The organism is Hymenobacter aerophilus DSM 13606 (assembly GCF_000382225.1).
Lineage (GTDB): Bacteria > Bacteroidota > Bacteroidia > Cytophagales > Hymenobacteraceae > Hymenobacter > Hymenobacter aerophilus.
Window position 1 is genome coordinate 167,833 of the sequence record NZ_KB907802.1, and the last position, 57,671, is coordinate 225,503.

Annotated in this window: 49 protein-coding genes (2 of these 49 only partly in view); 24 read left to right on the top strand and 25 right to left on the bottom strand. The window is 64.0% G+C overall.

Annotated elements, in window-relative coordinates; translation table 11 throughout:
• A protein-coding gene (locus H145_RS0103515) for an endonuclease domain-containing protein (RefSeq protein WP_019946754.1) crosses the window boundary here: on the top strand, window positions 1-128 show its 3' portion. It extends 688 nt beyond the left edge of the window; 128 of the gene's 816 nt are visible here — the last part of the coding sequence; the start codon falls outside the window, past its left edge; it ends in the stop codon at window positions 126-128.
• Between the two features lie 137 nt (window positions 129-265).
• Here H145_RS0103515 and H145_RS23930 read toward each other — a convergent pair whose 3' ends face one another.
• Window positions 266-517, bottom strand: a complete 252-nt coding sequence (locus H145_RS23930) for a hypothetical protein (RefSeq protein ID WP_157541085.1) — start codon at window positions 515-517, stop codon at window positions 266-268.
• A gap of 946 nt (window positions 518-1,463) precedes the next feature.
• On the opposite strand from H145_RS23930, the gene H145_RS23610 reads away from it, so the two are divergent.
• The 5 genes from H145_RS23610 to H145_RS0103550 all read left to right on the top strand — a co-directional run bounded on the left by H145_RS23610 (window position 1,464) and on the right by H145_RS0103550 (window position 8,689).
• Entirely contained in the window at window positions 1,464-5,933 is a 4,470-nt protein-coding gene (locus H145_RS23610) for an Ig-like domain-containing protein (RefSeq protein ID WP_083937653.1), read from the top strand.
• A 93-nt stretch (window positions 5,934-6,026) separates the two neighbouring features.
• Window positions 6,027-6,218 (top strand): PID-CTERM protein-sorting domain-containing protein, encoded by a 192-nt coding sequence (locus H145_RS19800; protein ID WP_019946757.1) that lies wholly within the window; start codon window positions 6,027-6,029, stop codon window positions 6,216-6,218.
• A 73-nt stretch (window positions 6,219-6,291) separates the two neighbouring features.
• The gene (gene xrtX / locus H145_RS19805) at window positions 6,292-6,864 is read left to right on the top strand and encodes an exosortase X (protein WP_157541088.1); all 573 of its coding nucleotides are present in this window, start codon (window positions 6,292-6,294) and stop codon (window positions 6,862-6,864) included.
• 76 nt (window positions 6,865-6,940) lie between these two features.
• The gene (locus tag H145_RS0103545) at window positions 6,941-7,363 is read left to right on the top strand and encodes an XrtX-associated membrane protein (protein WP_157541090.1); all 423 of its coding nucleotides are present in this window, start codon (window positions 6,941-6,943) and stop codon (window positions 7,361-7,363) included.
• A gap of 468 nt (window positions 7,364-7,831) precedes the next feature.
• Complete coding sequence (locus H145_RS0103550; protein WP_019946760.1) at window positions 7,832-8,689, top strand: alpha/beta fold hydrolase; 858 nt, start codon at window positions 7,832-7,834, stop codon at window positions 8,687-8,689.
• On the opposite strand, the gene H145_RS0103555 is transcribed toward H145_RS0103550, so the two are convergent.
• Window positions 8,686-9,414, bottom strand: coding sequence for a helix-turn-helix transcriptional regulator (locus H145_RS0103555; RefSeq protein ID WP_019946761.1), 729 nt, complete (start codon window positions 9,412-9,414; stop codon window positions 8,686-8,688). The two genes, H145_RS0103550 and H145_RS0103555, sit on opposite strands and share 4 nt — an antisense overlap.
• Window positions 9,415-9,586: 172 nt before the next feature.
• On the bottom strand, window positions 9,587-9,787 hold the full coding sequence (locus tag H145_RS0103560) for a hypothetical protein (protein WP_019946762.1): 201 nt from the start codon (window positions 9,785-9,787) through the stop codon (window positions 9,587-9,589).
• Between the two features lie 99 nt (window positions 9,788-9,886).
• Here H145_RS0103560 and H145_RS0103565 point away from each other — a divergent pair, with 99 nt between their 5' ends.
• The 4 genes from H145_RS0103565 to H145_RS0103580 all read left to right on the top strand — a co-directional run bounded on the left by H145_RS0103565 (window position 9,887) and on the right by H145_RS0103580 (window position 17,801).
• Window positions 9,887-12,682 (top strand): type I restriction endonuclease subunit R, encoded by a 2,796-nt coding sequence (locus tag H145_RS0103565; protein WP_019946763.1) that lies wholly within the window; start codon window positions 9,887-9,889, stop codon window positions 12,680-12,682.
• A 20-nt stretch (window positions 12,683-12,702) separates the two neighbouring features.
• Window positions 12,703-14,385, top strand: coding sequence for a restriction endonuclease subunit S (locus H145_RS22480; RefSeq protein WP_071595112.1), 1,683 nt, complete (start codon window positions 12,703-12,705; stop codon window positions 14,383-14,385).
• Between the two features lie 12 nt (window positions 14,386-14,397).
• Window positions 14,398-16,050, top strand: coding sequence for an ATP-binding protein (locus H145_RS0103575; protein WP_019946765.1), 1,653 nt, complete (start codon window positions 14,398-14,400; stop codon window positions 16,048-16,050).
• A 287-nt stretch (window positions 16,051-16,337) separates the two neighbouring features.
• Window positions 16,338-17,801, top strand: coding sequence for a type I restriction-modification system subunit M (locus tag H145_RS0103580; RefSeq protein WP_019946766.1), 1,464 nt, complete (start codon window positions 16,338-16,340; stop codon window positions 17,799-17,801).
• 228 nt (window positions 17,802-18,029) lie between these two features.
• On the opposite strand, the gene H145_RS19815 is transcribed toward H145_RS0103580, so the two are convergent.
• From H145_RS19815 to H145_RS0103630, 10 genes are all read right to left on the bottom strand, one after another.
• Window positions 18,030-19,787, bottom strand: coding sequence for a DUF5723 family protein (locus H145_RS19815; protein WP_157541094.1), 1,758 nt, complete (start codon window positions 19,785-19,787; stop codon window positions 18,030-18,032).
• Between the two features lie 117 nt (window positions 19,788-19,904).
• Window positions 19,905-20,336 (bottom strand): hypothetical protein, encoded by a 432-nt coding sequence (locus tag H145_RS0103590; RefSeq protein WP_157541097.1) that lies wholly within the window; start codon window positions 20,334-20,336, stop codon window positions 19,905-19,907.
• Between the two features lie 421 nt (window positions 20,337-20,757).
• Window positions 20,758-21,741, bottom strand: a complete 984-nt coding sequence (locus H145_RS22485) for a hypothetical protein (RefSeq protein ID WP_019946769.1) — start codon at window positions 21,739-21,741, stop codon at window positions 20,758-20,760.
• Window positions 21,742-21,746: 5 nt separating this feature from the next.
• The gene (locus H145_RS23615) at window positions 21,747-22,232 is read right to left on the bottom strand and encodes a T9SS type A sorting domain-containing protein (protein WP_169513152.1); all 486 of its coding nucleotides are present in this window, start codon (window positions 22,230-22,232) and stop codon (window positions 21,747-21,749) included.
• Window positions 22,233-22,763: 531 nt separating this feature from the next.
• Window positions 22,764-23,507, bottom strand: coding sequence for a hypothetical protein (locus H145_RS0103605; protein ID WP_019946771.1), 744 nt, complete (start codon window positions 23,505-23,507; stop codon window positions 22,764-22,766).
• Window positions 23,500-24,642: a hypothetical protein gene (locus tag H145_RS22490; protein WP_019946772.1), complete on the bottom strand. Its 1,143-nt coding sequence runs from the start codon at window positions 24,640-24,642 to the stop codon at window positions 23,500-23,502. The genes H145_RS0103605 and H145_RS22490 overlap by 8 nt, the downstream gene beginning before the upstream one ends.
• Complete coding sequence (locus H145_RS0103615; RefSeq protein ID WP_019946773.1) at window positions 24,639-25,253, bottom strand: hypothetical protein; 615 nt, start codon at window positions 25,251-25,253, stop codon at window positions 24,639-24,641. The genes H145_RS22490 and H145_RS0103615 overlap by 4 nt, the downstream gene beginning before the upstream one ends.
• A gap of 30 nt (window positions 25,254-25,283) precedes the next feature.
• Entirely contained in the window at window positions 25,284-25,586 is a 303-nt protein-coding gene (locus tag H145_RS0103620; RefSeq protein WP_019946774.1) for a hypothetical protein, read from the bottom strand.
• Between the two features lie 66 nt (window positions 25,587-25,652).
• Window positions 25,653-25,976, bottom strand: coding sequence for a DNA-binding protein (locus H145_RS0103625; protein ID WP_240471654.1), 324 nt, complete (start codon window positions 25,974-25,976; stop codon window positions 25,653-25,655).
• A 14-nt stretch (window positions 25,977-25,990) separates the two neighbouring features.
• Window positions 25,991-26,251: a hypothetical protein gene (locus tag H145_RS0103630; protein ID WP_019946776.1), complete on the bottom strand. Its 261-nt coding sequence runs from the start codon at window positions 26,249-26,251 to the stop codon at window positions 25,991-25,993.
• A 100-nt stretch (window positions 26,252-26,351) separates the two neighbouring features.
• Between H145_RS0103630 and H145_RS0103635 the strand changes: the two genes are divergently transcribed.
• The 3 genes from H145_RS0103635 to H145_RS25000 all read left to right on the top strand — a co-directional run bounded on the left by H145_RS0103635 (window position 26,352) and on the right by H145_RS25000 (window position 28,220).
• Window positions 26,352-27,188 carry a S24 family peptidase gene (locus H145_RS0103635; protein WP_019946777.1) on the top strand — a complete coding sequence of 279 codons (837 nt, stop codon included), beginning with the start codon at window positions 26,352-26,354 and terminating at the stop codon, window positions 27,186-27,188.
• Between the two features lie 381 nt (window positions 27,189-27,569).
• A complete protein-coding gene (locus H145_RS22225) occupies window positions 27,570-28,061 on the top strand; it encodes a response regulator (RefSeq protein ID WP_083937657.1) in 492 nt (163 codons plus the stop codon).
• A 3-nt stretch (window positions 28,062-28,064) separates the two neighbouring features.
• Window positions 28,065-28,220: a response regulator transcription factor gene (locus H145_RS25000; RefSeq protein WP_083937662.1), complete on the top strand. Its 156-nt coding sequence runs from the start codon at window positions 28,065-28,067 to the stop codon at window positions 28,218-28,220.
• An 8-nt stretch (window positions 28,221-28,228) separates the two neighbouring features.
• On the opposite strand, the gene H145_RS0103645 is transcribed toward H145_RS25000, so the two are convergent.
• Window positions 28,229-28,873: an RNA polymerase sigma factor gene (locus H145_RS0103645; RefSeq protein ID WP_019946779.1), complete on the bottom strand. Its 645-nt coding sequence runs from the start codon at window positions 28,871-28,873 to the stop codon at window positions 28,229-28,231.
• A gap of 558 nt (window positions 28,874-29,431) precedes the next feature.
• Here H145_RS0103645 and H145_RS0103650 point away from each other — a divergent pair.
• Complete coding sequence (locus H145_RS0103650; protein WP_019946780.1) at window positions 29,432-30,535, top strand: sensor histidine kinase; 1,104 nt, start codon at window positions 29,432-29,434, stop codon at window positions 30,533-30,535.
• On the opposite strand, the gene H145_RS25005 is transcribed toward H145_RS0103650, so the two are convergent.
• The 3 genes from H145_RS25005 to H145_RS0103660 all read right to left on the bottom strand — a co-directional run bounded on the left by H145_RS25005 (window position 30,445) and on the right by H145_RS0103660 (window position 33,544).
• Window positions 30,445-30,726 carry a DUF6766 family protein gene (locus H145_RS25005; RefSeq protein WP_394330648.1) on the bottom strand — a complete coding sequence of 94 codons (282 nt, stop codon included), beginning with the start codon at window positions 30,724-30,726 and terminating at the stop codon, window positions 30,445-30,447. The genes H145_RS0103650 and H145_RS25005 overlap by 91 nt on opposite strands.
• 17 nt (window positions 30,727-30,743) lie before the next feature.
• Window positions 30,744-31,553 (bottom strand): cyanophycinase, encoded by an 810-nt coding sequence (locus H145_RS0103655; RefSeq protein WP_019946781.1) that lies wholly within the window; start codon window positions 31,551-31,553, stop codon window positions 30,744-30,746.
• A 395-nt stretch (window positions 31,554-31,948) separates the two neighbouring features.
• Complete coding sequence (locus H145_RS0103660) at window positions 31,949-33,544, bottom strand: ABC-F family ATP-binding cassette domain-containing protein (protein WP_026351228.1); 1,596 nt, start codon at window positions 33,542-33,544, stop codon at window positions 31,949-31,951.
• 334 nt (window positions 33,545-33,878) lie between these two features.
• On the opposite strand from H145_RS0103660, the gene H145_RS0103665 reads away from it, so the two are divergent.
• The 4 genes from H145_RS0103665 to H145_RS0103680 all read left to right on the top strand — a co-directional run bounded on the left by H145_RS0103665 (window position 33,879) and on the right by H145_RS0103680 (window position 36,690).
• The gene (locus H145_RS0103665; RefSeq protein WP_169513153.1) at window positions 33,879-34,508 is read left to right on the top strand and encodes an SMI1/KNR4 family protein; all 630 of its coding nucleotides are present in this window, start codon (window positions 33,879-33,881) and stop codon (window positions 34,506-34,508) included.
• Between the two features lie 10 nt (window positions 34,509-34,518).
• Window positions 34,519-34,998: a DUF6985 domain-containing protein gene (locus H145_RS0103670; protein ID WP_019946784.1), complete on the top strand. Its 480-nt coding sequence runs from the start codon at window positions 34,519-34,521 to the stop codon at window positions 34,996-34,998.
• A gap of 262 nt (window positions 34,999-35,260) precedes the next feature.
• Window positions 35,261-35,971 (top strand): SMI1/KNR4 family protein, encoded by a 711-nt coding sequence (locus tag H145_RS0103675; RefSeq protein ID WP_019946785.1) that lies wholly within the window; start codon window positions 35,261-35,263, stop codon window positions 35,969-35,971.
• Window positions 35,968-36,690: a hypothetical protein gene (locus H145_RS0103680; RefSeq protein WP_019946786.1), complete on the top strand. Its 723-nt coding sequence runs from the start codon at window positions 35,968-35,970 to the stop codon at window positions 36,688-36,690. The genes H145_RS0103675 and H145_RS0103680 overlap by 4 nt, the downstream gene beginning before the upstream one ends.
• A gap of 519 nt (window positions 36,691-37,209) precedes the next feature.
• On the opposite strand, the gene H145_RS0103690 is transcribed toward H145_RS0103680, so the two are convergent.
• Both H145_RS0103690 and H145_RS0103695 read right to left on the bottom strand, forming a co-directional pair.
• Complete coding sequence (locus H145_RS0103690) at window positions 37,210-39,309, bottom strand: heavy metal translocating P-type ATPase (protein ID WP_019946788.1); 2,100 nt, start codon at window positions 39,307-39,309, stop codon at window positions 37,210-37,212.
• Window positions 39,310-39,429: 120 nt separating this feature from the next.
• On the bottom strand, window positions 39,430-39,636 hold the full coding sequence (locus H145_RS0103695; protein WP_019946789.1) for a heavy-metal-associated domain-containing protein: 207 nt from the start codon (window positions 39,634-39,636) through the stop codon (window positions 39,430-39,432).
• A gap of 269 nt (window positions 39,637-39,905) precedes the next feature.
• On the opposite strand from H145_RS0103695, the gene H145_RS0103700 reads away from it, so the two are divergent.
• The 4 genes from H145_RS0103700 (at window position 39,906) to H145_RS22495 (ending at window position 45,447) form a co-directional block, all read left to right on the top strand.
• Entirely contained in the window at window positions 39,906-42,245 is a 2,340-nt protein-coding gene (locus H145_RS0103700) for a heavy metal translocating P-type ATPase (protein ID WP_019946790.1), read from the top strand.
• A gap of 5 nt (window positions 42,246-42,250) precedes the next feature.
• A complete protein-coding gene (locus tag H145_RS0103705; protein ID WP_019946791.1) occupies window positions 42,251-42,628 on the top strand; it encodes a cupredoxin domain-containing protein in 378 nt (125 codons plus the stop codon).
• A gap of 32 nt (window positions 42,629-42,660) precedes the next feature.
• On the top strand, window positions 42,661-43,227 hold the full coding sequence (locus H145_RS0103710) for a TlpA family protein disulfide reductase (protein WP_019946792.1): 567 nt from the start codon (window positions 42,661-42,663) through the stop codon (window positions 43,225-43,227).
• 174 nt (window positions 43,228-43,401) lie between these two features.
• Window positions 43,402-45,447, top strand: a complete 2,046-nt coding sequence (locus tag H145_RS22495; protein WP_157541103.1) for a tetratricopeptide repeat-containing sensor histidine kinase — start codon at window positions 43,402-43,404, stop codon at window positions 45,445-45,447.
• 106 nt (window positions 45,448-45,553) lie between these two features.
• Here H145_RS22495 and H145_RS0103720 read toward each other — a convergent pair whose 3' ends face one another.
• Window positions 45,554-46,567, bottom strand: coding sequence for a chemotaxis protein CheB (locus H145_RS0103720; RefSeq protein WP_019946794.1), 1,014 nt, complete (start codon window positions 46,565-46,567; stop codon window positions 45,554-45,556).
• A gap of 192 nt (window positions 46,568-46,759) precedes the next feature.
• On the opposite strand from H145_RS0103720, the gene H145_RS19840 reads away from it, so the two are divergent.
• Both H145_RS19840 and H145_RS0103730 read left to right on the top strand, forming a co-directional pair.
• Complete coding sequence (locus tag H145_RS19840; RefSeq protein WP_205619294.1) at window positions 46,760-49,792, top strand: CheR family methyltransferase; 3,033 nt, start codon at window positions 46,760-46,762, stop codon at window positions 49,790-49,792.
• A gap of 262 nt (window positions 49,793-50,054) precedes the next feature.
• Window positions 50,055-52,433: a PAS domain-containing sensor histidine kinase gene (locus H145_RS0103730; protein WP_019946796.1), complete on the top strand. Its 2,379-nt coding sequence runs from the start codon at window positions 50,055-50,057 to the stop codon at window positions 52,431-52,433.
• A gap of 248 nt (window positions 52,434-52,681) precedes the next feature.
• Here H145_RS0103730 and H145_RS19845 read toward each other — a convergent pair whose 3' ends face one another.
• From H145_RS19845 to H145_RS19850, 5 genes are all read right to left on the bottom strand, one after another.
• Window positions 52,682-53,122, bottom strand: a complete 441-nt coding sequence (locus H145_RS19845) for an EamA family transporter (protein ID WP_019946797.1) — start codon at window positions 53,120-53,122, stop codon at window positions 52,682-52,684.
• A 1-nt stretch (window position 53,123) separates the two neighbouring features.
• The gene (locus H145_RS0103745; protein ID WP_157541106.1) at window positions 53,124-53,582 is read right to left on the bottom strand and encodes a DUF4259 domain-containing protein; all 459 of its coding nucleotides are present in this window, start codon (window positions 53,580-53,582) and stop codon (window positions 53,124-53,126) included.
• Between the two features lie 82 nt (window positions 53,583-53,664).
• On the bottom strand, window positions 53,665-54,654 hold the full coding sequence (locus tag H145_RS0103750) for an NAD(P)H-dependent glycerol-3-phosphate dehydrogenase (protein WP_019946799.1): 990 nt from the start codon (window positions 54,652-54,654) through the stop codon (window positions 53,665-53,667).
• A 182-nt stretch (window positions 54,655-54,836) separates the two neighbouring features.
• Window positions 54,837-56,231 carry an efflux RND transporter periplasmic adaptor subunit gene (locus tag H145_RS0103755; RefSeq protein WP_019946800.1) on the bottom strand — a complete coding sequence of 465 codons (1,395 nt, stop codon included), beginning with the start codon at window positions 56,229-56,231 and terminating at the stop codon, window positions 54,837-54,839.
• A 197-nt stretch (window positions 56,232-56,428) separates the two neighbouring features.
• Window positions 56,429-57,671: the 3' portion of a TolC family protein gene (locus H145_RS19850; RefSeq protein ID WP_019946801.1), read on the bottom strand. It continues 293 nt past the right edge of the window; 1,243 of the gene's 1,536 nt are visible here — the last part of the coding sequence; the start codon falls outside the window, past its right edge; its stop codon occupies window positions 56,429-56,431.

Here is a 57,671-nt window from a genome sequence, read left to right on the forward strand (position 1 = left end):
AACTGCCGCAAACCGTGAACCTGATTAAGACAAAAATTGACCGGCTCGGCGGCTTGCATTACGCTCGCGAAGACGTGGTGCGCTACGTGTCCAATCGCAACGACCAGCTTAATTTATTTGGCCCTTAAACATCCGTTTTTGAGGCCGTAACTGCGGCGCTTACCCATTCAAACGCCATTGGATGGCTACCAGTGGCACGGCCAGCTGGCAGGTCCAGCCTCGCTTACGCTGCTACCGGCCGCGCTGGCTACACTCGGATCGGGGGCTAGCTGGTGCTGGCGGGCTCTATTGGGGCGGCCATGTCGAGTACGGCGGTGAAGCCGGGGGAGCAGGCGCAGGAGGCCCAGAGCCGCAAGGAGTTGATGGGCGGGTCGTCGGCGGAGTCGTTGTAGGGGGCGTGAGGGCTTCGGGAAACAGAACAGCTCCGGCCGGTGAGGTCGGGGCTGTTTTTATGCTGTGGGGTCTGAGGTTGCCGCGGAATAAGAACAGTGAGGTAGGTCCAGGCGCTGATGGCCATTAGGCAGCATTAGCCGTTGGGTTGCGGCAGGAGGACGATCTTTCACATCACCTAGCTGTAGGCCAATGATACGGCACAATTTCCGACAGGTATACTGACTGCCAATTTGCTTTATTTTAGTTGCTTACACGGAAAATTCACAGACTGCCTCCGATAGGTATTCCGAGGGCTCTCCCAGATGAGGTGGCCTTCTTGTTGGCGAGCGGGTGATGGCAGATTGGCGGGCTCGGCCGTGAGGGAGGGGTCGACTGCTGTCCCGGCGGCACTGGCAACGCAACGTGAGGAGACACGGGCTTTTTTTATGTACAGAGCACCAAATTGGTGGCTTTGCAAGTCCTTGTGGCAATTTTCAGGCCCGGTAAGCTGGCAAAAGAAGGCGGCTTACCAGCCTGCATTGCCGGCCTGCGACGCTTGAAAATACCTATTAATGGGTATTGTAAAGCCAAGATGTATAATTGTACCTTTACAATATACAATATAACTTTAAAACCCCATTCATCTCATCGCCCCTTGCTGACTGCGGGTAAAAACTGCGCCGGGCGGGCTTTGATAATGCCTGTTGCGGTGGCATGGCTGCGCTGCTTTCACTCTTGCATCGTCCGTTATGAAACCGTGCTGCTTTGGTCGAACCTACCCGCTATTGGCGCTGCGTTTAGTGCGCCGGCTCACCCTATACTGGTTCAACTTCGACAGCCCCGGCGGCAACCAGCAGTATCCGCTGCTGTCCCAAAGGCCCGGCTCGCCGACGCTGAACGGCAGCCCGGGGCGGACGCCTCAGCCGGGCTGGCGCGGGCCAACCGTGCGCCCGAATGCCCCCCTTTGCAACCCCAGCGCGGCCAGGGCACCCAGGAGGCAGGGGGTGAAATAAGTTGACTTACCCAGCTGGCGGCCGAACTACCGGGCAGCTTTAGCGCCTGTTTTCTTTCACTTCTTTCATCCTCTTCTTATGGACCCACTTTTCCCCAAGTACCCGGTAGCCCGCTGGCGCGGGCTGCTGGCCAGCCTGGCGCTGCTGCTACTACTGTTGCTGCCCGCGCTTAGCTGGGCGCAGGCCCCCTCGGTGGGGCAAGTACTCAACCCCGACGGCACGTTGCGGGCCGGGGCCAAAGGCTCTTTCTCAACGGACGGCTACCGAATGGGGCAGAACCCGGAAACGGGTGCCCCGGTGTTCCGGCCTGGTGGCGCGGGTGACGAGAAGTGGCAGGATGGCTTTAGCCTGCCGGGCGTCAATGGACAAATATTTGCCGTGGCGCTGGACGGCAGCGGTAACTTATACGCGGGGGGAAACATCCGTATGGCTGGGAATACGCCGGTCAACTATGTGGCCAAATGGAACGGCACGAGCTGGAGTGCCCTGGGTACGGGCCTCAATGACCAGGTCAGTGCCCTGGTGGTGGATGGCAGCGGAAACCTATACGCGGGGGGAAGCTTTACCACTGCCGGGGGTGGGCCAGCCAATCGCGTAGCTAAGTGGAACGGCACGAGTTGGAGCGCCTTGGGCACGGGCGTAAATGACTTTGTTAATGCTGTGGCCACAGATGGCAACGGCAACGTGTACGCGGGGGGGAATTTTACTACTGCCGGGGGGGTGCCAGCCAACCGCGTAGCCAAGTGGAATGGCACGAGTTGGAGCGCCCTGAGCACGGGCCTCAATGCCTCAGTTGCCGCCCTGGCCGTGGATGGCAGCGGCACTATTTACGCCGGAGGCTTTTTTACCACGGCCGGGGGCGTAGAAGTCAATCATGTGGCCAAATGGAACGGCACGAGTTGGAGCGCCCTGGGTGCGGGCTTATATAATGATGTTGTTGCGCTGGCCGTTGACCGCAACGGCAACCTGTACGCGGCGTCAGGCTTCTTCTCGTCAGTTCCGGGCACCGAGGACAGTAATATTGCCAAGTGGAATGGCACGAGTTGGAGTACCCTGGGGACGGGCACGAGTGAGCAAGTCAGTGCGCTGGCCGTGGATGGCAGCGGCAACCTGTACGCAGGAGGGCTCTTCACCACGGCCGGGGGTGTAAGGGTCAGTCATCTGGCCAAGTGGAATGGCACAAGCTGGAGCGCCTTGGGTACAGGCCTGAATAAATTCGTTTATGCGCTGGCCGTGGACGGCAGCGGCAACGTGTACGCGGGAGGCGCCTTTTCGGCGGCTGGGGGCACGACGGCCAGCTATATTGCCAAGTGGAACGGTACGAGCTGGAGTGCTTTGGGTACTGGCGCAGGCCTGAACCAATCCGTCATTACGCTAGCCGTGGACGGCAACGGCAATGTTTATGCCGGCGGGCTGTTTACTACAGCCGGGGGCACAGTGGCCAACCGCGTGGCCAAGTGGAACGGTACGAGCTGGAGTGCTTTGGGCAACGGGATTATGAATAACTCTGTCAATGCCCTGGCGGTGGATGACAAAGGCAATGTGTATGCGGGAGGGTATTTCACTGTGGCCGGTGGCTCGCCGGGCAACTATATTGCCAAGTGGAATGGCACGAGCTGGAGCGCCCTGGGCACGGGCATGAATAATTCAGTTCTTGCGCTCTCTATTGACGGTAGTGGTAATGTTTATGCCGCAGGACAGTTCACTACGGCCGGGGGCACGGCAGCCAATCGCGTGGCCAAGTGGAACGGGGCAAGCTGGAGTGCGCTAGGCACGGGCCTGAACAACTTTGCCAGTGCATTGGCTCTGGACGGCAGCGGCAGCCTGTATGCGGGCGGAACTTTTACTTCCGCCGGGGGCACAACGGCCAATTATATTGCTAAGTGGAATGGCACGAGTTGGAGTGCGCTGGGAACAGGACTTAACCTATCGGCCAGGACCCTGGCCTTTGATAGCAACGGCAGCCTGTATGCGGGGGGAAACTTTACCACTGCCGGAGATGTGCCAGCCAACTATGTAGCTAAGTGGAACGGCACAAGTTGGAGTGCGCTGGGAACGGGCCTTGATAAGGCAGCTGAAGATATGGCGGTGGACGGCAGCGGCAATGTCTACGTCGGAGGAAGCTTCAGTACGGCTGGGGGCGCGCCGGCTAATTATGTTGCCAAATGGAATGGCACGAGCTGGAGCGCCCTGGGTACGGGTCTGAATAACTTTGTGAGTGCCGTGGCGCTGAAAGGGAACGACGTATACGTTGGCGGCTCCTTCACCGCAACCGGCGACGGCTCGAAGACCATGGCGAGCTTCGGTATTTATCATCAGTCCGGGCCCACGGTAATTATCAGCAGCGCGGCCAGCAGCCCCACCAGCACCTCCCCGATTCCGGTAACAGTAACTTTTTCCGAAAGCGTAACCGGCTTTGTGGCCGGCGACGTAACAATAAGCAACGGCGTACTCGCAGGCTTCGCGGGTTCGGGCCCAACGTACACGTTTAACGTAACGCCCGCCACCGCCGGCACGGTAACGGTGAATGTGGCTGCCAACGCAGCTCAGGACCAGGCCGGTAACGGCAACACGGCCGCCCCCCAGTTCAGCATCCAGTACGCGGCCCCGGCCGCACAGGACCTAACCATCAACGGCGGTATGGCTCCCGCACCTACCAACATACCAGCCGGCACTTACAACACCATTACCATAACCGGAACTGGCTTTGCCCAACTCGGCGGACCAGTAGTAGTGAACGGGGCCTTTACAGTGCAAAACGGCGGCGGCCTGAGTACCAACTCCCAGGTCCTGACGGGTAGCGGCAGCTTCACGCTGGCCTCCGGTGGTACGCTTGTGATTAACGACCCGGCCGGCATTACGGCCAGCGGCAGCACCGGCGCGGTACAGGTAAAGGGCCTCCGCTCGTTTGCCGCCGACGCCAGCTACGCCTACAACGGCAGCCAGGCCCAGGTAACCGGCTCGGGCCTACCGGCCCAGGTGCGCAACCTGAGCACGAGCAACAACAGCCCGCTGACGCTCAGCGCCCCGGTGGGCGTGCGCCAGGTGCTGACCCTGGCCGGAGCCGGCAACCTGAACCTGAACGGCCAGGCCCTGACGCTGCGCTCCGACGCCAGCGGCACGGCCCTGGTCGTGAACTCGGGCAGCGGCGCGGTAACAGGCATGGCCACCATGCAGCGCTACATAGATCCCAGTCTAAACGCGGGCCTGGGCTACCGCCACTACAGCTCGCCGGTGCAGGCTACTACAGTTGGCGACCTTGCTACCGCCGGCTTCGCGCCGGTGGTAAATCCGGCCTATAATACGGCCGCCGACCCGGGCAGCGTGACGCCCTTCCCCACGGTGTACGGCTACGATGAGGCCCGCCTGACGGGCGCCAGCGCCACCAGCCAGGCCTTCGAGTTCGGCTACTTCTCGCCCGCCGCTCTGAGCAACGCGCTCGTACCCGGCCGTGGCTACACGGTGAACCTGGCCGCCAGCCAAACGGTGGACCTGAACGGTACGCTCTCGACCGGCACGGTGCCGATGGGCGCCCTCTCGCGCGGCCCGCAGGCCAGCGCCGGCTGGCAGCTGCTGGGCAACCCCTACCCCGCCCCGCTCGACTGGAGCCAGGCCCGCAACGGCCTGCCCACCGGCGTGATTGATGCCGTGTACGTCTACAAGTCGGGCAGCCAGTACGCCGGCACCTACCAGTTCTACCAGAACGGCTTCGGCACGCTGCCCGGCGGGCTTATTCCGGCCATGCAGGGCTTTTTCCTGCGCGTGAGCCAGAACGTGCCCAGCTTCAGCTTCCAGAACGCCTGGCGGGTGACTTCTTACCAGAGCCCGACCTTCAACCGCCCGACGGCCGACACCCGGCCCGCCGTGCAGCTGGATTTGGTGGATGCCAAGGGCAGCCGCGAGCCTACCTACGTGTACTTTGAAGCCGATGCCACGCCCGGCCGCGACGACCACTACGACGCCGAGAAGCTGCCTAACACCACCGGCCTGAACCTGGCCTCGGTGGCCGCAACGGGCGAGGCGCTGGCCGTGAACGGCCTGCCCGCGCTGAGCAGTGAGGTAGTGACCGTGCCGCTGATCGTGGACCTGCCCCAGACCGGGCGCTTCGCCCTGACCGCCGCCAGCCTGGCCAACCTGCCGGCCACCACCCTGGTGGAACTGGTAGACAACCAGACCGGCACGCGCCACGACCTGCGCCAGCTGCCGGCCGGCGGCTACGGCTTCTCGGCCGACAGTCGCCATGTGGCCGGCCGCTTCGCGCTCAACCTGCGGCCTAACGCCGTGCTAGCCACGGGTTCGGCCGCGCTGGCCGACCAGGTGCGGGCCTACCCCAACCCGAGCCGGGACCAGCTCACCATTAGCCGTCCGGCGGGCGGGCCGGCTTCGGCCGTGCTGCTAAACGCCGTTGGCCAGCAGCTGCGTACCGTGGCGCTGCCCACCACCGAAACCCGCCTGAGCCTATTGGGCCTGCCCACCGGCGTGTACGCGCTGCGCGTGACACTGGCCGGGGGTCAGACCGTAGTGCAGCGCGTGGTGGTGCAGCAGTAGCCTTACCGCCCCAGGGCCCGGTCGCCCCAGTGGTGGCCGGGCCCCTGGCCGGAGCATTTCCGCTCAACTTTCTCCTTTTAAAACCTTCCGACTATGCGCTTCTACTTTCTCCTCCTGCCCCTGCTATTGATGAGCACCGCCCTGCTGGCCCAGGGGCCGGGCCCCGGCGGGCCGACGCCCAACTCGCCCACCGCCGTGCCCATTGACGGCGGGGCCAGCTTGCTGCTGGCCGCCGGGGCCGCCTACGGCCTCAAGCGTCTGCGCCAGCATCGGGCCCGCAAATAAGTTCGACTACTGCTCCATCCGGGCCCCTGCCAACGCGGGGGCCCGGATTGTTGTCTTCCCTTTTCCCTGTCGTATGCCTTCTTCTTTACCTCTTGATTCCCCGCTGGATGCGGGCCGGCAGTGGCTGGCAGCCCGGCCACAGATGCGGTTTCTGCTGCTGGCCGCCGGCTTCTACGCCCTCTGGGTGCTGGGCTACGAGCACGGCCTGGAGCGCGCCGGCCACCTCGACGATGCCCTCTCGGCCAATCTGGCCCTGGTAGCGGCCGGGCTGCTGCGGCTGCTGGGCATGGCCGCCGGCACTGACCCGGCCGGCCCGACCACCGTAACTATGCTGGGCCGGGCGGCCGTGTACGTGGGCAACCCCTGCAACGGGCTGGTGCTCTACGCCTTGTTTGCCGGCTTCGTGCTGGCCTACCCCGGCAGCGGCCGGCGGCGGCTGTGGTTTATTCCGCTGGGGCTGGCGGTCATCTACGCTATCAACGTGCTGCGCATTGCCCTGCTGGCTATCAACCACACCTACTGGTACCACACGGTCGAGTTCAACCACCACTACACCTTCACCTTCGTCGCCTACGGGGCCATTCTGGTACTGTGGCACCAGTGGGTGCGGGGCCATAGCCCGCTGCCGGCGGCCGCGCATGGCTAGGGCGGCGCAGCGGCTCACGCCGGTAGCAACTGCTCCGGTTTCAGCTGCTCCGAACCGGCTAAGCACCCGCCGGCTTGTGGTAGCCGTAGCATTGGGGTTGGCGTTGTTTGGGCTCGGCCAGTTTGATGAGCCGCTGTTTGCAGTGCTCACCCGCGGCTGGCAGACTGTCCTCGGCGGGCTGGGCCCGGCCGCCCAACGGCTGGGGCAGCCCTCGGGCCTGAGCACTCACGGCGTGGTCGTGGGCCTGAGCTACCGCCTGCTGTATATGCTGGTGAGCGTAGCGCTGCTGCACGTGCTGCTGCGGGGTCGCCACGCACGCGCTATTGTGGTGGGCTACGGCCTGGCTTTCGGGTTGAGCCTGGCGCTGCTGCTGCTGGGGCAGCGAGCCGGCGGGGCCTGGGCAGCGGTGCAGGGCCACCGGCTACTGGATTTGATTAGTTCGCCGCTGGCGTTGCTCCTGCTCTATGGGCTGGTGCTGTTGCGCCGCGCTAAACGCTGATATGGTTTGAACGCCTGTTTATCCTTTCATATGCACGCGGGCCAAAACGTCGTTCAAGCCTCTGCAATAAACTGGCTTGCTGATTGACCGGCTTTTCCCGAAAGCAACTGGCAGTAGTTGCAAGGCCGGGATTGACCGATAAATCCACGTGGTAGCGGTCCGTTGTCCCGATATCGGCTTCAACCCCGACGGCCCCGGCGCCCTGGATTACCGCTGGCCCCGCCGATTTGAACTTGACCTGAAAATCAACTTATATTAGGGTCGGCAGATGGTTGGTTAAGACAGAAAAAGAACGTCATGCTGCGCTTCGGCAGGCTAACTGCCCGCGCAGCCTGGCTCCCTGGCCGCCTCTACGTCACCTGCCCGGTTTAGCTTTCGCCCACTCTTACGCCCTGGCCTATGCCTTCTGCTGCTACTTCTTCCAGCCAGTCGATGGCCCCAGAACGCCGGAATCTGCCCCGACCCCATATGCGCCCCTTGCCGGGCATTGTCATTACCCTGGCTACGTATGAGGGAGGCGACCCCACGGGCACTCCACTCCTGTTCATCCACGGCAATTCGCTGGCGGCAAGCATTTTTGAGCGGCAGTGGGCGGACCCCGAGTTACAGTCCTTCCGGCTTGTGGCCCTGGACCTGCCGGGCCATGGTCAGTCGCCCGACGCGCCGGAGTGGTACGCGCCGGCGCAGCTGCGGCGCGTACTGGTGGCCGCCGTCCGGGCGCTGGGCTGCGAACAGGCCCTGGTGGTAGCGCATTCGTACGGAGGGCATCTGGCGCTGGATGTGCTGCCCGACCTGCCCGAGCTGCTGGGGTTGCTGCTGGTGGGTACCCCCCCGGTGAGCACGGCCCCGGATTTGGCCGCGGCTTTCTGCCTTACTGAAACGGGCGGGCTGTTCTACGCCCCCACGCTCACGGACCAGCAAACCACGGCGCTGGCGCGCACCTGCCTGCGGGCTGGCGGCGACGAAGACGAGGTGCACCTGCTCGAAGCCGCGTTGCGGCGCGCCGACGGGCGGATGCGAACCGCACTGGCCGCCAGCATTGGGGCTGGCGAGCTCCTGGATGAAGTGGGCATTGTTGCAGATACGGCCCGGCCGTTGGCGTTTATGCTGGGGCAGGATGATACGCTGCTCAACCCCGCTTATTTCGCGGGCCTGACCGCCCCATCGCGCTGGGGGGAGCCGGTGCTGCTGGTACCGGGGGCCGGGCATTTACCGTTTTTAGAGAACCCGCCGGCCTTCCAGGCACTGCTGCTAGCCTTCGTGGCCCATGCCAGCCAGCCAGCCAGCCAGCCAGCCAGCCAGCCTCATAGTAAGGCAATAGCTTAAGGGTCGAGGTGGCGGAGCAGATGGCTCAGGTCGCGGGTGCCCAGCTTGCGGCCGATGTTCCGCCGATGCGTCCCAACGGTATGGCAGCTCAGGAACAGCTGCCCGGCAATCTGCTGGGAAGTGTAGCCGCGCAACACCAGGCTGAGTACCTGCTGCTCCCGCGGGCTGAGGCTGTCTGCTTCGGCGGGCATGGCGGCCGCGGCGCTCCGAACCCAGGCGGCAAAGTCGGGGTGGGAGAAATGAAACCGCAGGTCGTTGGTGAGCTTGTGGTGGGTGATGTCGGTGTAAATGCTGCCCACCAGCACCAGCCGGCCGGCTTCATCCAACTGGATAGCGAAGTTCTGGCGCAGCACCCGCACCCAATGGCCCGCCACATGACGCAGGCGATAGTCAACGGAAAAGACATGGCCGTCCACCTCGTGCCGGCACTGGTCGGCAAAACGGGCCGACAACGCCGTGGCCTCAGCTACGAGCGGGGCATCATCGGGGTGCATTCGGGAGTAAAGCCACTCGAAGCTGAACTCGGCCGGCGGGCAGCCCAGCAGGTTTTGCACTCCCGGACTGCAGAAATGCACCTGCAGCTCGGGCAGCTGGGCTACGAGCATAAATTGGGTGTAGAGCAGATGCCGGCCCATTGCGGCGGCAATCTGCTGAAGCTCGAGCGCCGAGTAGATAGTCCGTTCCGGCGGGTGCAGCTGCTGCCACGTGGTTTGGATTAAGGCCAAGGTAGGAGGAGTTATCTGCATAGCATAGTTTGACTTTGTTCGATAGCCAGGCTAAGAGCAAACCAGAACGGGTTGCGATGAAATATAACTTTATTTTTATACCGCTGCACAAAAGCGGCCACTACCTCCCGTCAATGGCACGGCCGGGTGTGCTCGGGCGCGACGACTATCGTCAGGCCTGGCCCACCACCATCACGTTCTGCAGGCGGGTGATGTAGGCGGGGATGCGGTGTTTGGCGCGGCCCAGCCAGGGGGCGGCGGACCGTGGCCGAAGCAGGCAAGGTAGCGGCTGGAAGAGGGGAGCGATACGCAGCTGGCGGAGGTTTACCCGCTGCGGTGAGCCTAATAACAGGGCAGTGCAGAAAACCCGCATGACGGAAGGAAAAGCGGGGCAGCTTCGGTAGATTTGCTTTTCCCGGTGCGACGCGCCGGGGCTGTTGCGCTACTACTACCCTGCTATCCTACCCCGCCCATGCTGACGCCCGAACAGAAGGCCCGTGAACTGATTGATGCGCAATTGATGGCGGCGGGCTGGGTGCTGCAGGACCGGGACCAGCTCAACCGCACGGCCGCGCTGGGGGTGGCGGTGCGGGAGTTTCCGACGGCCTCGGGGCCGGCCGACTACGCGCTGCTGGTGGAGGGGCGGCTGGTGGGCGTGGTGGAAGCCAAGAAGGAGGGCACCTCGCTGACGGCCGTGGCCGAGCAGACCGCCCGCTACCTGACCAGCGCCACCAAGCACGTGCCGCGCACGGCCGAGGAGCTGCCCTTCGGCTACGAGGCCAACGGCCACGAAATCCGGTTTCTGGACCGGCGCGACCCGGAGCCCCGCTCCCGGCCGGAGTTCTGGTTTCATCGGCCGGAGACGCTGCGCGACTGGGCGCGGCAGCCGGCCACGCTGCGGGCGCGGCTGCAGGAGCTGCCCGCCGTGGAGCCCGCGGGCCTGCGCGCCTGCCAGGTGGAGGCCATCCGTAACCTGGACGTGAGTTTGAAGCACGACCGGCCGCGGGCGTTGATTCAGATGGCGACGGGCTCGGGCAAGACCTTTACGGCCGTGACGGCAGCCTACCGGTTGATAAAGTTTGCCGGGGCCAAGCGCATTCTGTTTCTGGTGGACCGGGGCAACCTGGGCCGGCAGACGCTGCAGGAGTTTCAGGCCTACACCACTCCCGACGACGGGCGCAAGTTCACGGAGCTGTATAACGTGCAGCACCTGACCAGCAACCACCTCGACGACGTGAACAAGGTGACCATTACCACCATTCAGCGGCTGTACTCGATGCTGCGGGGGGAGGCCGAGTTTGAGGAGGGCAACGAGGAACGCTCGGGCTTCGAGCTGCCGGCCGACGCGGTGAGCAAGCGGCCCAAAGAAGTGGCCTACAACGCGGCGCTACCGCCGGAGACCTACGACTTCATCATTATTGACGAGTGCCACCGCTCTATTTACAACGTGTGGCAGCAGGTGCTGGAGTACTTCGATGCCCATTTGATTGGGCTGACGGCCACGCCCTCGAAGCAGACGTTCGGCTTTTTCAACCAGAACCTGGTGATGGAGTACAGCCACGAGCGGGCCGTGGTGGACGGGGTGAACGTGGGTTTTGACGTGTACCGGATTGAGACGGAAATAACGGCCGCCGGGGCGCGGGTGGAGAAGGGCAGCTCGGTGAAGCTGATGGAGCGCCAGACCCGCCGCCGCCGCTGGGAAACGCTCGACGACGACCTAGTGTACACGGGCAACCAGCTGGACCGCTCGGTGACGACGCCCGACCAGATCCGGACGGTGCTGACCAAGTTCCGCGACGAGCTGCCCCAACTGTTTCCCGGGCGCGTGCACGTGCCCAAGACGCTGATTTTCGCCAAGACCGACCACCACGCCGACGAGATTGTGGATTTGGTGCGGGAGGTGTTCGGCAAGAGCAATGACTTCTGCAAGAAGATAACCTACGGCACGACCGAGGGCAAGCCCGACGAGCTGATTAAGCGCTTCCGCAACGAGTTTAACCCCCGGGTGGCCGTGACGGTGGACATGATTTCGACGGGCACCGACATTCGGCCCCTGGAGTGTTTGATATTCCTCAGGGACGTGCGCAGCCGGGTGTACTACGACCAGATGAAGGGCCGGGGCACGCGCACGATCAGCCTGGACGATTTGCGGCTGGTGGCCGACCAGGACGTGGAGGCCAAAACCCGCTTCGTGATAGTGGACGCGGTGGGCGTGACGGAAAGCGAGAAAACCGAAACCACCCGCACGGAGCGCACCGGCGGCATCAGCTTCGAGAAGCTGCTGGAAGCGGTGGCGCTGGGCAGCGAGGAGCCCGCGCACCTGCGCGGGCTGGCCACCCGCCTGGCCCGGCTGGACCGGCAGCTGACCGACGAGGACCGCGCCACCGTGGCCGCCCACGGTGGCAGCGGCGGCCCCAGCGTGCAGCAGCTGGCCGGCCGCTTGTTTGATGCCGTGGACCCCGTGCGCCAGGAAACCGCCGCCCTGGCCCTGGCCGAGCAGGCGGGCGCAGCCGAGCCCACCGAGGCGCACTGGCAGCAGGCCCAGCAGCAGCTCACGGCCACGGCCACGGCGGCCCTCAACGACCCGGCCCTGCGCACGCTGCTCACCAAGCTGCACGCCCAGAAGGATATGGTGATTGATCTGGTGAGCAAGGACCGGGTGATTAACGGCGGCTTCACGACCCAGCACTCGGCGGAGGAAGCGGCGCGGCGGCTGGCCCAGAAGCAGGTGGATAGCTTTACGGCCTTTATTGCCGCGCACCGCGACGAGATAACGGCGCTGCAGGTGCTGCACAACCAGCCCTACCAGCGGCGGGCCCTAACGTACCGCGAGATAAAGCAGCTGGCCGAGGCCCTGAAGCTGGAGAGCCCTCCCCTGCTGCCCGAGCACCTGTGGGCGGCCTACGAGCAGCTGGAGCAGAGCCGGGTGCGCGGGGCGGGCCCCAAAACCCTGCTCACCAACCTCATTAGCCTGGTGCGCTTTGCCACCCAGCAAACGGAAGTGCTGGAGGCCTACCCGCTCACGGTGGAGCAGCGCTACCAGCACTGGCTGGGCCGGCAGCAGCTAGCAGGGCGGCTGTTTACGCACGAGCAGCTGGGCTGGCTGCACATGATGAAGGACCGCATTGCCACCTCCCTGAGCGTGAGTGCCGACTCGTTCACGCTGCCGCCCTTCATCGACCAGGGCGGCTACGGCCGGGCCCGGGCGCTGTTCGGCGACGCGCTGCCGGCGGTTATCGAGGAATTAAACGACGAACTGGCCGCGTAAGCAGCTGTTGAACCAGAAGAATGCAGGAAGAACAGGAATTGCCGAAGGGCTGGGAAGTAGCTAAGCTTGATATAATCATGACACCTGTTCGCGGAATTGCATTTCCGAAAGAGGTAAAAGCTCATGCACCTGCTGAAGGCTATTTGGCTTGTTTAAGAACAACTAATGTTCAGAAGAAAGTAGAATGGGATGACTTATGGTTTGTTCCTAAAAAATTTGCTAAGCGAGAAGACCAACTTATAAAGCATTTAGATATTTTAATTTCTACTGCCAATAGCTATGAGCTAGTTGGCAAAGTAGCTCAAGTACACGAAATACCTTATCCTTCTACCCTTGGAGCCTTTATTTCACTTCTTCGGGTAAAGTCACCATTCGATGCCAAGTTCTACTACCACTATTTGTCATCATCAACTGTTCAAGAATCAATTCGAGCTTTTGCATCCACTACTACCAACCTATCTAACGTTTCAACCGGCAAGCTTGCAACTCTAGACGTAATTGTCCCGCCCCTACCCGAGCAACGGCGCATTGTGGCGAAGCTGGAGGAGCTGTTTAGCCGGCTCGATGCGGGCGTAGCGGCGGTGCGCCAGAGCCAGCAGCTGCTCAAGCGCTACCGGCAGTCGGTGCTGCACGCGGCCGTGACGGGGGCGCTGACCAGCGCCTGGCGCACGGCCCACCCCGCACCCGCCGAAACCGGGGCGGCGCTGCTGGCCCGCATCCGGGCCGAGCGGCGGGCGCAGTGGGAGGCGGCCCAGCAGGCCAAGAACGGCGGCCAGCTCCCGCTGAACGGGGCCTGGAAGAACAAGTATCAGGAGCCCGCCGCGGTGGACACCACTGAGCTTCCGGAGCTGCCGGAGGGGTGGGTGTGGGCTTCCATGCGTGAGCTAGGTGAGGTCCGTCTAGGCCGTCAACGCGCTCCACAACACCACGACGGACCCTATATGCGCCCTTACTTGCGAGTTGCAAATGTGTACGAGGACAGATTCGACTTGCGAGATGTGAAGGAAATGAACTTCACCCCCGAAGAATATGAAATCTATTCTTTGCGGGAAAACGACATCCTGCTCAATGAAGGCCAAAGCCTGGAATTAGTTGGGCGACCTGCATTGTACCGAAACGAAGTGCCTGGAGCCTGTTTCACGAATACATTGGTGCGATACAGAGTATGCCAGCAATTATTACCTAAGTACGCCCTCTCCGTTTTTCGCTCTTATTTGCATACCGGCACTTTTCAGAAGATTGCCAGTTGGACAACAAGCATTGCGCACCTTGGCGCTGATCGATTCGCCAACCTACATTTCCCTCTCGCCCCCCTAGCCGAGCAAGCCGAAATCGTAGCGGAAGCGGAGCGGCGCCTCTCCACGATTGACGCGCTGGAACTCACGCTGGCGGCGGAGCTGAAGCGGGCGGAGCGGCTGCGGCAGAGCCTCCTGCACCGGGCCTTTACCGGGCGGCTGGTGCCCCAGGATGCGACGGATGAGCCGGCCGGGGAGCTGCTAGGGCGCCTCACCCCCCAACCCCCTCTCCAGAAGAGAGGGGGAGCCAAGGCCGCTGCGGCTGCGGGGGCTGCGGAGGCTCCGGCGGCCGGGGAGGGCAAGCGGCGCGGGCGGCCTCGCAAGGTGGCGGCGGCGGCGGATGGGGCGGCGCCTGAAGTAGCGGAAGCACCGCTGCCGGTGGGCACTCAAACTACCTTGGGCTTCTAAACCGACTGCCCCATGAGCGAAACGCACGTATTCGAGAAGAAGAGCTACCGCAAGGCATTCGGCCCGAGCCCCGACCTTAATGACCTGGCCAAAACCTGCGTGTGCCTGGCCAACGCCCAGGGCGGCAGCCTGCTGGTGGGCATCGAGGACCAGGACGAGGAGCCGCCGGCCGGGCAGCAGATACCGCAGCGCGAGGTGAACGAGCTGGTGAAAAAGCTCAGCAGCCGGGCCGTGAACGTGAGCCTGACGGCTCCCGAGCTGCTGACGGCTGCCAACGGCGGGCAGTACCTGCGCCTGACGGTGCAGCCCTCCCTGCACGTAGTGGCCACCACCTCCGACGGCAAAACCTACGCCCGCCTCAGCGACCAGTGCCAGCCCGTGACGGGGGAAGACCTGCACCGGCTGGTGTACGAGAAAACGGGGCTGCAATGGGAAATCAGGGTGGTACCCGACGTGACGCTGGCCGATTTGCCGGCGGAGGAAATCCACTTCTTCGCGGAACGGGTGCGGGCGGCCGGAACGGTCAGCGCCTTTGTACTGGGCAAGTCGGACCAGGAGCTGCTGGAATACTTCAACCTGCTAACGGCCACCGGGCAGGCTACGCACCTGGGGGTGTTGTGGCTGGGCACGCCCGCGCAGCGCGCCCGGCTCAGCTACGGCCTGCAGGTGCAGTATGTGGTGTATGACGAGCTGGAGCGGAAGGTGCGCAAGGAAATCTGGCTGGACCACCACCTGAACCCGGCACGCCTGCTCGACGACCTGCTGGCGCGGGCCGTGGAGCTGCGCTACGCCCACGAAATTCCGATGGGCAGCACCCGCCGCCAGGTGCGCAACTACCCCGAGGCCGTGCTGCGCGAGCTGCTGGTGAATGCCTTTGCCCACCGCCTCTACACCACCGCCGCCGACGTGTTTGTGGGCGCGTACACCGACCGGCTGGAGATTACCAGCCCGGGCGGCCTGCCGCTGGGCGTGACGCCCACCACCATTCTGCACGCGCAGAAGCGGCGCAACCCCCACCTGATGGCCACGTTTCAGGCCACGGGCATGATGGAAGGCGAAGGCTCGGGCTACGACCTGATTTATGAGCAGCTAAGCCGGGAAGCCAAGCCGCTGCCGGAAGTTGATGACAGCGGCCAGTCCCTGCGCGTAACGGTGCAGTCGCAACTGCCGGATGCGGCCACCCTGCGTCTGCTCGATTACCTGGCCGGACAATACACGTTCAGCCAGAAGGAAATGATTGCGCTGGGCCAGTTGGCGCAACACCGGCGCCTGAGCGCCCTGGCCCTGGCCGCCCGGTTGCAGCTGCCCCAGACGGAGCGGCTGCGGCCCTGGCTGGCCCGGCTGGTAGAGCAGAAGCTGGTGCTGACGCAGGGCGCTACCAAGGGCACCTACTACGCCCTAAGCCCCACACTGTACCAGGCGGCCCGGCTGGATGAGCGCCCCACGCTCCGCCCCCTGGACCCGGTACTGCTACGCGCCCGGATTCTGGAAGACGTGCGCAGCCACCCGCAGTCGGCCCTGGTCGATATTGTGGGGCGGGTTGGCTCAGACACGGCGACCAGTACCGTACAGCGGGCCGTGTACGCGCTGGTAAAAAGTGGGGAACTGTTGGCCAGCGGGGGCCGCCAGCAGCGGCGCTATTCTATTAGCCAAATAAACGAATGAATTCATTCGCATGACGAATGAATAGCTGGCCGACTTCCTGCTTTTTTCGGCCTTTCCGGGTAATTTTGGCGGTTTTTATTCATTACGAATGATTACGAATGATTACGAATGATTACGAATGATTACGAATGATTACGAATGATTACGAATGATTACGAATGAAGACCGATGTAAAGAAGCGGCAGAGATGCTTTGACAAGCTCAGTATGACACGTCTTTTTTCAGCATGACGGACTTTTAGTTTCTTCCTCTTCCATCCCCCATCAACCAACATGGCTCACCCTACTTTGAATACTACTGCCCAGGCCCTCGTGCAGCGCGTCTGGAACTATGCTACCGTGCTGCGCGACGACGGCGTGGGCTACGGCGACTACGTGGAGCAGATTACCTACCTGCTGTTTCTGAAGATGGCCGACGAGCAGCTGGGCAACCCCAACGCGCCCACCGTGCCGGAAGCCCTGAGCTGGGCCAGCCTGCGGGAGCTGGAAGGCGACGCGCTGGAAACCCAGTACCGCCATATCCTCACCGACCTGGCCAAGGAGCCGGGGATGCTGGGCGTCATCTTCAAGAAAGCCCAGAACAAGATTCAGAACCCGGCCCGGCTCAAGCACCTGCTGGTGCTGATTGACCGCGAAAACTGGTCGGGCATGGGCTTCGACGTGAAGGGCGAGATTTACGAGGGCCTGCTGCAGCGCAACGCCGAAGACGTGAAGGGCGGCGCCGGCCAGTACTTCACCCCGCGCCCCCTGATTCAGGCCATTGTGGACGCCGTGGCGCCGCGGCCCGGCCAGACCATCTGCGACCCGGCCTGCGGCACGGCCGGCTTCCTGCTGGTGGCCCGCGACTACCTGGTGGAGCGCTATAGCGCCCAGCTGGACGAGGACGAGCTGCGCTTCCTGCGCGACGGCACCTTCCACGGCTTCGACATTGTGGACTCGGTGGTGCGGCTGGCGGCCATGAACCTGTACCTGCACGGCATTGGCGGGCTGGAAAGCCCCGTGCGCAACCAGGATTCGCTTATCGGCGACCCGGGCACGCGCTACGACCTGATTCTGGCCAACCCACCCTTCGGCAAGAAAAGCAGCATCACGGTGCTCAACGAGGAAGGCCAGGCCGGCAAGGATACGCTCAGCTACGAGCGGCCCGATTTCGTGGCCACCACCAGCAACAAGCAGCTCAACTTTTTGCAGCACATCTACACCATTCTGAAGGTGAATGGCACGGCGGCCGTGGTGCTGCCCGACAACGTGCTGTTTGAGGGCGGGGCGGGCGAAACCATCCGCCGCAAGCTGCTCCAGGACTGCGACGTGCACACGCTGCTGCGCCTGCCCACGGGCATTTTCTACGCCCAGGGCGTGAAAGCCAACGTGCTGTTCTTCGACAAGAAAACCAGCGGCGAAACGGCCCGCACCAGCAAGCTGTGGGTGTACGATTTGCGCACCAACCAGCACTTCACGCTGAAGACCCGCCCTCTGAGCGACGCGCACCTGCAGGACTTCGTGCAGTGCTACGGCCGGCCCGGCGAGCGGGCCCAGCGCCAGGAAACCGAGCAGTTCCGCCCCTTCGGGCTGGACGAGCTGCTGGCCCGCGACAAGGTGAACCTGGATATCTTCTGGCTCAAGGACGACACGCTGGAGGACAGCGCCTCGCTGCCCGCCCCCGATGTGCTGGCCCAGGAAATAGCCGAGAACCTGCGGGCCGCGCTGGCCGAGTTCGGCAGCATTGCCGAGGAACTGGAGGAGGTGGAGTAGCCGAAGGGCTGCTACTGCCAGCGCCAGCGGGTGAGTCTTACTTAACTGCTGTTACGCAGGTGCCGCGCGGTGTAGGGGCGGGGCTTGTCCCCGCCCGCCGTTCGCACCGTTTCAACGACCACCGTTCAATGGTCATCGCGCAACGATACTCGTTCAACGGCGGGCGGGGGCAAGCCCCGCCCCTACACCGCGCGGCATTAGCCTAAATACAAGGCTGCGTAACAGCAGTTACTTAACAGGCTCGGGCGATGCCGTTGGTGCGGAAGTAGGTTCAGGCGTCGGCGTCGGTACGGACGTGGGTGTGGGCTCGGACGTGGGTGTGGGCACGAGCGCGGGCTCGGACGTTGGCACAGGCGTCGGCTCGGAGGTCTGTACGGGCTCAGGTGTTGGCGGGGGCTCGGACGTCGGCGTGGGTTCGGGCGTGGGTTCGGGCGTCGATATAGGCTCGGACGTGGGCGTGGGCGTGGGTGTGGGTTCGGGGGAAAGTGCGGGCTCGGATGTTGGTACGGTAGTAGGCGCCGACGCTTTCTTTCCCTTCGCGGCTTTGTTTTTGCGCTTAGAGTGGGCCCAGGCCAGGAGCGAGAATTCGGCGTACACATTGGCCCCATACGGCTCACTGGACTCGAACAGGCCGGCTATATTATTGGAGCCGACCGTCAGCGGGCCAAAGCGTACCATGGCTCCGTAGGCCAGCGTCTGGTAGTTATTGCTCAACGATATGGGCGTAGCCAGCTCCAGCCAGCGGGTTTCCATCCGGGGAGTGAGTGCCGCGTACGAAAAATGCCGCATGCCCGGTGCGAAGCGGGTGCGCAGCCCGTGGCTTACGGCTACGTTTGCGTAAAACACGCCCTTCAGCTTATAGTCAACATCTATGTTCAGGGCCGTGGGCAGGCCCGCTCTGAATTGGTTTTCACGGTCGAACTTCTGCGTGCGCAGAATATGATTGATTTTGGTGTCCACATTGTCGGCCGTAAGGCCGCTAAGGTCAGCCTCGCTTACCCCCACGTTGCGCAGGTTTATATTCTGGAAGGCCACGGCCTGCTCGCGGTAGCGGATGGAGCCGATATCGGTTACGGCCACCGAAATCCGGTACTTATACTTGTTCCGCCCCTGGTCGGGGCCGGTGCCACGCTGCAGACCCAGGCCGCCCGACTGCCCGGCGTCGGGGCGGTATTCGTAAACCACCCCCAGGTCGGCCCCCCAGCCGGAACCGGGCGAGCCGCCCGACGTGAGCCATTTGGCGGCCGTTTGCACATCGATATCGTTGAAAGCGTTGGGGTTGGAGTAGGCAAACGAGCCCGTGTAGGAGTTGAGCCGGATGATGGTATCCCCGACCTGCGCGGCTTCCGGCACCACTTCAATATCGGCGTTTTTAGCCTGCAGATGAGCAGAACCGATGCCCCTCAGCAGTTTAACCGTTATGCCGCCTTTAAGAAAGTGCTGCTCCTTTTCAAGTAGCACCCGGCCATAGGTGGCATCCAACTCGGCAAAGCCATTCAGATTGAGGTTGAAGGAATTATCCTTAAGCCGGTTGGGCAGCTCGAATTCATCTACTGCCGCCTGCAGAAAATCACCGGCAATGTTGTTGCCCTGCAGGGCCGTTCTCACCCGGGTGCTCAAGGCGAAACCGTTTTTTGGCCCCAGGCTAAGTAGCAGGCCCGGCCCGCGCACGGCAATACCCATGCTAGAGAGCTTTGGCCGGCTGTTGTCCGAATTGGCTTGCAGGTAGGCACTGGAGAAGTCGACGGAGTTGGGCGAAAGCAGGCTGCCGGGTCCGGAGTAGCGGTAAGCGGTGTTTGTGCCATGAGCATCGACGGCTAGGAGCTGCACCTGAAACCGGTAGCGGTTATCGGCCACAGTAGCCGGATTCCAGGCCGTGCCGGTCAGGCCGGAAAAATTGCCGTGGCCAGGGTTAAATAACTGCTGGGCCATTGTTTGGCCAGCCGTAGCAGCCAATAGCAAACTGCAGAGGTAGCGTGATTTCATGCGGCAGGGGTTGAGAGATGGCACAAGTGCTCGTGTTCCGGCAGTATCTGGCTGCCAGCAAAAGCGCGTTAGCGGCCGCGGCCGGCTGGGCTGGGCGCCGCGTAGTTCCGCCGCCGCTTAGCGCCGGGTGAAGGATAGGGTATACAGCTTACCAGCACTGGTATAGCTGAGGGAGAGCCGGCTTTCGGTCAGCTCCGTTATCTGCCGCTCTCCCCGCAGGCCACTGCCGATATCGAGGTTCAGCAGTCGGTCTTCTTCTGCCAGAAACCAGGTGCCCTCCAAAGTCTGGGGCGTGGCCGGATTGCAGCGCGAGGGCCCTTCGTCATAGAGCAGCCGGTCGGCTTCCTCAAAACGCAGAAAATCATCCTGGTCACAGGGGCTCAGGTCGGCATATACATCCTTCACGGTACCATTGCTGGTTATCGTGCCGCCGCTGCGCATCCAGTCCTTGCCAATCAGCAAGCTGCGGTCGTCTGGTGGGGCGTCCTCTTTGGTGCAGGCTCCCAGCAGGGCAATAGCCGCCAGACCAAGTCGTAGAGTTGGTTTCATGTTAGTAGAGAAAAGAGGATGTGAAATCAAATACTCCGGGCATGACAATCGCCCTGGCGTAGCCGCGCCAGCCTAGCCGCAGCATGGCTCCTGAGTTGTTTGAAGCTATTCTAGTGGTTGTCTGGCACGCGTTCTTTCAGAGGGGAAAGCGCGGTTTCATAGCAGAGGCATGCGGGTAAGCATTGCCCGGCATTACCGGCCAAAGGCAAGCATGTGCTGCATTGCAGCCAGGTGCCGGAGCTTCGGGTGTCGGAGGAGCCCGCGAAGCCTGAACATCTCTGCTCGGCACCAGCGGCCTACACGAGAGGCAGTATCCTGCTGATTTCCCGGCCGGCTTTATTTGTTGGGAACACAGGTAAGTTGAGTAGGCTGCTACCCGGCCGCCTTTACCCGTGTTGCCACACAATTTCCTGACGCACGGCTAGAAACGGCGGATGGCCCGCACTTTAATCGCAAGTGACTGCTCCTTATCCGCAATGTCCCCTGGATACGCGCCGTCAGTAGTGTAAAAAAGCCAAAGGGCACGCGCTCCTCCACTTTCACTCTGCTCCACTGCGTTGGTGGAGGTCCAGTAATATGGACCAGTCAAGCCATAAGAATCAGCGTTATTATCATTTTTTAGCACCAAGTCAATTAATGCCGCTTGATTGCAGAGCATCCTTAGCTCCGCTAATGAAGGCAGGTACCAGTCATTATATAGTGGCTGGTTTCCATTCAGGACTGTATACGAATCGCATAGCCCCGCGGCGTTACCAAGGCCCCTGGCGCCGACAATTGCGGCCGTATTAGCCTGCCCATCGGTGATGCTTTCAGCAGTACCGGGACCTAAATCAGGTGTTGCCCAAACAGCGGAGCCCACATCCTGTAGCGAAGCTATCAGGCCGTGCTGCACACCTTTTTGGTCGCGCCACAGCGAAAAGATGATACCTCCACCATACAAATCGCCAATTTGGTGCCCCCCGGCCGATTCGGCGTAAGTCGCGATTCGGGTGGAGTCAGAACGCCGGGCGTAATTGGCATAAGGTACCGACAGCAGACGGCTGGTGGCCGTGATAATCGTATTGACGTTGTCGTTAGCATCCGGGTCAATCTCCGTTTTCAGGAAGAAACGCCCCACCGGCCACTCAATCTTGGCGAACACACCACTTACTACCGTGCCCCCGCCAATGGCCAGCGTAATCAGGCCGTTATCGTTGGTAGTGGGCTTGTGTGTCTCCACGTACACGGGCGTGCCCGTCTCGGAGCCTTGCAGGATGCTGACCTTGATGGCCACGTCCTTCCTGGCAACTACGCTGTTCAGCTTATCGCGAATAACGGCCTGGTAGCTGAACTGCGACGGCGCCTGCGCCCAGGAGGACTGCAGCGCCAGTAGCAGCAGGGCTAAAAGAGTGAAAAAGTGCTTCATAGCGCTCAGTGTTTGATGAGTTTGAACGTCTTGCTTTGCTGGTCTTGTCCCCGCACGCTGAGCAGGTAGGTGCCGGCCGACAAGCCCTGCAGGGAAATGTTGGTCTGGGCCGCTTCCACCCGCTTGCTTTGCAGCGGCCGGCCACTCACATCCTGCAGATACCAGCTCAGCCCCGCATACTTGCCTTCCAGAAGCAGTGTTAGGCCGTCAGTCGTCGGGTTGGGATACACCAGAGCCGCAACCTTGAGTTGGGCGCTGTGGGTGGCCGTGACAACATAAATTTCCAGCGGCTGCTGATTGCCGGGACTGCTGGTACCGCCCGGACCCCGGCCCTCTGCGGTAGTGAGCTGCCCCACCGAGTAGCTGACCGACCCTGCCGGACTGCTGGCTGAGCCCCCCGCACTAACAGCCCCCGCCTGGGCGCAGGCTGGCGTCGCGCCTGCACTTACAGCCACTAGCCCACCGATGAGTAACAAGTAGTGTAAAGTCATGAGCAGCAGTCTTTGAAATGGAAGTATGCGTAGGCCACGGTGGCTACTACTGTTCTTGGCTCTCCCTGCGGGCATTGCCGAGGCTGATTCAGCCATGAATTGAAATGCCGAGAATGCAGAGTCATTACCAGTATATAAATCCTATTATTTATTGTAAAGGTTATTCTTTGCCAACTGCTTCACAATACCCATAAATGGGTATTTATAGCCAACGGCCATTCCTTACTCTTGCCTTACCACAGTACTCCGGCAGCTTCTGAGTAAAGAAGCAGACACTCATGGATTAGTGAGGGAGCGGCATTTTGGCCGATAAGAGTGACTTTAAAGCGGCTTCGGTGAGCTGGTTGGAATAGGACGGCTAGCATGCGCCGGCTAGCAAAACCGGAGCTATGCTCCTGCAGAGCATAGGGGCAGGCCCACGCTTGCTGGTTAGTAGCAGAGTCCAGCTGATATCTCGCCCCTATGGTATTCCCGCTTCTGATTTGACCATCTTCTCAGAAACCCAAGAGCTTTGTACTATGGATGTAATGCTCAGGCGGCGGGGTTGGAGCGGTAGCGGTCGGCCAGGCGGCGGTCTTCGGCGCGGTGGCGGCGGTCGATTTCCATTTGGGCCTCGGGGCTGGGCTGCCAATCGGGGCGGGTATTGCGCAGGGTGAGCAGCTGCAGCTGGTGGCGCTGCTGCTCGGCTTCGGCGGCGAGGAGCAGGCCATGCTTCTGGCGCTGGTTGATGAGCGTGAGGCGCTGGCGCAGGTGCTCGGCATTGGGGTGGTCGAGGGGGATGCGGCGGCCGATGGCGGCCACCAGCTGGGGGGCGGTTTGCTGGAGCTGGGTGAGCGTGGCGGTGGCCTCGCCGGCGGCCTGGGCTTTGCGGTCGAGGTGCTGGGTTTCGAGGTAGGTGGCTTTGCGCTGGAAGTATTCGGCTAGCAGGGCGTAGATGCGGGAGACGTCGAGGGAGGTGAAGAACTTGCTGCCGCGGGTGCGGGCCTCTTTCAGGGCCAGGATGATGTCTTTGACGCTCTCGTGGGTGTAGGTGTGGGCCAGCGTGTCGGCCAGTTCGAGGATGTCGGCCGCGTCGGGCTTGTCAGGTACGCGCAGCGAGTCGAGGAAGGCGCGCAGGATGATGATGAGCAGCTTGACGAGCACGGTTTCGCCGAGCTGGCGGCGGAGCTGGAACAGCTTGGGCGCGGCGGCGGCCTGAGCCATCGTTAGGCCCACGGATAGCTCGGCCAGCAGGGCGCGGGCTTCGGGGTTGGGCGTGGCGGCCAGCTCACGCATCGTACTTGGAGCGGTAGCCAGTGCGAGCAAAGAGTGCTCCGGGGCTAGCGTCGTTGGCGTGAGGGCCGGGGGCGAGTTTGAGGCGGTTATCGTGCGCATCGTTGAGCATGAATTGGGTGGCGGTGGCTTTCCAGTCGCGGCGGCGGGGTGGCTCACCGTTCTTGCGCCAGTTGGTGACCTGGGCGTGGTAGAAGCGCAGGTCGGCCAGTTCGTAATCGGTGCCGGCGAAGGCAGCGGCAAAGTTCTCGTAGGCGGCCAGCGCGGATTCGGCGAAGGGGACTTCGGGGCGGTGGGGCCGGCCGCGTTTGGGGGGCGGGTTGGCGTCGGCAGTCTGGGCTTGGGCGGCGTGCCGGATGGGGCTCGCTCCTACTTTCCCTACCCCTTTTTTCTTTGGCGCGCCCCGCTCTATTCGCGGCGTCTTTTTTGGGGCCGGGGCTGCGCCGTTTGGTGGGTCGGGCTCGTCGAGCAATTCCGCACTTGAAAGCCCTTCGCCTTCGAGGACTTCTAATTTTTTTTTGGAGCTGCCCCCACCCCCGTTTACTACTACACTGTTTAAACCTTTTGTTTTACCATATAAGGTGTCTTCGGGCACTTCTGCCCCCGATGAAGCCCGCATGGGGGGCACTTGTGCCCGAAGTGCTGGGGGCAGAACTGCCCCCGATGCGCCTTTTTCATGTAGGGCACTTGTGCCCCCGATGGGCGGGTTCATGGGGGGCACTTCTGCCTCCGATGGTTGGGCGGCATCGGGGGCACTTGTGCCCGTGGTGCCGGGGTTTGACGGGGGCACTTCCGGGCCCGGTACGACTGGTTCATCGGGGGCAGAAGTGCCCCCGGTGGCGGGCGGCTGAGACAGGTCGGTGAGGAAGCAGCGGCTGCGGCCGTAGCGCGACTGGCTGGGTTGGTAGGCCAGCAGCTGCCAGGTGTCGAGGTCGTAAAGGGCGGCGCGGTAGGTGCGCTCGTTGCCGATGCGGGCGGCGCGCATGGTGGCGGGGTGGTCCAGGTCGAGGCCGGCGGGGAAGCGGGCGGCGTTCCACTCGAAGAACAGGGCCCAATACAGACTGACATGGTGGGGCCGGGCCTGAGCCTGGCGGCTCAGGTGCTCGTGGGCGGCGCGGGTGTGGGCCACGTAGTTCATGCATGCGCCGGCATAGGAATCAGGGGAACGAAGGGCTCGTCGAGGGCCGTGAAGCCGGCGGCGGGCTCGAACAGGTCGAGTTGGCTGCCGGCAGTGCACTTGCCGCGCAGGGCCTCCTCCACTTCGGCCACAGCGGCCTGGACGGCCGTTTCGAGCAGGCCGGCGTAGGCGTAGGGCTCGAGCTCCTGGTCGAAGGCCACGTAGGGGCTGGTCAGGTTGAGCAGCTTGCCGCCGGCGAGCTGGCGCTGGCCGAGGAGCGTAACCCCGCTCCCACCGCCTCCGAGGGTGAAGCCGGTGACGGTGAAGGGCGTGAGGTGGTCGGGCAGTGGGCCGGGGTCGTCGTCGGGCCAGAAGTCGGGCGTTTCGCGCAGCTGCTCGCAGAGCAGGCACAGGCGGGGCACGAGCTGGGCCAGGTGGGCGAGCAGGTCGGGGTGCACGATCTCCTGGCAGGTCAGGGCGAAGATGCGGGGCGGGGCCTGGTCGGTACGCTGTTCGGTGAATTCGCACTGCAACTGCTGGTGTTTGATGCGGGCTTTGAGCACGCGCAGGATGGAGCGTGGGGCGGGCCCGTCGGCAGCCGGGCCGACCAGGGCGTGGTGGGGAGTGGGCATGGGATAAGGGAATTGAGGGCCGGTAGGGTTCTAAATGGAATAGTTGAAAGGGGACGGACGGTGGTAGCGGAGCGGAAAGGCGTCGAGTACGGAGCGGCGGTAGCCCCAATCCTTCTCGTTGAGGCGCACGCCCTGAATGCGGCCCACGCGCCGGGCGCGCCGGAGCGATTCGGCGCACAAACCAATGTAGGCGGCGGCCTGCTCAGTGGGTAGGATTTGGTCGGGCGCGGCCGGGGCCGGCTGCAGGAGTTGGGCGACCTGTTGGGCCAGCTGCGCTACTTCGGCGCGCAGCGCCAGCCATTCGGATTCGGAGATGAGCAGAAACGATTGCATAGAGATGGGGATGAAAGGTGAAACCATCACCGGCTAACGTTCAGGGAGCGGGCAAGCACATGCGGCTCAGGCTGCCTCGCGGCTGGCTAAGGGGGCCGGGTGGCGGGCAGGGCCGGCCGCTACCGTCAGGCGGTGGTAGCGGCGCGGGTAGGCATCGAGGGCGGAGCGCCAGAAACCCCAGTCCTTGTCGTTGAGGCGCACGCCGGCAATGCGGCCAGCCCGGCGGGCGCGGAGCAGCGCCTCCTCGCACAGGCCCAGGTAGGCGGCGGCCTGCCGGGTGGGCAGCACCTCGTCGGGCGGCCCTGGAGCGGGCTGGCGGGCAGTTTCGGCGGCTTCCAGGCGTTCAAGCCGCTCGAGGTAGCTCTGCCATTCGGTGGCGGATAGAATCACGGCGGGCTGCATACTCAGGAGTCGGCTATGATGCGGGTGGCGCGTTTTTCCAGCTGGCGGCGGCGGGCCAGTTCGGCCTCGGCCACTTCCATAAAGGCCTCGACCACCTCCCGCCGGTTGCTGCGCCCGTCAATGGTCTGGTAGATGCTGGCCCGGCTGGCCTTTACGCCCCTGGACTTAAGCAGCTTGAGCGTGTCGTTGACGCTCTGGTTGCGCTTGCCGAGGCGCTCATAAATTTCCCGGAGTTGTCCGGTTTTTTTAGCTTCCTGTTCCATAGTGTTTGTAATTTGTTATATTTGTGTGGATGAATGCGCATCTAATATGCATAAATATATCAACACCAAGGCGTAACACCTCCATTTTTTTACCAAGATCATGGAACAGGAGAATGTTGCCAGCAAACGCATCGGCACCTGGCTTAGCCATAAAGGCCTGAATGCCAACAGCGCATCGCAGCAGTTGGGCTACGCCAACAGCAGCAAAATGTACAAGCTGCTCCAGGGCGGCTCGCCCGGTTTTGACACTATGGTGGAATTCTCACAGGCCTGGCCGGAGCTTTCGCTGGATTGGCTGGTGCTGGGAGTTGGCCCCATGGTGCGGGCCGGCCAGGGCACCGACAGCCCCCTGGCGCTCGAGCAGTTGGTGCGCAGCAAGGACGTGACGTTGGTTACGGTGGACGACCAGGGCCGCCAGAACATGGTACTGGTACCCATTCCGGCGCAGGCCGGCTACACCGTGGCCTACAATGAGGCAGTGTACCTGAAGAACCTGAAGAATTACCGGGTGCCGGGCTTCGACCGGGGTGAGTACCGGGCCTTTGAAGTGGCCGGCGACAGCATGGAGCCCACCATCAACCACCGCGACATCGTGGTGACCTCCCGGGTTGACGAGCCGCGGTTGCTGGAGGTGGGAGAAATCTACGTGTTTGTCACGCCCGAATCGGTGATGCTTAAGCGCATCAAGGATCGGGTGCGGGCCGATGACGAGGAGATTATCCTGTACTCGGACAATCCTCACCGCAAGCCCTACGGCATGGAAACCCGCGACATTATGGAAATGTGGCGGGTGCGCGGCTACGTGTCGAGCTATATGCCCAGCGCGCCCGACATTACAACCGAGCGGCTGTGGGAGGTAATCGAGCAGCTGGGCTTTGACCGGGCCGACATTCGGCGGCAGTTAATGGAAAACGCCCCCTCTGACGCCCCCCTTTAAAACGGGATGGCGCCTGATTTAACGCTAACTTTTTGACTAACAAATAATTACCGTGTGCTTTGGGTGGTCGGTTTAGTTCCGACAGGAGGCTCACATATTGCTTGCCCTAGCACCCGGAAAACACCCCCTCACGCCGTGAGAAGTGTTTTTCGGGTTTTTTGCGTCTGGGGGAAATGGCACTCCTGGGCATTAAATCCGGGGTTTCTTACGCGAAGCGCGCCTCTTGAGGTGGTCTAGGCAAGGCGAACAGAAGAAGGACGTATATTGCTTCTGTCTGCCTTACCTAGACCACCTCAGTACAGCACCGGCTGGGTTTTAGCTGCCGGCTGGGACTGCCGTGCCATTCTTGCAGCGGCAAACTTTTCCGTACTCTCTCAAGCTATGATTCGTGTATTTTTAGTTGACGACCATACAGTGCTGCGCCATGGCATGCGGATTTTGCTGGCCAACCGGCCCGGCCTGTGCGTGGTCGGCGAAGCCGGCAGCGGCCCGGACCTGTTCGAGCAACTGCCCACCACGCCCACCGACGTGGTGTTGCTGGATATTCACCTGCCCGGCATGGGCGCCACCGCCATCACCCGCCAGCTGCGCGAGCAGTACCCTGGCGTGCAGGTGCTGGTATTGAGTATGGAAGCGGGTGTTGAGCGCATTGCTGAGCTGCTCGACGCTGGTGCGCGGGGCTACGTGCTTAAAACGGCGGGCCTGGATGAAGTGGTTTATGGCATTCGCACGGCGGCCGACGGCCGCCCTTTTCTAAGTTGTGACATCGGCTTTGCGGCCCTGGCCCGGCTGCGCGATGGAGTAAGCCCGCCAGAAGCCTTCGCCCCGGAAGTGGCTGGCAAACTCTCCCGGCGCGAAACGGAGGTGCTGTAGCTCATTGCCGAAGGGCTGACCAGCCAGGAAGTTGCCGATAAGCTGTTCACCAGCAAACGCACCGTTGAAACGCACCGCCAGAACATCATCAGCAAAACACAAATGAAAAACACCGCCGCCCTGATTCGCTTTGCGGTAAGCGAAGGGCTGGTAGGGTAACGGCCGGCTTAGGCCAGATGCGAACTATCCTGCATCAGCGCCAGCAGCAGCTTGCGCGCCTTGCTTAGGAACGCTTTCACGGTGCCCAGGGGCAAATCCAGCGCGGTGGCTATTTCCTCGTAGCTGCGTTCTTCGAAGTAGCGCAGCTGCACCAGGGGCACGTATTTCAACGGCAGGCGGCCTACCATCTGGCGTACCCACTGCTGCCGCTGCTGCTGGATGTAGCCTTCCAGGGGGTCGGGCTCCGGGTCCTGCACTTCCGGCTCCGGCGAGTTATCCTCCCGCCCGGGCAACTCGCCGGAGCCTGCCGCCGGCTGCCGCAGCGCCAGGGGCGATACGCGCTGGCGGCGCAGAAAGTCGATGCTGGTGTTGGTAGCAATGCGAAACAGCCAGGTGCTAAAAGCAAACGCCGGCGTGTAGCTGGGCAGGTGCCGGAATGCCTTACCTAACGCTTCCATAGTCAGGTCCTCCGCGTCGTCCGCATGGGGCACCATCTTGAGGATAAGGTAAAATACGGGCTTGCGGTAGTACGTCCACAGGGCCTCGTACGCCCGGGCCTGACCTGCCAGCGCGGCCCGTACCAGCGCCTGGTCGCGATGGGCCCGCACCGACAGCTCCTTTTCGCTGGCTGATTCAACCTGTAGACAGGACATGGCGGTAAGTTTAGAGCCTGCACCACTGCCGGCTGGCACACTGCTTTTATGATGCCAGCCGGCAGTGGTAAAGCGTTGAAACGTTTGGGGGGTGGACTGGTGGAAGTAGTAGTTTTCAAACGGTCAGCCGCCAGCCTGGGGTGCTTGAAATAGCGCGTACTGTTCACTTTTACGTACTTAAACCCACTTTTACGTACTTAAAACGGTAGAAGCACGTAGAATCACGGAGGGTGTTGGCGCTGAATCCGGCGCTTTTGCGACGCCCACCTCCGGCCGGTGCCCCACAAGCACCCGCCGCAAGCGCCCGCCACGTTGCCCGCCGGCAGGCAGAATGGCTATAAACCGGCCGCCGCCGTAAGCGGAGCAGGGGCCGGTGGGCTGGTAGCCGGCAGGCCGACGCCCCTACCCCGCCAGGCTGCCCCCTTGGTTTACCTGCCGCCCGGCCCGGCGCCTCAGGCCATGGGCCCGGGCGGCAGCTCACCCACCCATCGGCAGCGCTGCAGAACGCGCGGCGGGCAAAGCTCACCGACGTTTTCGCCACCATAGTTCGCGTTTAGTATGACCGATTTAGCTACCGTATTCCGCGAGCAGGCCGAAGCCAGCCCCCACATGCACTTCGTGTACGACCCGGCCGCCGGGCGCGTCCTGTTCGTCAACCAGGCCTACGAAAGGGTACTGCACGGAACGTGCGCCGGCGTCAATGAGGAGTTGCCCGGCCTGCTCGACCGCCTGCACCCCGACGACCGCGAGTACCTGGCCCACTGCTGGCGGCTCTGGACGCGGGGCCGCTTGTCGGATGAAATAGAGGTGCGCCTGCTCGTGCCCAACGAGCCCGACCGCTGGTTTTGCCTCACGCCCTTTTACCGGCAGCAGGAAGCTGGCTCCCCGGCCCTGGTGGCGGGTTTATTGCGCGACATCAGCGTAAGCAAACAGTACCTGCTCAACGCCGACGCGTTCAATACCCGCAAGAACTCCATCCTCGAAATTCTGTCGCACGACCTGGCCGGAGCCTTTGGCCTGGTTCAGCAGATTACCACCTATCTGAGCGAGGAAGTACAGGCGCCGGTCGACAGCCAGGTGGCCAAGATGCTGCAGGTGCTGGAAAACACCAGCAGCAACAGCCTGAAGATGATTCGCGACCTGGTGGACATGGAGTTTCTGTCGTCGGCCAACACCGACCTCAAGCGGGTACGGGTAGAGATGGGCGCCGTACTGCGCGAAGCCCTGGAGCAGCTGCAGCGCGGGCAGGCCGTACTAGGCCACCAGTTTACGTACTCGCTGCCCGGCGAGCCCCTGTATGCCAACCTGGACGTCAACAAGTTTATGCAGGTGATAAACAACCTAGTCGGCAATGCCTTCAAATTTACGCCCGACGGGGGCCGCGTGGCGGTAGAAGTGGAGCCCGGCCCAAGCTACGTGCGGGTGCACATCCGCGACACGGGCATCGGTATTCCGGTTGCGCTGCAGCCCCATCTCTTCGAGCGCTTCACCAAGTCCCGCCGGCCCGGCCTGCGGGGCGAGCCCACCACCGGCCTGGGGCTGGCGCTGTGCAAAACCATCGTCGAGTGGCATCAGGGCACGCTATCGGCGGTCAGCGCCGAGGGGCAGGGCAGCACGTTCACCATCGAAATCCCGCGGGCCCCGTTGCCAGCCCCTTCCTGAGCCGGACCACCTTCCACGGCTGCGGTGCGGGCTACGTCCTCTTCACTCGTTATTTTCTTTGATTCGGGCGAGCCTTCCGGGCGCAGGCCAATGGTGGGCAGCACATACGCGCCCAACTGCAGGAAATCACTTGCCCAGTTTTCGAAAGTAGCTTCCGGCAGGTGCCCCGAATGCAGGTAGTGCCCTGGCATAAGCGGCGGCGCTTAGGCTACTCGGGCAGCGTAAACCGTTCGCCGCGGGCCAGCAGGTGCACGCGCAGGTCGCGAATCGAAAAAACTTCGCCGGGCTGGATATCGGCCAGGGTATTGCCCGTACAGTCGCGCCCGTCGAGCACCACCACCATGCCGTTGCCAATAACCTCCAGCTCGCGCCCGCGCGAAACGAGCACGGCCGTGTCTTCCTCCAGGCCCAGGCCCAGGCAGCCGGGGTTGGTGGCGATAATCTGGGCCATGCGCACGATGCGCCCCCGGGCAATGAAGTGCGTATCGATGGCCACATCGCGCAGCAGCTGCAGCCCGGTCGTGATGTGAATTTCATCCTTAACAAAGCCCGCGTCGTTGCGTCCCTGGTAAATCATGGGCGTCGACAGCGCCGCGGCCCCGGCACTGGTGCCGGCAATAACAAGGGGCTCGTCGTGGTAGCGCTCCGTCAGGCGCCGCAGCAGCTCGGTGCCCCCGAGGCGGGCCGTCAGGCGCAGCTGGTCGCCGCCCGTCAGCAACACCCCGTTGGCCCGGTTGATCAGCTCCTGGGCCTCGGCACTGTTGGCCTGCTCGCGGCTTTGAATGTGGAGGATTTCCACGTGTTTCACCCCGAGCTTGGTCAGCGGCCCAACATACTGCCGGCCCGCCTCTTCAGGCTCCTCGGCGGCCGTCGGAATTACAACCACCGTGTGCTGGTCGGGCAGCTCCTGTACAAAGCGCTCCAGAATAAAGTCGGCCGACGACTCGGTGCTGTCGCGCTGCTCGTGGCCGCCAATGGCCAGCAGTTGCCCCTTGGGGCGATGGGAACGGGTAGGCATAGCAGGTAAAGACAATGGGTTTGTGCCCTGGCAGGGCGCGGCCAGCAGGGCCGGAGTTGCCAGGAGCGGGTAGAAAATCCACGCGGAGGGGGATAAACATAGGCCACGTTGTAAGGCAACTACCGCACCCCGGCTGCGGGATGAGCCGGACGGCCATGAATACGCCAACTTCTCGGCCTAAGGTGCATTTAGAGGCTGTTGAGGGCATTTTTACGTAGTTATTCCACCCAATTGCTATAAGTACGTAGGCCTGCCTTCACTGCCGGGCACGGGCCGCTGCAGGCAAGCCGCCCGCACCCCTCCCCTGCTTAGCCTGTGTAAACTTCATTTTCAGCGGGTGTTTTTCAGACAGCAGGCGGCCATCGTACCAACAATATGGTCGTAGCTTCAGTTTGCTACCGCCGTAATTCGATGCTCCGCTCAACGCGCAGCCGGGCCAGGAAATAGTCGTCGTGCGATACGATCAGCAGCGTGCCGTGGTAGTCGTCGAGGGCGGCCGTCAGGATGTCCAGGCTCTGCATGTCGAGGTTGTTGGTCGGCTCATCCAGCACCATCAGGTCCGGGGCCTGGGTGCCGAGCATCAGGCAGCACAGCAAGAGCCGCATTTTCTCGCCCCCGCTCAGGCTCCGGCAGCGTTTGGGCCAGTCTTCTTTTGAGAACAGAAAGCGGGTGAGGCGGATCTTCACTTCGTGCTCCTGCAGCCCCGCCGTGTTGAACTGCTGGGCCTGCTCATACACCGTCAGCTGGTCGTGGAGCAGAGAATAATCCTGGTCGATGAAAACGGTCTGGCCGCTGGCGCGCCCCACTGTTCCGCTGGTCGGCGCCAGCTCGCCGAGCAGGAGCCGGATGAGCGTCGTTTTGCCGGTGCCGTTCAGCCCCCGCAGCGCAACTCGTTCCCCGTGCAGGATTTGAAAGCTGAGTTTCTCGCGCCATAGCGGCTCCGAACCGGGGTGCGCATAGCCCAGGCCCTGGGCCGCCAGCAGCAGCTTACCGGTAGGCAGGGCCGACTGGCCGAAGCCCACCTTCATCCTGTCGGCATCGGGCAGTTCCTGGCGCAGGGCGCTCAGCTCGTTGGCCAGCGCGTCCACCTTGTCGGCATGCACGCCCTGCAAACGCGAGGCGCTCTGCTCGGCGCTGTTGCGGCGCATGCCCAGCACAATAGCCGGCAGGCCCGACTTGTGCTGGTTTTTCTGACCCCGGGCATCGAGCTTTTGCTTTCGCTCGCGGGCCTCGCGGGCCGTGTCCCGGGCGCTACGCAGGGCCCGTTCGCGGCTTTTTACATCGTGGGCCAGCGCCTGGCTTTCCACCTGCTTCTGCTCGGCGTACAGCGCATAGTTGCCGCCGTAAAGCGTCAGGCCACGCCGGCTCAGCTCTCCAATGGCATCGAGTTGGTGGAGCAGCTTCCGGTCGTGGCTTACGAGCACGAGCGTGGCCGCGCTGGTTTCGATGAACCCTTCCAGTAGCCGCCGGCCGGCGGTATCGAGGTGGTTGCTGGGCTCATCGAGCAGCACGATGCCGGGCTGGTGCAGGGCAATGCCGGCCAGGAAAACCCGGGTTTTCTGCCCGCCGCTCAGGTTTTTCAGCTGTTGCGTCAGGCCCACCCCGGCCAGCCCCCAGTGGAGCAGCGCGTCGTGGCTCCGCTGCTCAATGGTCCAGTCGTCGTCGAGCAGCAGCAGGTTTTGCTCCGTCGCCCGCCCGTCGAGAATAGCGTCCAGAGCAGCTATTTTGTCGGCGACGTGCAGGGCCTGGGCCACGGTCTGCTCATCGAACTGGCCGAAATGCTGGGGCACATAGTACGGGGCGGAACTGGCCTGTACGCGGCCGCTGGAGGGCGGCAGCAGACCGGCCATGAGTTGGAGCAGGGTCGACTTGCCCACGCCGTTGGCCCCCACCAGGGCCAGCTTCTGGCCAGCGTCAAGGGCCAGATTCAGGCCATCAAACACGACGTCCTGATTGGGGTGTTGATACCCCAGATCTTGCAGTAATAGCATGATTTTCTCATCAAAGCAGATAGGTATAGCCCTTCCTCTCCAAGAGGAAGCGGCTGCTCGGCTTTCAAAAAAAAATCGGCTATTACATAAAGCGGTCTGGCCAGGAGGGTGAACGAACAAATTTAGGGATTCACCGCGAAACGTTCCGCCGCCGGGCCGCTTGGCAGCGCGTCGTAAGCAGCTGATGGCTCTGACCGCGCCCAGGACCCGGCGGAGCAGCAGTAGCGCTGTTTTCGTTAAACGCTTCATGCTGACGGCCGGACTGGCGCGATGGGCAGCGGCAGGAGTTGTTCAAGTCGCTGGCGGGAGTGCATATTTGGGCATGACTGATTCTTTGCCCCGAATTACCGCCTGGCTGGCTGCCCACGCCCCGCGCATCCTCACGGAGTCGCTGAATCCGGGCGCGTTGGAGGTTGAGCTGGCGGAGTTAGCGGCCGCTGTGGGCCGCCCGCTGCCGGCCGATTATCAGCAGCTGTACCGCTGGCACAACGGCCTGAACGAGGAGGCCGACAACTTCTGGGGCAGCCTCTGGTACGGGATGCGCCTGCTGCCGCTGGCCGAGGTGCTGGCTGCCTACCAGTATCAGGCCGGACAACCGCGGACCTCGCCCCTGCGGCGGGCCGCACCCGGCGTGGCGGCGGACGTCCTGCAAAACCCCCACTGGCTGCGCCTGAGCCACGATTGGTCGCACGGTTGGCTGCTGGTCGACCTCGCCCCCACCGCGGCCAGCACCTACGGTCAGGTCTTGTACCTGGATGAACTGGCCGAGCTGGCTTTCCCAGTGGCTGGCTCAGTGGCCGAGTTGCTCGCTACCTTCGCCAACGACCTGGAGGCGGGCCTTTATTCCCTGGATGAAGGGGCCCTGGAGTTCGGCGATGAGTTTCTGCGGCCCGCCGACCACATCAACCTGGATAACTGGGCCCAGACCAAGCGGTGGCGCAATGCACTCACGGAGTCAGCTTAACTATCATTTTATGAATCATCCGTTTTGGGGGAAAGTGGAGGAAAGCTGGGCCGGACAGGCCAGCGAATACGCGGTGACGTTACCCGGTTTTGAGGAGCCGATCGAAGTCTTTTTGGGCGAGGAGCTGGACGAAGAGGACGAGGAATACGCCCCGACGCCGGCCCAACTCGACGCGTATGCCGCGACTTTCCAGGCCTTCATGGCGCAGGCCCCCAAGCACATGGCCGCTTTGCAGGCGCAGGCGTTTGCGCGCTACCAGCAGCTGTATGCCCACTGGTACGAAGACCCGGCCAAGTCGGGCGAGCCGGCTCTGGGGCTGACCACGGCCGCCGCCCACGCCGCCTACCTGCGTGAAATCAGGTACATCCGAGTCACCGACGAACAGACCCTACGGCTGGTTATGGGGTACAAGCTCGACCCGGAACACGGGTTGGAAGCTAAATTCGTAGCTAATACGTTGGTTGATACGGGTGGTATTGCCGATACGTAGGCCGTTGCATTCCACCGTCACAGCCCCAGCTTTTGTAGCTTATTTTTTAGAAATCAGAAAATAGGCTACAAAACTCCGTCCTGGTGGATTCTCCTTCCAAACAGCTGCCTGTTGAGCGCTGGCCCCTACCAGCACAGCCAGCCTCGTAGCTCGTGGTCCAGTAGCGCGCCCTATCTATCCGACCCGGTGCACCCATATGCGGCCGGTGGTGGTGCCGCCCGCGGCCCCGCGCTATCTTGCTCCTTTATATTCTCTCCCCTTCATGATGCCAGACCCAATTACGGCCATTGAGCAAGCGTATGACTTCGAGTTGCCGGCCCTCTACAAGCAGTTGTACCACGACGGTATGCTGGACTGGTTTCTTGACGGGGGCTTTCCCAACCCGAACTGGCACGCAGGCATTTTCCCGCGGCTCCGCCAGAAACCGCCCGTGTTGCTGTTTGCCCAGGATTTCGAGCTGTACGCTCCCGAAACGGTACCGGCCCTGCGGTCGGATGAAGAGGACTGGGGCTCCGCTTACCAATTCGTGCCCCTGGGCCACACCGGCGGTGGCGATTTGTACGCCTTCTGCCCTACCCTGGTGGCCAACGGCGAAACGCCCATCACCCTATCGCGGCACGACAGCAACGAAACCACCGTGCTGGCGCCTTCGCTGGAAGCTTTCATCTTCCGGGAAATGCTGCACCGGGCCACCTCATTCGACGAGTACGACCTAACGGGCTACGCCGGTTTCGAAGAATTGCGGGGCGATTTGCAGCGGGCCGTGCAGTCCATCAGCCCCTACCTGAAACCGGAGTGGCATACGCTGCTGGCCGAGGTATATGCCCGGCCGCTCCGCCTGGAAACCGTAGTGCTGCCCCGGCGGCAATACACCATTGAAAGCCTGCTGCCGGACGCGGAATTCGAGGAAATCCTACGCCGCGAAATGCCCTTCGAGCACCTGGACGCCACCTTCGAACATTTTCCGGAATGACCATCACGCCTTTTCCGGCAGAGCACCCAACTGCGCTTGGGGCGCAGTGGCGGGGCTTTTTCTACCCGCTGTGCCTGGTGAGCGACCTGCCAGGCCTGCCGGCGGATGTAGTGCTGCCCGTGCTGTCGGGCAATGGCCTGTGGCGCGACGATGCTTTTGCCACAGCCGAGGCTTCTGCCCACTTTACCGCCTTTCAGCTGCGGGATGGGCAACTAACCTTTGCCGGCGACCCCCGGCTGTTTCAGGGCCACCAGGTGGTGCCGATGCTGTGGGAGCAGCTGGTGGCTGACTGGCACCAGCACCACGCGCACTACCTGGCGGCCACTACCCCTGAGCAGCTGCTGGCCCCCGGCTCGCTTCCTTCGCTAAAAACTCCCGAAGGTTTCGACACCGAGTATTTTCTGCAAACCTTCCGCAGCTTTTGGTACGTGCGGGAGCAATACCGCCGCACCGGCCAGTTTCGCAGCATTAATAGCTGGCTGAAAGGTTGGCGTGAAGAGCCCGCCGTGTTCTTTCTGCCTGCTACCCACGCCGATTTTCGGAGTGCTGATGCGGAAGTGCGGGCAAATCAGGCGTATCTGTTGCCCACCCTCAACTTGAGCGCGTTGCTCCCCGTGGGGCTGGCCCCGGCCGCGCCCTACTTTCCCGATGGCAACGCTACCCTGGTGTATTTTGACGAAGCCCGCCAGCGGCTGGTCTGTGTCGCCCATTATTGTTAGCGGCTGACAGGCAACATGGAGTAAAAGTTATGCCGGTTTAGTAGCTTAAAATACATGCCCCCAGCCGCACCCTCAGATGCTAAAGTTACTCCGTAGCCTTACCGGATGGCGGCGGGCAACATTGTGCGGAAGCTCCTCCACAGACCGGGTCGGAGCAGAAATCCGCAATGGAACCAAGCATTTCGCACCGGGCGAATTTTCCAGCACTTCGCCCAGGTGTCCGACCCCAGGGGCCACCGCGGCGGCTCCGGCCTGAGCAGCACGTTCTGCTTCACGCTGCCAGCCAGCAATTAAACTGGTCGTGAAGTCAGAAGCGAAACAACTTATTGGGTTTCACTTCTCACTTCACAACCAGTTTAAATTATTACAGGCCGGCCAGCTGGCTCAGAAGCACGAGGACGCCCAGGGCCAGGTAGATGCCGAAGCGCTGGAGTTGCTGTTTGGGTTGATGATGTGCACACATACCCGCTCAACAGCGGCGCCCGGCCTCCTGGTTCGCCTGAAGGCCGCAGGCGGGCGTTAAAACTTCATGCGCTGAATCCGCACTGCGTTCAGAATAGCCAGCAGGGCCACGCCGACGTCGGCGAAAACGGCCTCCCACATGGTGGCCAGGCCGCCCGCGCCCAGCGCCAGCACCACGCCCTTCACCAGGAAAGCCAGCCAGACATTCTGCCAGACGACGGTGTGGGTGGCGCGGGCGATGCGGCGGGCGGTGGCAATTTTGCTGGGGTGGTCGGTCTGGATGACGACGTCGGCCGTTTCGATGGTAGCGTCGGAGCCCAGGCCGCCCATGGCAATGCCCACGTCGGCCAGGGCCACCACGGGGGCGTCGTTCACGCCGTCGCCCACGAAGGCCAGCTTGCGGCCCGCGTCGAGGTACTGCTGCACGTAGCGGGCCTTGTCTTCGGGCAGCAGGCCGCCATGAGCCTCCGTGATGCCCAGCTCGGCGGCCACGCGCTGCACGATGCTGTCCTTGTCGCCCGAAAGCATGACGAGCTGGCTGATGCCGTCGGCGCGCAGCTCCTGCACGGCGCGGGCGGCGTCGGGCTTGGGGGCGTCGGCCACGGTGAGGTAGCCGGCGTACTGCCCGTCGAGGGCCACGACCACGATGCTGTCGACCACGGCATCCACTTCGGCCGGATAATCGACGTTGAACTTGCGCAGCAGCTTGGTGTTGCCGGCCAGCACGGTGCGGCCGGCCACCTGCCCGCGCAGGCCGTGGCCGGCAATTTCCTCCACGTCTTCCACCGCCGCCGTATCGGCTTCGGCCGGCTGGGCGTGCTGCACTACGGCCTTGGCAATGGGGTGGGTTGATTTGGTTTCGAGGGCGCCCACCAGCCGCAGCAGCTCGGCCGCCTCGGTGCCGGGGGCCGTTACCACTTCGCGCACGGCAAACACGCCTTCGGTGAGCGTACCGGTTTTGTCCATCACCACGGTGTCAATCTCGCGCAGCACATCCAGGAAGTTGGAGCCCTTGAACAGGATGCCGTTTTTGGACGCCGCCCCGATGCCACCGAAGTAGCCCAGCGGAATGCTGATAACCAGCGCGCAGGGGCAGGAAATCACCAGGAATACCAGCGCCCGGTACAGCCAGTCGCGGAATACGTAGTCATCGACCACAAAAAACGGCACCAGCACCAGCAGGGCGGCCAGCGCCACCACAATGGGCGTGTAGATGCGGGCGAAACGGGTGATGAACTGCTGGGTTTTGGCCTTGCGCCCCACCGCGTCCTGCACCATGGCCAGGATGCGGCTGAGCTTGGTGTCGGCAAAAGCGGCCGTTACGCGCACGCGGGCCAGCGTGTCAAGGTTGATCATGCCGGCCAGCACGGTTTCGCCGGGCTGCTTGGTCTGGGGGGCCGATTCGCCGGTGAGGGCGGCGGTGTTGAAGGAGGCGGCGCGGCCTTCGAGCAGGCCGTCGAGGGCCACTTTCTCGCCGGGGCGCACTTCCATCAGGTCCTCCAGCCGTACTTCTTTGGGGTCGACTACGAGGCTCTGGCCGTTGCGCAGCACGGTTACTTCGGTGGCCTGGATTTCCAGCAGCGCCCGGATGCTGCGCTTGGCCCGGTTCACGGCCGCATCCTGAAACAGCTCGCCCACGGTGTAAAACAGCATCACGGCCACGCCCTCGGGGTACTCGCCGATGGCAAAGGCGCCGAGCGTGGCGATGCTCATCAGCAGAAACTCGTTGAACACGTTGCCCGACGGGATGCTGAGCACGGCTGCCCGCAGCACCTTCCAGCCCACCAGCAGAAACGCCACCCCGTACCAGATGGGCCGCACCAACCCCGTGAAAAACGGCACATCGAAGTAATCCAGCGCAATGCCGCCCAGCAGCAGCGCCAGGCTCACGGCCGGCCACAGGTAGGGCCGCTCGCCGGCCGGGCCGTCGTCGTGCGAGTGGCCGTCGTGCGAGTGGCCGGCCTTGTCGGCGCCGGTTGGCGTAGGCTTGGTGGGCGCGTGGTCGGCCGGGTCGGTGGGCGCGTGGTCCTGGCCGCGGGGGGCGCTGGCGGCATCGGGCGTGAGCTGCTCCCGGTTGAGGGCGCCCACGTTGGCCAGATCGACCTGCTTGGCGGTGTTGAGCTCTTCGTCGGTGTTCCTGGAACGCGGATCAGACATATAAATCAGGGAGTTGAAAACGAAAGCGGGCCCGGCCACCAGTGGCCGGGCCCGCTGTTTCCCGAAACGGTGAACGACGGGTGAGGTTGCCGGGAGCCGGCCCCCACGCCACCGTGCCGGCTAGGCGGGGCGGGCCTCGAATCCAGCCTCCTCAATCAGCGCCACCACCTGCTCGGCCGAAAGGTCGCCGCTGATGGTCAGCACTTTGCTAGGGTTGTCGGTATCGACCTGCCAGCTGCTGATGGCTTTTTCGCCGTTGAGCGTGGGCGTGACGGCGCGCACGCAGTTGGCGCAGTTGATGTTGGTGTTGAAACGGAGCGTATGCATAGTAGAATCGGTTGAAAGGAAAGATTACCCGCCAACGGGCGGCTGTTGTATTACAAGAGTACGGCCGAAAACGGTGGATGACGGTACAGAATTCCCCCGCAAACCAGCAAAACCCGGGGCCGGCCCCGGGCAGTCCGGGCAGTTTCAGGCCCGCGGCCGCCGAATGTTGTAGGCCCGGAAAGCGAATGGTATACATCTTTCGGGCCGGTTTCGGGGTTTGTATGTAAGGGAGCCGCCGCGCTTCCCTCCTCTTCTAACTATAATTTGCCTTGAATAACGCTGCCACTACTCCCGCCCCCGGCGCCCCGCCCGAAGCTTCGGCCAACGGCGCCTCGCGCACCGAAACCCTGCACATCGAGGGCATGACCTGCGCCTCTTGCTCCAACTTCGTGGAGCGGGCCCTGAGCCGCACGCCCGGCGTGGTGCAGGCCACCGTGAACCTGGCCGCCGAGAAGGCCACCATCGAATACGCGCCCGACCAGATAAACCACGCCGGGCTGAAGGCGGCCGTCGAGCAGGCCGGCTACAGCGTGTTCGAGCCTCAGGCCCCGGCCGCCCCCAACGCGCTGGCCGCCGACGAGGAACTAGCTGAACGCAAGGCCCGCGCCTACCACGACCTCAAGCGCCGCTTTCAGGTGGCCGTAGTGCTGGCCATCATCATCATGCCGCTGAGCATGCTGATGCTCTGGCCCGCGCTGATGGCCCGCGTGTCGATGCCGGTGCTCAACTACGGGCTGCTGCTGCTCACGCTTCCTGTCCTGCTGTACAGCGGCCGCGAGTTCTACGTGTCGGCCTGGAATGGGCTGCGGCACCGCACGGCGAGCATGGATACGCTGATTGCCGTGGGCACCGGCGCAGCCTTCCTCTACAGCCTGGCCGCCACGGTGGTGCCGGAGTTTTTCCATCAGCGCGGCCTCGAACCCGAGGTGTATTACGACACCACCGCCACCATCATTGCCCTGATTCTGCTGGGCAAGGTGCTCGAAAGCCGGGCCAAGGCCAAAACCTCGGCCGCCATCAAGGCCCTTATTGGCCTGCAGGCCAAAACGGCCCGCGTGCTGCGGGGCGGTCAGGAAGTGGACGTGCCGCTGGAGCAGGTGCAGCCCGGCGACGAGGTGCTGGTGCGCCCCGGCGAGAAGGTGGCCACCGACGGCGTCATCCTGGAAGGCCGCTCGGCCCTCGACGAATCCATGCTCACCGGCGAGAGTCTGCCGGTGGAAAAATCGGTAGGCGACGCGGTGTTCGGGGCTACCATCAACAAAACCGGGGCCTTCCGTTTCCGGGTGAGCCAGGTGGGCACGGGCACGGTGCTGGCCCAGATTGTGAAGCTGGTGGAGGACGCCCAGGGCAGCCGCGCGCCCATTCAGCGGCTGGCCGACAAGGTGAGTGCCTTTTTTGTGCCGGTGGTGATTATGCTGGCCCTGGCCACGTTCGTGGTGTGGTTTGATGTGAGCCCGGCGGGGCAGCGGCTGCCGCTGGCGCTGGTCAATTTTGTGGCCGTGCTCATCATTGCCTGCCCCTGCGCGCTGGGACTGGCCACGCCCACGGCCATCATGGTGGGCACCGGCCTCGGCGCCCGCCACGGCGTGCTCATCCGCAACGCCGAAGCCCTCGAAAAGGCCTACCAGGTAGATACCGTGCTGCTCGACAAAACCGGCACCATCACCCGGGGCGAGCCGGAAGTCACCGAATTCATCACCACCCCCGGCACCGAAGCAGACCTGCTGCCGCTGCTGGCCGCCGTGGAGCGCCGCAGTGAGCACCCGCTGGCCGCCGCCGTGGTGCGCTACGCCGAGCAGCAAGGGCAGCAGCAGGCCGCACCAACTGCCGCCGTCGAGGCCACCGACTTTGTGGCTCACGAGGGCCGCGGGGCCGGGGCCACCGTGCAGGGCCAAGCCGTGTTCATCGGCAACCGCCGCCTGCTCACCGAAAACGGCATCGAGCTGGGTTCTGAGCTGGAGCAGGCTGCCGCCGGGCTACTAACCCAGGCCCGCACCGTGCTCTATGCCGCCGTCGCCGGCCGGGCTGTGGCCTTGGTGGGCGTGGCCGACACTGTGCGCGACACTTCGGCCGCCGCCATCCGCCAGCTGCAAAGCCGGGGCCTGGAGGTGGTAATGATGACCGGCGACAACCGCCAGACGGCCGAAAAAGTGGCCCAACAGGTCGGCATTACCCGCTTCTATGCCGAAGTGCTGCCCGCCGACAAGGCTGGTAAAGTGCAGGAGCTGCAGGCCGAGGGTCGCACCGTGGCCATGGTGGGCGACGGCATCAACGACGCGCCCGCCCTGGCCCGCGCCGACCTGGGTCTGGCCATGGGCGGCGGCACCGACGTGGCCATGGAAGCGGCCGGCATCACGCTCATGCGCTCCGATTTGCAGGGCGTCGTCACGGCCATTAGCCTCTCCAGCCAGACCATGCGCACCATCCGCCAGAACCTGTTTTTCGCCTTCATCTACAACGCTTTGGGCATCCCGATTGCGGCCGGCCTCCTCTACCCCTTCACCGGCTGGCTGCTCTCGCCCATGCTGGCCGCCGGCGCCATGGCCCTGAGCTCAGTTTCGGTGCTCACCAGCTCGCTGCGGCTGCGCGGCTTTACAGTTAAAATTTAACAGAAATGGATACTTCCCAAATCATCGTTACCCTGCTGGGCACCGGCCTGATTGGCTTCGTGGGCTGGTTTTTCTTCGCCGCGCCCCACCGGGTGGCCACGGCCGTAGCCGGCAGCGGCGGCGTGCAGCAGGTGGATATCCGGGTGAAGGGCGGCTACTCGCCCGATGTTATCGAGGTGCGGCAGGGCCAGCCGGTGCACCTCAACTTCTACCGCGACGAAACGGCCAGCTGCTCGGAAGAGCTGCTGCTGCCCGATTTCGGCATCCGCCGCGAGCTGCCGGCTTTCCAGACGACCACCGTTGAGCTGCAGCCTGACAAGGCGGGCACTTACCCCTTCACCTGCGGTATGGGCATGTTGCGCGGCAGCCTGGTAGTGAAATAGGCCGGGACTGATTACCTTAAATCTGACAACTGATGAGCCGCAAAACCCTGCTGAACCGGCTGCCGCTGGCGGTGTTTGGACTACTACTATTTACCCCGTTGCGGCCCGTGGCATTGGGCACCGGCCTGGGGCGGGCCGCGGCGCCAACCGCCCCAGCGGCCACGCCCGTAGTGGCCGTGCGCGCGGCGGCAGGCGGCCTGCACTTGGTAACGGCCGACGGCAAGCCGCTCGACCTAAACCGGTTTCGGGGCAAGGCCGTGTTCGTGAACCTGTGGGCCACCTGGTGCCCACCCTGCCGGGCCGAAATGCCCGGTATCCAGGCCCTCTACGAGCGCACCGATACCAGCAAGGTGGCCTTCGTGCTGATTTCGCTGGACCGGAGCCCAGAAAAGGCGCAGAAATTCGTGCTGCGCCAGGGGTTCAGCTTTCCGATCTACTTCCCGGCCGCCCCCCTGCCCCCGCCCTTCGACTCGCAGACTATCCCGAGCACCATCATCCTGAGCCCCGACGGGCGGGTGGCGGCCCGCTACGAGGGCCTGGTCGACTACGACACGCCCGAGTTCCAGCAGGCCCTGGAGCAGCTGGCAACCCGGCAGTAGGCCCGTCAGTAGGCCCGGCCGGGACAACCGGTGCGGTCTGGGGCGGCATGCCGACAGGAGTAGGTTTACCCCATGCTGCTGCTATTGAATGCCTTACCGGCAGTGCAATTTTCGGCAGGATAGGTAGGCTGGCAGCGTATTAGGATAATACCGGTAGCAAAGTTACCTTTCCCCATGCGCCTCCCTCTCCTGTGCCTTAGTTTGCTGGCCGGCTTGCTGCTACTGCCCGCGGCCGGGCGGGCCCAGAGCCCCCAGACGCAGCCGCTGCGCCTGGCCCTGTCCCGCGCCCCCACCGACACAGCCCGGGTGCTGCTGCTGGCCGATCTGGCCGCCACCTACCGTTACTCGCACTTCGATTCGGTGAGCTACTACGCCCACCGGGGCCTGCGCCTGGCCCGCAGCATCGGCTACGTGCGCGGCGAGGGCCGCTGCCTGTCGCGGCTGGCCATTCTGCCCGGCGAGCGGGGCAACCTGCCGCAGGCGCTGCGCCTGAACCTGGCCGCGTTGCGCCTCAACGAGGAAAGCGGCGACTTGGAAGCCACCGCCCGCACGCTCAACCAAACCGGCCTGCTCTACTATGCCCTCGATGATTACCGTCCCTCGCTGCGCTACTCGTTCCGGGCGCTGCGCCACTACCAGCGGGCGGGCACCACCGACACCTCGCAGCTCATCAGCGTGATTGCCAACCTGGGCGCCAGCTACGAGGGCCTGCGCCGCTACGATTCGGCCGCGTTCTACCTAAACCGGGCCTGGCAGCTGACCCGGCGCCACCGCCCGGGGGCCTGGAGCTGCTGGGGCAACCCCGCGCCCTACGTGCTGCGCGAGCTGGGTTTGCTGCGGCTGGCCCAGAACCAGCCCCAGGCCGCGCGCAGCTTTTATCGGCGCAGCGCCCAGGCCGCCGAGCCCGAAAACGACCAGCGCAGCGCCAGCCGCGCCTACCAGTACCTGGCCGAGCTGTATGCCCAGCAGGGGCGCTCCGATTCCAGCATCTTCTACGCCCACCGGGCCCTGCGCCTGGCCGCCAACCTGCCCTACGTGGTGGGGGTGGTGCGCAACAGCGGCCTGTTGGTGCAGGCCTACGAGGCCCATCAGCAACCCGACAGCGCCCTGCACTACATCCACATCCTGCTGGCCGCCCAGGACAGCCTGACCAATCCGCGGCGCATCAAGCAGCTCGATGCCATTGCCTTTAACGAGCACACCCGCCTGCTGGAGCTGGAGGCCGAGCGGGACGAGCTGCTGGACCGCGTGCGCACCGGCGTGCTGCTGGCCAGCGCCGGGTTGTTGCTGCTGGCGCTGCTGCTGCTGTGGCGGCGCCACCGCCAGCAGCAGCAGGCCACCCGCCGCCTGCAGGTGCTGCACCACCAGCTCGGCGAGCAGGCCCGCGAGCTGACCACCCAGCGCGACAACCTGGTGCAGACGCTCAAGGAACTCAAAATAACGCAGGGCCAGCTGGTGCTGCGCGAAAAGATGGCCTCGCTGGGCGAGCTGATGGCCGGCGTGGCTCACGAAATCCAGCGGCCCGTGAGCCTGCTGCGGCGCTACGCGGCCGCCAGCCTGGAACTCTGCGGGGAAATGCGCCAGCAAGTAGCCCTGTTGCGGCTACCCCTCCATCAACAGACGCTGGCCGACAAGCTCCTGGATTCGCTCGACCAGCACCAGAACCGCATTCTGGACTATGGCCAGCGGGCCGATTCGGTGGTGAGCGGCATGCTGGAGTATTCGCAGGGCGGTGGCGGGGCGCGCCAGCTCACCGACCTCAACGCCCTGGCCGAAGAGTACCTGCGGCTGGTGTACCACGACCTGCGGGCCAAAAACCGCTACTTCAGCGCCGCGCTGTTGCTGCACCCCGACCCGACGCTGGAACGCCAGATGGTGGTGCGCCAGGACCTGGGCCGGGCCCTGGTGGGCGTGTTCAGCGCCGCGCTGCAGGCCGTGGCCCAGCGCCAGCGCCAACCCGATGAGGAGTACGTGCCCCAGGTGGAGCTGACCACCCGCCGCACGGCGGCCAGCGTCGAAATCCGGGTGCGCGACAACGGCGAGGGGCTGCCCCCGGAAACGCTGCTCACGGTGTTCCAGCGCTTCCCGGCCGGGGCCGAAACCGGCCTGAGCCTGGCCCTGAGCCACGACCTGATTACGCGCGGCCACGGCGGCACGCTCAGCGTCAGCAGCCAGCCCGGCCGCGGCACCGAATACTGCATCGTGCTACCCGTGAAGTGAGCTGTTAGCTGCAAGCTATAAGCCACAAGCTGCAAGCTGATGTTGAAAGTCAGCTTGGAGCTTGGAGCTTGCGGCTTGTAGCTTGTAGCTTGTAGCTTGTAGCTCACTACGGTATTTCCGGGGGGAGGGGGTCGTTGTGGCCGTTGAGTAGGAACTCGCGCAGGCGGTTGACGTGGCGCTTGAGCTCAACAATGCGTTCGAGCTTCGATTCGCTGTCGAGGGCGGCCACGCCCGACTGGCCGGCCAGGTTGCGCAGCAGGTTTTTGCGCTCCTCCATCATGCGCAGCGCCACCCACAGCGTTTCTTCCAGCTCGCGGCGCGAGTCGTCGAGCAGGGCGCCCAGCGTGAAGGCGTGGCCCGTGTGGCAGCGGAAGCGCGTTACCTGGCCCTCGTTGAGCTGCCACAGGCTCCCGCCGCAGCCCGGGCAGGTAAGCGGGGCGGGCGTGCCGAGGCGGGCCACCTGCTCGGTAGAGCCCACGATGCGCTCGGCAATGGCGGCCTCCAGCTTGATGTCTTCGGGAATGATGCCGGCCGGGCGGGGCGGCTCCTGCACGAGGCGCGTGAGCAGGGCGCCCATTTCGGCCAGCGGCACCACGTAATCGACGGCCACGTTGCTCAGGGCGCTTTCGGGCATGCTCGGAAACTCGGCCTCCAGCGGGTCCTGCACCACGGCCCGGCCGCCCGCCCGCTTTATTTGCTCGAGCCCGGCCGTGCCGTCGTGCAGCAAGCCGGTAAGCACCACGCCCACCACCGCCGCGCCGTGGTGGGCGGCGGCCGAGCGGAACAGCGCATCGACGGCGGGGCGGAAGTTGTTTTCGCGCGGGCCCTTGGTTACCAGCAGGTGCCCGTCGCGCACCAGCAGATGGCGGTCGGGCGGGGCCAGGTAAAGGTGGCCGGCTTCGAGGGGCTGCCCGTTGGTGGCCAGCGCGCAGGCCAGCGGCGAGGCGGTGGCCAGCCGCCGGGCCAGGTGCTCGCCCGACGAGGTGGGCGCCAGGTGCTGCACCACCAGCACGGCCGCCGGCAGCCCGGCCGGCAGCTGGCTCACCAGCTGCACCAGGGCCGGCATGCCGCCCGCCGAAGTACCGATAACAATAAGAGAAGCGGGGGTTTGCGAAACCATGCGAAGTAGTCAGACACGAAAGAAAAGCCGGCGCAGGTCATCTGCACCCGGTTTGGCATACGTAGCGGGCCGGGCGGCTTGTTACAGTGCAGCGGCCCGAAATTGCGGCCCGCCCCGCCGGCTGCCGGCCCGGCCCTACCAACTTCCTGCGTAAATTTGATGCCGGCCGGCCCGGCCTGCTTTCTCCTGCCCATGTCCAGCCCCGCCTCCCCCGACCCCGCTTACCAACCAGACCTGCAGGACCAGGAGCCCGCCGCCCCGATTGCCGTGCAGCCCGCGCCCGTAGAGAAGCGCGTGAGTGCCAGCCAGCTGCGCATGGCCCAGCGCCAGGAAAACGCGGCCGACAAATTCCCGATTGTGGGGCTGGGCGGCTCGGCCGGGGCGCTGCAGGCCTTCGAGGCCTTCTTCCGGCCGCTGCCGGCCAACCCCGGCATGGCCTTCGTGGTGGTGATGCACCTGCTGCCCGACCAGCCCACCGAGCTGCCGGCCGTGCTGCGGCGCTTTACCAGCATGCCCGTGCTCGAAGCCGCCGACGGCCTGAAGGTGCAGCCCAACCACGTGTACGTGCTGCCGCCCGACCGCGACATGAGCATGCTGCACGGTAGGCTGCTGCTGTTTCAGCCCACCCAGCCCCGCGGCAAGCGCCTGCCCATCGACTTCTTTCTGCAGAGCCTGGCCAAGGACGCCCGTGAGCGGGCCATCTGCATCATCTGCTCGGGCCTGGGCTCCGATGGTACGGTGGGCCTGAAAATGGTGATGGAAAATTTTGGGATGGTGATGGTGCAGAGCCCCGAAACGGCCGAGTACGACGCCATGCCCCGCTCGGCCATTGCCACCGAGTTTGTCGACTACGTGCTGCCCGCCGAGCTTTTGCCGGCCAAGCTGCTCGAATACCTGCGCACGCCCGTCTTCGACCGGCCCCAACGCGAAGCGGCCGAGTCGGCCACGCAGCCGGCCCACGCGCTGCAGAAAATCTTTATCCTGATTCGGGCCCAGACCGGCCACGATTTCAGCTTCTACAAGCGCAACACGGTGTTCCGGCGCATCGAGCGGCGCATGAACGCCCACCAGATCCGCGAGTTCACCCAGTACGTGCGCTACCTGCAGGAAAACCCCACCGAGGTGGAGGCCCTGTTTCGGGAGCTGCTGATTGGCGTAACCAAGTTTTTCCGCGACCCCGAGGCCTTTGCCTCGCTCAAGCGGCAGCTGCCGCCGCTGCTGCGCCTCAAGCCCGCCGACAGCGTGGTGCGGGTGTGGGCGCCCGGCTGCTCGAGTGGCGAGGAGGCCTACTCGCTGGCCATGCTGCTGCTCGAATGCCTCGACGGCATCGACCCCGCACGCTACCTCAAAATCCAGCTGTTCGCCACCGACATCAACCCGGCGGCCATCGACTTTGCCCGCGCCGGCCTCTACCCGCCCAACATCACGGCCGACGTGAGCCCGGAGTGGCTGCGGCGCTTTTTTACGCGCCAGCCCGATGGCAGCTACCAGATAACCAAGGAAGTGCGCGACGTGGTGATTTTCGCCGTCCACAACATCACCAAGGACGCGCCCTTCACCAAGCTCGATTTGCTGTGCTGCCGCAACCTGCTGATTTATTTGTCGGCCGAATTGCAGAAAAACCTGCTGCCCGTTTTCCACTACGCCCTCAACCCCAGCGCGCTGCTGTTTCTGGGGCCCAGCGAAAACCTGACCGGCTACCAGGAGCTGTTTATTCCGCTTGATATGAAGTGGAAGATTTCGCGCCGCAACGATTCCTCGCCCTCCATTACCCGGGTGGTCAACTTCCCGTTTGCCCTCTCCCAGCACCCCACGGCGGCCCCCGGTACTGCTATTGCCATGTCCTCTGCTTCGCCCCGCAAAAGCGGGCCCTTTGCCGCGCTGGTCCAGAAAACCCTGCTGCGGACCTACACGCCCCCGTCCGTGGTTGTCAATGCCAAAGGGGAGATTCTGTACGTGAACGGCCGCACCGGGCGCTACCTGGAGCCGGCGCCCGGCCTGAGCGGGCTCAACCTGTTCGAAATGGCCCGCGAGGAGCTCAACTACGAGCTGAGCGCCGCCGTGCACAAGGCCAGCAGCACGCGCCAGACCGTGGTAGCCGAGCGCGTGCAGGTGAAAACCGACAACGGCTACCAGCTGCTGCGCCTCACAGTGCACTACCTCGAACAGCCCGAGCAGCTGGCCGGGCTGCTGCTGGTAGCTTTCGAAGACCAGCCCACGCCCCGCAAGGTGCGCACGGCTAAGGCCCGCCCCGCCGACACCGACCGCAACGCCGTGGTGGAGGCCCTCGAAAAAGAGCTGCAGTTCACCAAACACCGCCTCCAAACCACCATCGAGGAGATGGAAAGCAGCCTCGAAGAGCTCAAAAGCACCAACGAGGAGCTGCAAAGCGCCAACGAGGAGCTGCAGAGCACCAACGAGGAGGCCATGACCAACAAGGAGGAAATGCAGAGCCTGAACGAGGAGCTGATGACGCTCAACATGCAGTACCTGAGCAAAACCGAGGAGGTGAGCCAGGCCGCCAACGACATGAAAAACCTGCTCGACGCCACGGAAATTGCCACCGTGTTCCTCGACAACGACATGGTTATCAAGCGCTTCACGCCCACCATGCGCCGCATTATGCAGCTGCAGCCCGCCGATGTGGGCCGGCCCATCACGCACTTTGCCAGCACGCTGCGCTACGAGGGCCTGGAGCGGGACGTGCGCCAGGTGCTCGACCGCCTGACCAGCGTGGAGGCCACCATCGAAACCACCGCCGACGAGTGGTTTTCGATGCGCATCCTGCCCTACCGCACCCTCGACAACTACATCAGCGGGGCCGTCATCACCTTCACCGAGGTGTCGGGCCTGAAGCACCTGGAAAGCCGGCTGCGCGAAAGCACCCGCCTGGCCGAGAGCATCATCGAAACCATGCAGGAGCCGCTGCTCGTGCTCGATGCCGACCTGTGCATCCAGAGCGTGAGCCAGCCGCTGGCCCGGCAGTTTCAGCTCGATGCCAACCGGCTGCGCGGCCAGCCCCTGGCCGCCCTCGGCACCCCCGACTGGGACCACGCCCCCCTGTACGCGCAACTGCACGCGCTCATCAAGGGCTCGGGCCTGGCCTTCGACGACCTGCGTCTGCCCGGCCCGCAGCACAACCAGCCGGTGCGGATTTTCGCCCGCCACCTGCTCAGCGCCGGCCACGACACCGGCCACATCCTGCTGGGCATGCAGCCGCTGTGAGGTGAGGAGGTGAGGAGGTGATGAGGTGAGGGGGTGATGAGGTGAGGGGGTGATGAGGTGAGGGGGTGATGAGGTGAGGGGGTGATGAGGTGAGGGGGTAGTGAATATCTGTCATCCTGAGCTTGCGAAGGACCTATACAGAAGCTGACATCTGATAATAGCTTCTGTATAGGTCCTTCGCTCCGCTCAGGATGACAGTAGAAACATGGCAGCTGAAGCGATGCGGCGCTATCTTTACCGTATCGACCAAGCCCCGCCCCGTATGCCCGCCGACCTGCCGCCCTCCGATTCCAGCACCGACCACGAGGGCTTGCGGCCCGAATCGGCGGCGGCGGGCGAGGCCCTGCGCGAGCTGCGGGCCCGGGCCGAGCGGCGGCGGCTGGTGACGCAGAGCCCCCCGCCCGAAAGCCCGGCCGAGATGCAGCGGCTGGTGCAGGAGCTGCAGGTGCACCAGATTGAGCTGGAAATGCAGTACGAGGAGCTGCTGCTGGCCCAGGCCGAAGCCGAAGCCAGCCGCGCCCAGTACCTCGACCTCTACGAGTTTGCCCCCGTGAGCTACTGCACCCTCGATGCGGCCGGCACGCTGCTGCAGCTGAACCTGCGCACGGCCCAGCTGCTGGGCCTCGTGCGCCAGCAGCTGCAGGGCCGCCGGCTGGCCCTGTTCGTCGAGCCCGCGCAGCGGTCCGGGTTCCTCGATTTTCTGACCCGCGTGCTGGCCGCCGACCCCACCGACCCGGCCCGCCACGTAAGCACGCTGGCGTTGGTGCGCCCCGACGGCCAGCCGCTGGAGCTGCGCCTCGAAGCCACCCGCGCTCAGGGTGCTACCGGCCAGCCGCTGGCGCGCCTGGCTTTGATTGATGTAACCGAGCAGCAGCGCGCTACCCGGGCGCTGGCCGAAAGCGCGCAGCGCCTGCGCCAGGCCCTCGACGCGGCCACCATGGGCGTAGTGAGCTGGGATTTTGCCACCGACCAGTGGCAGGCCGATGCCCGCGCCCAGGCCATCTGGGGGCTGCCCTACACCACTGCGCCGCGCCCCGCCGATACCCTCGCGGCCTACCTGCACCCCGCCGACCGCCCCCGCTTCCGGCAGCTGGCCGAGCGGCCCGCCCCCCCCACCACCGAGTTCGACCTGGAGTTACGCCTGACGCAGGCCGGCGCCCCCGACCGCCACGTCAGCCTGACGGGCCACACGCTGGCGCCCGGGCCGGGCCACCCGCAGGGCTGCCTGCTGGGGCTGGTGCGCGACCGGACCCAGCGCCGCCGCACCGAGCAGGAGCTCAGCTACAAAACGCAGCTGCTGGAGCACATCCTGGCTCATCTGCCGGTGCTGCTGGGCCGCCTCGACCCCTCGGGCCACTACCTGGAGCTGGTGGGCGCGGGCCTGCGCCGCCTGCACTTAGCCGACAACGAGCTGGTGGGCCAGTCGATTTTTGAGTGCTTCCCCAGCCTGGCCGAACCCAGCCACCGGCTGCTGGCCGGCGAGCCGGTTGATTTCGTGGGCTCGGCCAGTATTGAAGGCGAGCCGGTGTACTACCAGAGCTACGGCTTTTTTGACACCGCGCGCAACGAGGCCGTGATGTTTGCCCTCGATGTGACGGAGCGCGAGCAGCAGCGCGCCAAGCTGGAGCAGCAGCAGCAGTTCACCCAAAGCCTGCTCGACCACAGCATCGACGCCCTGATTGCCCTGGATGCCGGGCAGCGCATTACGGCCTGGAACCGGCAGTCGGAGCTTTACACGGGCATCAGCGCCGCCGCGGCCCTGGGCCGGCCGTTGGACCAGGTGCTGCCCGTAGTAGCCGACGACCCCGCTTTCCGGCCGCTGCTGGCGCGGGCGCTGGCCGGCGAAAGTAGCCAGCTGCTGAACTGGGGCGGGCGCTACTTCGTCGGTCAGCTCGACCTGAACCTACGGCCCTTCAGCTCGCCCGGCCAGCCCAGCGGCGTGCTGCTGATGGCCCGCGACGTAACGCAGCGCGAGCAGCTGCTGGCCGAAACCACCCGCCTGCAGCTGCGCCAGCAGCAGCTGGTGCTCTCGGCCATTCTCACCACCCAGGAGGAGGAGCGTCGCCGCATTGCCGAGGCCCTGCACAACGGCGTGGGCCAGCTGCTCTACGCCACGCGCCTGCACCTCACCCAGCTCCCCGACTCGGAGCCGCTGCGGGCCGGCCAGCAGCTGCTGCAGGAAGCCATCCGGGCCACCCGCAGCATCTCGTTCGAGCTTACGCCGCGCATTCTGGAAGATTTCGGCCTGCCCACCGCCCTGCGCGAGCTGGCCGACCGCGTGCCGGTAAGTTTGCTGCGCCTCGACCTGCGGCTCGAAGGCCTCGAAGAGCCCACCCGCCCCCTGCCCGCGCCGGTGCAGATGGCCGCCTACCGCATTGTGCAGGAGTTGCTCAGCAACGTGATGAAACACGCCCAGGCCCGCCGGGTGGCGCTGCTGGTTGCCGGCCAGCCCGCCCGGCTGCGCATCCGCATCACCGACGACGGCGTGGGATTCGAGCCGGCGCCGGTGCCGGCCAGTGGCGGCATCGGGCTGGCCGGCATCCGCAACCGCGTCGAGCTGCTGGGCGGCACGCTGCTCATCACCTCCGCCCCCACTAAGGGCACCACCATCGAAATCGAACTACCGCTACAAGGTGAGTAGTGAAATGGTGAGTTGGTGAAATGGTGAAATGGTGAGTACATAACGATACGCCGGAGCCCCAGCGGGGCGGCATATCGGTAGCGCTTTTGCAACACAAACGCGCAAGCCCCAGCGGGGCGACACAGACCGTCCAGGCATTTGTGTCGCCCCGCTGGGGCTTGCGTGTTTATGTTTTGGTCAAGCCTACCAATATGCCGCCCCGCTGGGGCTCCGGCGTACCGTTATGTACTCACCACCTCACCATTTTACTACTCACCTCGCGCCAGCAGCACCACGCCGCCCACGATGGCCATCAAACCCAGCGCCTGGGGCCACGAGAGGGTTTCGCGGGCCACCAGCACGCCCAGCAGGGCCGTGAGCAGCACCGAGCCGCCCACGATAATGGGCGTACCCACCGAGGCCGGCACGCCCCGCTCGAACACCACGAACGTCAGGATTTCGGCCAGGCCCACGCCCAGGCCGGCCAGCGCGGCCAGGCCCAGGCCCCGGCCCGTGAGGCCCAGCGGCGCGCCCTTCAGGTGCAGGCTCAGCAGCCACACGCCGCCCAGCGCGGCGGCTACCAGCTGCAGCACCACGGCCCCGGCGGCGGCGGCAATGTGGCCCGCGGCCAGCTTGATAAAGAAGTTGTAGCTGGCCAGGCATAACGCCGCCAGCAGCGCCAGCCCCAGCCAGCCGCCCGCCCCCGCCACGCTACGCGACGGTGGGCTTGTCGAGGCGCTTGAGCAGCTGCCGCTGCAGGCCCTCCCAGTTCTCAAACTCGTCCGAATCTTCCCACAGCTCGCGCAGCTCCGAGTCGGCGCTCAGAATGGTGCGCACGGCCTGCTGGGCCGGCTGGCGCAGCGGCTCCACGTGGCTCAGGTCGAGGCGCGGAATGATGCTCAGCAAATCGTTGGGGAAGTTGCGGGCCGGCCGGCCCAGGATGGCGGCCACGATTTCGGCCGCCGCCAGCGCCTCGCTGGCCAGGTCGGCGTCGAGGTAGTCGCCCGCCGACTCCTGCACGGCGGCCAGGGCCTGTTCGAGTACGCCGGCTGAGGGTTCGGCCTTGAAATCTTCGGCAAAGTCGGCGGCCGTGTCGTTGTCGAAGTTGTAGTAGCCCCAGGCTCCCATGATGCGGTGGTATTGGTGGTTGGGTGATGAACTGCGGCGCAAAAAAGGAAATTATCGGCACATGCGGCCCTGTTCAGCTGCGCGGCTAAGCCAGCCCGGCCAGACGCCGGCCGGGCCCGGGCCGCTACTTCAGCTTTTCTTTCAGCAGCTCGATTTCAATGGCCGGCGCAATCTTCTCATACAGAATATTGTAGGCGGCCGTGATGATGGGCATGGACACCTGCAGCTTGCGGTTGATTTCGTGGATGCTTTTCACGGCGTAGTAGCCCTCGGCAATCATGTTCATCTCCAGCTGGGCCGATTTCACCGAGTAGCCCCGGCCCACCATGCTGCCGAAGGTGCGGTTGCGCGAGAACTGCGAGTAGGCCGTCACCAGCAAATCGCCCAGGTAAGCCGAGCCCGACAGGTCGCGGGGCTGGGGGTTGAGGGCGTGGGCGAAGCGGCGCATTTCCTGCACGGCGTTGCTCACCAGCACGGCCTGGAAATTGTCGCCGTAGCCCAGGCCGTGGGCAATGCCGCCGGTCAGGGCAATGATGTTTTTCATCACGGCGCAGTACTCGATGCCGTCGAGGTCGGAGGCGGGGTTGGCCTTCACGTAACGGTTGCGCAGCAGGCGGCAGAAGTCTTCGGCCAGTTCGGCATCGGGCGAGCCGATGGTCAGGTAGCTCTGCTTTTCGAGGGCCACCTCCTCGGCGTGGCAGGGGCCGGCCACTACGCCCAGGCGGGTGTGGGGCAGCCGGAACCGCTTGGCCACGTAATCGGTGATGAGCACGTTTTTTTCCGGAATCATGCCCTTGATGGCCGAAATCACCCGCTTGCCTTTCAGCGCGTCGCGGTCGAGCTTATCGAGGGCGCTCTGCACGAAGGCGGCGGGCACGGCCAGCACCAGCCAGTCGGCAGCTTCCACGGCTTCCTTCAGGTCGGTGGTGGGGCGCACGCGGTCCAGGTCGTGGGCCACCGACGAGAGGTAGCGTGGGTTGTGGCGGGTGCGCAGCAGGTGCTGCACGTCGTCTTTGCCGCGCATCCACCAGTGCACGCGGCTGCCGTTTTCCGACAGGATTTTGGTCAGCGCGGTGGCCCAGGAGCCGCCGCCGAGCATGGCTATTTTTTCCAAGATTGAGGGAGTCGGTGAATGAGTGAATGATCGACGAAGCGGTAAGTTGGCAACTAAAAAATTGTCATCCTGAGCGCCGCGAAGGACCTTACCACGCAAATCGTTTTAAAAACGACTTTTCCAACGTGATAAGGTCCTTCGCTGCGCTCAGGATGACAGCACTTTTACTTTAACTCACGCCCCTACTCGGCCGCCGGGTCCTCCTTCAGGGCTTCCTTGTTGAGGCTTTTGGCGTCCTTCACCACCACCAGCGCCCCGTCTTTCAGGGTTTTCGACACGGCCCGGAACGGCCCGCTCACCACCTGGTCGCCGGCCTGAATGCCGCTCAGGATTTCAATGCTCTGGAAGTCGCTGATGCCGGTTTTTACGGGCGTCATCAGGGCCTTGCCGTCCCGGATCAGGAACACCACTTCCTGGGGCGCGGCCTGCAGGCCGGCCGTGGGAGCATCGGCTTTGGCGGTGGCTTTGGCGCCTCCCTCGGCGGCAGCGCCGGCCGCGGCGGTTTTGGTGCTGTCGGTGCGGGTAGTCACGGCGGCCAGTGGCACGCTCAGCACGCCCGCTTTGCGGTTGGTGATGATGTCGACCGAGGCCGTCATGCCGGGGCGGAAGGGCACCACCCGGCGGCCGGGCTTGGCATCGAGCAGGTTCTGGTAGGAAGCGGGCAGCAGCCGGATTTTCACCTCAAACTCGGTTACGGCCTCGGCCGTCAGCGCGTCTTTGGCCGTGTTGGCAATGCTGGTTACCACGCCTTTAAAGCGCTGGTCCTGGCTGGCGTAGGAGTCTACTTCCACATCGGCCGAGTCGCCGAGCGTTACGTTGATGATGTCGTTTTCATTCACGCTCACCCGCACTTCCATTTCGCGCAGGTTGGCAATGCGCATGATTTCGGTGCCGGCCATCTGGCTGGTGCCCACTACCCGCTCGCCCTTCTTCACGTTCAGCTTGCTGACGGTGCCGCTTACGGGCGCGTAGATGGTGGTTTTGTCGAGGTTGCGGCGGGCTTCCTCCAGGCCGGCCTGGGCCGAGCGCACGCTGCTCTGGGCCCCGCGGATGCTCTGGCGGGCCGAGTTGATTTCCTCCTGCGAAGCGTCGTAGGCGGCCTTGCTGGCCTCGTAGTCGGCCTGCGAAATCACCTTCTGCTTGTAGAGCGAGGCGTTGCGGCGGTAGGTCAGCTCGGTCTGGCGGGCGTTGGCGATGAGCTGCTGCAGGCGGGCGCGGGTCTGGGCCACGTTGGCCTGCTGGGTGCCCACCACGGCGCTCTGCTGGCTCACCACGGCCTGGTAGTTATCGGGCCGGATGCGCAGCAGCAGCTGGCCCTTCTTCACCGAGTCGCCCTCCTCCACGTACAGCTCGGTGATTTCGCCCGACACGTCGGGCGAGATTTTCACCTCCGTTTCGGGCTGCACTTTGCCCGAGGCGCTTACTTTCTCCACGATGGTGGTAGGCGCGGCCTTGGCGGCCAGTACCTCGGTGCCGGCCGGGCCACCAATCCAGCCCTGCTTCTTGGCGATGACAAAGCCAACGAGCAGCACCGCCAGCAGGGCCAGCAGAATATAAAGCGTACGATTCTTTTTCATTTTCAGGGCTTAGGTATTAGGTACTTAGGGACTTGGGAGCGGAGGGCTCAGGGATTGAGAGCAAGTATTGTCATCCTGAGCATGTTGCGCTTGGAGCAAGGACGAAGGACCTATATAGAAGGTATTATCAGATGTTAGCTTCTGTATAGGTCCTTCGCAAGCTCAGGATGATAGTACTTGCTCTCAATCCCTAAAGACTACAACGAAATCGGTTTTCCCTGGTAGAAATCGAGGACTTTGCGGCGGAACACGAAGCTGTACTTGGCCTGAATCATGCTCGACTCGGCGGCCGTGAGGTTGTTTTTGGCGATGTTGAATTCGGTGCCGTTGAGCAGGCCGTTGTTGAAGCGGATTTCGGCATTGCGGTAGGCCAGCGTGAGAGCCTCCACCTGCCGGCTGGAGGCCAGGTACTGGCGCTGGGCGCCCAGCGCATCGGCGTAGGCCTGCTCGATGGTCTGGCGCAGCACCAGCCGGGCCTGCTCGGCGCGCACCTCGGCCACCTCCCGGTTTATTTTGGCGCGCTGCACATTGGTGCGGGCCTGCAGGCCGTTGAGAATCGGAATCTGCAGGTTGAACTGCAGGCTCTTACCCAGGTTCTGGTCGAGCTGGGAGCCAAACGACACGTTCTCGGAGCCGCTGCGGCGCACAATGGGCTGGTAGGGCGTGTACACGGCAAACGGGGCCGGCGTAGCGCCCGGCAGACCCGTTACGGGGTCAATCGGAAACACCGGCAGCACGGCCCGCGCCGAGTCGAGGGTGGTAACGGGCCGGGTGTAGAGCGAGGAGTAGCCGGTGAAGATGCTGGCCCCGAACGTGAGGCGCGGGTAGTAGGCCCCGCGGGCCAGGTCGAGGCTGCGGATGCTGCTTTGCACGCGCAGGTCGGCGGCCTTTATTTCGGGCTGGCGGGCCTGGGCGGTGCCGAACACCTCGGCCGGCGCCACATCGGCCAGGGCGCCCTCGGTGGGGTCGGCCAGCTCGGGCGTTTCGATGGTGAGGGCCTGGCTGGCGGCCTCATCGAGGTTGAGCAGCTGCGCCAGCTGGATGCGGGCAATATCGAACTGGTTCTGGGCCGTGATGGTGTTGAACTGGTCGGTGGCGAGCTGGGCCTGGCTGTCGAGCACGTTGCTTTCGGCCACCGCGCCGGCCTTCAGCAGCTTCTGGCTGCGCTCGACCTGCAGCTGGGTGCTGGCGGCGCGCACCTCGTTGGTGCGCACCAGCTCCTGGGCCAGCAGCATCTGCAGGTAGGCCGAGGCCACGTTCAGCGACAAATCATTGCGGGCCTGCTCCACGTCGCTGAGGGCGGCCTCGTAGTCGAGGATGTTGCGGCGCACCGCATTGCGCAGTTGAAAGCCCGAAAACAGCGTCACCTGCGAGCTGGCCGAGAAGTTGTTGGTGCGCGTGGTCTGGCTCTGGAACACGTTGGTCAGCGGGTTGATGCTG

Bases quoted from the DNA above. Each gene is read 5' to 3' on its own strand.
- H145_RS23615 (WP_169513152.1), bottom strand. From the start codon at position 22,232: ATGACTTTACACTACTTGTTACTCATCGGTGGGCTAGTGGCTGTAAGT.
- H145_RS0103675 (WP_019946785.1), top strand. From the start codon at position 35,261: ATGATGCCAGACCCAATTACGGCCATTGAGCAAGCGTATGACTTCGAG.
- H145_RS0103630 (WP_019946776.1), bottom strand. From the start codon at position 26,251: ATGGAACAGGAAGCTAAAAAAACCGGACAACTCCGGGAAATTTATGAG.
- H145_RS0103690 (WP_019946788.1), bottom strand. From the start codon at position 39,309: ATGTCTGATCCGCGTTCCAGGAACACCGACGAAGAGCTCAACACCGCC.
- H145_RS22225 (WP_083937657.1), top strand. From the start codon at position 27,570: ATGATTCGTGTATTTTTAGTTGACGACCATACAGTGCTGCGCCATGGC.
- H145_RS0103550 (WP_019946760.1), top strand. From the start codon at position 7,832: ATGCGCCCCTTGCCGGGCATTGTCATTACCCTGGCTACGTATGAGGGA.
- H145_RS22490 (WP_019946772.1), bottom strand. From the start codon at position 24,642: ATGAACTACGTGGCCCACACCCGCGCCGCCCACGAGCACCTGAGCCGC.
- H145_RS0103560 (WP_019946762.1), bottom strand. From the start codon at position 9,787: ATGCGGGTTTTCTGCACTGCCCTGTTATTAGGCTCACCGCAGCGGGTA.
- H145_RS23610 (WP_083937653.1), top strand. From the start codon at position 1,464: ATGGACCCACTTTTCCCCAAGTACCCGGTAGCCCGCTGGCGCGGGCTG.
- H145_RS25005 (WP_394330648.1), bottom strand. From the start codon at position 30,726: ATGCCAGGGCACTACCTGCATTCGGGGCACCTGCCGGAAGCTACTTTC.
- xrtX (WP_157541088.1), top strand. From the start codon at position 6,292: ATGCCTTCTTCTTTACCTCTTGATTCCCCGCTGGATGCGGGCCGGCAG.
- H145_RS19815 (WP_157541094.1), bottom strand. From the start codon at position 19,787: ATGAAATCACGCTACCTCTGCAGTTTGCTATTGGCTGCTACGGCTGGC.
- H145_RS0103710 (WP_019946792.1), top strand. From the start codon at position 42,661: ATGAGCCGCAAAACCCTGCTGAACCGGCTGCCGCTGGCGGTGTTTGGA.
- H145_RS22485 (WP_019946769.1), bottom strand. From the start codon at position 21,741: ATGAAGCACTTTTTCACTCTTTTAGCCCTGCTGCTACTGGCGCTGCAG.
- H145_RS0103755 (WP_019946800.1), bottom strand. From the start codon at position 56,231: ATGAAAAAGAATCGTACGCTTTATATTCTGCTGGCCCTGCTGGCGGTG.
- H145_RS19800 (WP_019946757.1), top strand. From the start codon at position 6,027: ATGCGCTTCTACTTTCTCCTCCTGCCCCTGCTATTGATGAGCACCGCC.
- H145_RS0103670 (WP_019946784.1), top strand. From the start codon at position 34,519: ATGAATCATCCGTTTTGGGGGAAAGTGGAGGAAAGCTGGGCCGGACAG.
- H145_RS0103705 (WP_019946791.1), top strand. From the start codon at position 42,251: ATGGATACTTCCCAAATCATCGTTACCCTGCTGGGCACCGGCCTGATT.
- H145_RS0103650 (WP_019946780.1), top strand. From the start codon at position 29,432: ATGACCGATTTAGCTACCGTATTCCGCGAGCAGGCCGAAGCCAGCCCC.
- H145_RS0103720 (WP_019946794.1), bottom strand. From the start codon at position 46,567: ATGGTTTCGCAAACCCCCGCTTCTCTTATTGTTATCGGTACTTCGGCG.
- H145_RS0103590 (WP_157541097.1), bottom strand. From the start codon at position 20,336: ATGAAACCAACTCTACGACTTGGTCTGGCGGCTATTGCCCTGCTGGGA.
- H145_RS0103680 (WP_019946786.1), top strand. From the start codon at position 35,968: ATGACCATCACGCCTTTTCCGGCAGAGCACCCAACTGCGCTTGGGGCG.
- H145_RS0103635 (WP_019946777.1), top strand. From the start codon at position 26,352: ATGGAACAGGAGAATGTTGCCAGCAAACGCATCGGCACCTGGCTTAGC.
- H145_RS0103565 (WP_019946763.1), top strand. From the start codon at position 9,887: ATGCTGACGCCCGAACAGAAGGCCCGTGAACTGATTGATGCGCAATTG.
- H145_RS23930 (WP_157541085.1), bottom strand. From the start codon at position 517: ATGGCCATCAGCGCCTGGACCTACCTCACTGTTCTTATTCCGCGGCAA.
- H145_RS0103620 (WP_019946774.1), bottom strand. From the start codon at position 25,586: ATGCAATCGTTTCTGCTCATCTCCGAATCCGAATGGCTGGCGCTGCGC.
- H145_RS0103655 (WP_019946781.1), bottom strand. From the start codon at position 31,553: ATGCCTACCCGTTCCCATCGCCCCAAGGGGCAACTGCTGGCCATTGGC.
- H145_RS0103575 (WP_019946765.1), top strand. From the start codon at position 14,398: ATGAGCGAAACGCACGTATTCGAGAAGAAGAGCTACCGCAAGGCATTC.
- H145_RS0103645 (WP_019946779.1), bottom strand. From the start codon at position 28,873: ATGTCCTGTCTACAGGTTGAATCAGCCAGCGAAAAGGAGCTGTCGGTG.
- H145_RS0103730 (WP_019946796.1), top strand. From the start codon at position 50,055: ATGCCCGCCGACCTGCCGCCCTCCGATTCCAGCACCGACCACGAGGGC.
- H145_RS22480 (WP_071595112.1), top strand. From the start codon at position 12,703: ATGCAGGAAGAACAGGAATTGCCGAAGGGCTGGGAAGTAGCTAAGCTT.
- H145_RS0103615 (WP_019946773.1), bottom strand. From the start codon at position 25,253: ATGCCCACTCCCCACCACGCCCTGGTCGGCCCGGCTGCCGACGGGCCC.
- H145_RS0103605 (WP_019946771.1), bottom strand. From the start codon at position 23,507: ATGCGTGAGCTGGCCGCCACGCCCAACCCCGAAGCCCGCGCCCTGCTG.
- H145_RS19840 (WP_205619294.1), top strand. From the start codon at position 46,760: ATGTCCAGCCCCGCCTCCCCCGACCCCGCTTACCAACCAGACCTGCAG.
- H145_RS22495 (WP_157541103.1), top strand. From the start codon at position 43,402: ATGCGCCTCCCTCTCCTGTGCCTTAGTTTGCTGGCCGGCTTGCTGCTA.
- H145_RS0103660 (WP_026351228.1), bottom strand. From the start codon at position 33,544: ATGCTATTACTGCAAGATCTGGGGTATCAACACCCCAATCAGGACGTC.
- H145_RS0103695 (WP_019946789.1), bottom strand. From the start codon at position 39,636: ATGCATACGCTCCGTTTCAACACCAACATCAACTGCGCCAACTGCGTG.